25 protein-coding genes (1 of these 25 running past the window's edge) are annotated in these 57,671 nt (G+C 73.5%); 11 read left to right on the forward strand and 14 right to left on the reverse strand.

Annotated elements, in window-relative coordinates; genetic code table 11:
• A partial coding sequence (locus GA0070216_RS31605) for a 2-oxoacid:acceptor oxidoreductase family protein (protein WP_176739240.1) occupies positions 1 to 880 on the reverse strand: 880 nt, incomplete at its 3' end.
• Positions 881 to 1,229: 349 nt separating this feature from the next.
• Between GA0070216_RS31605 and GA0070216_RS31610 the strand changes: the two genes are divergently transcribed.
• Genes GA0070216_RS31610 through GA0070216_RS31620 form a run of 3 tightly spaced genes read left to right on the forward strand, consistent with a single transcriptional unit; the run spans position 1,230 to position 4,696 of the window.
• Positions 1,230 to 2,747, forward strand: coding sequence for a protein kinase domain-containing protein (locus GA0070216_RS31610; protein WP_091253895.1), 1,518 nt, complete (start codon positions 1,230 to 1,232; stop codon positions 2,745 to 2,747).
• A gap of 18 nt (positions 2,748 to 2,765) precedes the next feature.
• Complete coding sequence (locus GA0070216_RS31615) at positions 2,766 to 4,070, forward strand: sensor histidine kinase (RefSeq protein ID WP_091253898.1); 1,305 nt, start codon at positions 2,766 to 2,768, stop codon at positions 4,068 to 4,070.
• A complete protein-coding gene (locus GA0070216_RS31620) occupies positions 4,034 to 4,696 on the forward strand; it encodes a response regulator (RefSeq protein ID WP_091253901.1) in 663 nt (220 codons plus the stop codon). Before GA0070216_RS31615 ends, GA0070216_RS31620 begins: the two co-directional genes overlap by 37 nt.
• 102 nt (positions 4,697 to 4,798) lie before the next feature.
• Here the strand turns inward: GA0070216_RS31620 and GA0070216_RS31625 are convergent, their stop codons facing one another.
• From GA0070216_RS31625 to GA0070216_RS31635, 3 genes are all read right to left on the reverse strand, one after another.
• Complete coding sequence (locus GA0070216_RS31625) at positions 4,799 to 7,363, reverse strand: FtsX-like permease family protein (protein WP_091253904.1); 2,565 nt, start codon at positions 7,361 to 7,363, stop codon at positions 4,799 to 4,801.
• Positions 7,363 to 8,172 carry an ABC transporter ATP-binding protein gene (locus GA0070216_RS31630; RefSeq protein ID WP_091253907.1) on the reverse strand — a complete coding sequence of 270 codons (810 nt, stop codon included), beginning with the start codon at positions 8,170 to 8,172 and terminating at the stop codon, positions 7,363 to 7,365. Before GA0070216_RS31630 ends, GA0070216_RS31625 begins: the two co-directional genes overlap by 1 nt.
• Positions 8,173 to 8,324: 152 nt before the next feature.
• Entirely contained in the window at positions 8,325 to 11,156 is a 2,832-nt protein-coding gene (locus tag GA0070216_RS31635; RefSeq protein WP_091253909.1) for a helix-turn-helix transcriptional regulator, read from the reverse strand.
• Positions 11,157 to 11,987: 831 nt separating this feature from the next.
• On the opposite strand from GA0070216_RS31635, the gene GA0070216_RS31640 reads away from it, so the two are divergent.
• Entirely contained in the window at positions 11,988 to 12,275 is a 288-nt protein-coding gene (locus GA0070216_RS31640; protein WP_091253913.1) for a DUF5988 family protein, read from the forward strand.
• 52 nt (positions 12,276 to 12,327) lie between these two features.
• On the opposite strand, the gene GA0070216_RS31645 is transcribed toward GA0070216_RS31640, so the two are convergent.
• Entirely contained in the window at positions 12,328 to 13,104 is a 777-nt protein-coding gene (locus tag GA0070216_RS31645) for a thioesterase II family protein (protein ID WP_091253916.1), read from the reverse strand.
• A gap of 299 nt (positions 13,105 to 13,403) precedes the next feature.
• Positions 13,404 to 15,179, reverse strand: coding sequence for an MFS transporter (locus tag GA0070216_RS31650; RefSeq protein WP_091253918.1), 1,776 nt, complete (start codon positions 15,177 to 15,179; stop codon positions 13,404 to 13,406).
• An 82-nt stretch (positions 15,180 to 15,261) separates the two neighbouring features.
• Here GA0070216_RS31650 and GA0070216_RS31655 point away from each other — a divergent pair, with 82 nt between their 5' ends.
• Positions 15,262 to 15,849 carry a TetR/AcrR family transcriptional regulator gene (locus tag GA0070216_RS31655; RefSeq protein ID WP_091253921.1) on the forward strand — a complete coding sequence of 196 codons (588 nt, stop codon included), beginning with the start codon at positions 15,262 to 15,264 and terminating at the stop codon, positions 15,847 to 15,849.
• Between the two features lie 75 nt (positions 15,850 to 15,924).
• On the opposite strand, the gene GA0070216_RS31660 is transcribed toward GA0070216_RS31655, so the two are convergent.
• From GA0070216_RS31660 to GA0070216_RS31675, 4 genes are all read right to left on the reverse strand, one after another.
• A complete protein-coding gene (locus GA0070216_RS31660; protein ID WP_091253924.1) occupies positions 15,925 to 16,191 on the reverse strand; it encodes a PqqD family peptide modification chaperone in 267 nt (88 codons plus the stop codon).
• A 213-nt stretch (positions 16,192 to 16,404) separates the two neighbouring features.
• Positions 16,405 to 37,758 (reverse strand): type I polyketide synthase, encoded by a 21,354-nt coding sequence (locus tag GA0070216_RS31665; protein ID WP_091253927.1) that lies wholly within the window; start codon positions 37,756 to 37,758, stop codon positions 16,405 to 16,407.
• 149 nt (positions 37,759 to 37,907) lie between these two features.
• Positions 37,908 to 38,144 (reverse strand): ferredoxin, encoded by a 237-nt coding sequence (locus GA0070216_RS31670; RefSeq protein WP_091253929.1) that lies wholly within the window; start codon positions 38,142 to 38,144, stop codon positions 37,908 to 37,910.
• Positions 38,141 to 39,328 (reverse strand): cytochrome P450, encoded by a 1,188-nt coding sequence (locus GA0070216_RS31675; RefSeq protein ID WP_091253932.1) that lies wholly within the window; start codon positions 39,326 to 39,328, stop codon positions 38,141 to 38,143. Before GA0070216_RS31675 ends, GA0070216_RS31670 begins: the two co-directional genes overlap by 4 nt.
• Positions 39,329 to 39,686: 358 nt before the next feature.
• Here GA0070216_RS31675 and GA0070216_RS31680 point away from each other — a divergent pair, with 358 nt between their 5' ends.
• The 4 genes from GA0070216_RS31680 (at position 39,687) to GA0070216_RS31695 (ending at position 44,886) form a co-directional block, all read left to right on the forward strand.
• A complete protein-coding gene (locus GA0070216_RS31680) occupies positions 39,687 to 41,033 on the forward strand; it encodes a KamA family radical SAM protein (protein ID WP_091253934.1) in 1,347 nt (448 codons plus the stop codon).
• 28 nt (positions 41,034 to 41,061) lie between these two features.
• A complete protein-coding gene (locus GA0070216_RS31685) occupies positions 41,062 to 42,318 on the forward strand; it encodes a pyridoxal phosphate-dependent aminotransferase (RefSeq protein ID WP_091253937.1) in 1,257 nt (418 codons plus the stop codon).
• 68 nt (positions 42,319 to 42,386) lie between these two features.
• Positions 42,387 to 43,316, forward strand: a complete 930-nt coding sequence (locus GA0070216_RS31690) for an ACP S-malonyltransferase (RefSeq protein ID WP_091253940.1) — start codon at positions 42,387 to 42,389, stop codon at positions 43,314 to 43,316.
• Between the two features lie 25 nt (positions 43,317 to 43,341).
• Positions 43,342 to 44,886, forward strand: coding sequence for an AMP-binding protein (locus GA0070216_RS31695; RefSeq protein ID WP_091253942.1), 1,545 nt, complete (start codon positions 43,342 to 43,344; stop codon positions 44,884 to 44,886).
• Between the two features lie 143 nt (positions 44,887 to 45,029).
• Here the strand turns inward: GA0070216_RS31695 and GA0070216_RS31700 are convergent, their stop codons facing one another.
• The gene (locus GA0070216_RS31700; protein WP_091253945.1) at positions 45,030 to 46,625 is read right to left on the reverse strand and encodes a D-alanine--poly(phosphoribitol) ligase; all 1,596 of its coding nucleotides are present in this window, start codon (positions 46,623 to 46,625) and stop codon (positions 45,030 to 45,032) included.
• A gap of 158 nt (positions 46,626 to 46,783) precedes the next feature.
• Here GA0070216_RS31700 and GA0070216_RS31705 point away from each other — a divergent pair, with 158 nt between their 5' ends.
• Positions 46,784 to 47,038 carry a phosphopantetheine-binding protein gene (locus GA0070216_RS31705; RefSeq protein ID WP_091253948.1) on the forward strand — a complete coding sequence of 85 codons (255 nt, stop codon included), beginning with the start codon at positions 46,784 to 46,786 and terminating at the stop codon, positions 47,036 to 47,038.
• Between the two features lie 66 nt (positions 47,039 to 47,104).
• Here GA0070216_RS31705 and GA0070216_RS31710 read toward each other — a convergent pair whose 3' ends face one another.
• Positions 47,105 to 47,971, reverse strand: a complete 867-nt coding sequence (locus GA0070216_RS31710; protein ID WP_091253951.1) for an aldo/keto reductase family oxidoreductase — start codon at positions 47,969 to 47,971, stop codon at positions 47,105 to 47,107.
• Positions 47,972 to 48,093: 122 nt separating this feature from the next.
• Here GA0070216_RS31710 and GA0070216_RS31715 point away from each other — a divergent pair, with 122 nt between their 5' ends.
• Positions 48,094 to 48,558, forward strand: a complete 465-nt coding sequence (locus tag GA0070216_RS31715) for a winged helix-turn-helix transcriptional regulator (RefSeq protein ID WP_091253954.1) — start codon at positions 48,094 to 48,096, stop codon at positions 48,556 to 48,558.
• Between the two features lie 30 nt (positions 48,559 to 48,588).
• On the opposite strand, the gene GA0070216_RS31720 is transcribed toward GA0070216_RS31715, so the two are convergent.
• Positions 48,589 to 49,494, reverse strand: coding sequence for a proline iminopeptidase-family hydrolase (locus GA0070216_RS31720; protein WP_218108345.1), 906 nt, complete (start codon positions 49,492 to 49,494; stop codon positions 48,589 to 48,591).
• An 11-nt stretch (positions 49,495 to 49,505) separates the two neighbouring features.
• On the reverse strand, positions 49,506 to 57,671 hold part of the coding region annotated (locus tag GA0070216_RS31725; protein ID WP_091253961.1) for a type I polyketide synthase (this coding region is incomplete at its 5' end). Its footprint extends 1,077 nt past the window's final position; 8,166 of 9,243 annotated nt are visible.

The raw sequence follows: 57,671 nt of genomic DNA on the forward strand, positions 1-57,671 counted from the left end.
TGCTCAGTTCGTGGAGGATGTCGGAGGCGGGGGTGATCGGGTACGCGCCGAGGAACACGGGTAGTCCGGAGCGGACCCCGGCGGCGACCAACCCCAACGACAGGGCGGCGTTACCGGTGATGTTGCGGTAGGTGCCCGGGAGCATCTTGGCGGGTTTCACTTCGTAGCGGACCGAGAAACTGTCGGTGGTCTCGCCGTAGTTCCAACCCGCCTTGAACGCGGCGATGTTCGCCGCGACGAGGTCCGGACGCTTGACGAACTTCCGTTCCAGGAACCGTAGCGTCGAGTCGTAGGGGCGGGAGTACATCCACGACAACAACCCCAACGCGAACATGTTCTTCGCTCGTTCGGCGTCTTTCTTCGACACCGCCAACTCGGCCAGGGCGCCTACCGTCATCGACGTCAACGCCACCGGATGCACCACGAACCCGGCCAGGGAGTCATCCTCCAGGGGGCTGACCGCGTAACCGACCTTGACCAGGTTCCGCTTCGTGAACTCGTCGGTGTTCACGATGATGTCCGCACCCCGACGTAGATCACCCACATTCGCTTTCAACGCCGCCGGGTTCATCGCGACCAGGACGTTCGGCGCGTCACCCGGCGTCAGAATGTCGTAATCGGCGAAATGCACCTGGAAACTCGACACCCCCGGCAGGGTCCCCGCCGGCGCCCGAATCTCCGCCGGGAAATTCGGCAACGTCGAAATGTCATTACCCAACTGCGCCGTCTCCGAGGTGAACCTGTCCCCCGTCAACTGCATCCCATCACCCGAGTCACCCGCAAACCGGATCACCACCCGGTCCAACTGACGAATCTGCTTCGCACCGGGGGTCCCGCCGTCCGCGGCCTGCGCCTCGTCGTACCGTGTCGTTGGGGTCATGGGTGGTCACGTCCCTCTCTAGTCCGCGCGGCGCGCACCACGACGACGCGACGGGCCGACGCCCGGCCCCGGCGGCGTCAGCGCGGCCAGCGGTTGTCGGTGCGCATCGGCGGGGAGCCCGCGCCACCGGGGTCGGCGACCCCGTCGTCAGCCGACGGGGTCGCCGACCGCATCAAGCGCCGGCGAGCGCGTGCGACCACACGCTAGGTTCCGCCCCCGGCCGTGCCAACCCTTAGCGATCCCCTACCACGCGTCCCACCGCAGGTCCCCGCACGGCGGCCCGGCGGGGCGCCCGGCGGGCACGACTGAGGGGGCGCGGGCCTCGGCCCGCCATGGGACACTTGTATACATGGGCGAGCTGACCAGCGGCGCAGTGGCCGAGCCGGGGTCACCGCTGCGGCCGGGTGATCCGGAGAGTGTCGGACCCTACCGGCTGCACCGCCTGCTCGGATCGGGCGGCATGGGGGTGGTCTTCCTGGCCGAGGCGCCGGGTGGGGGCCGGGTGGCGGTCAAGGTCGTCCACGACGAGTTGCGGTCCCGGCCGGAGTTCCGGCGACGGTTCGCCCGGGAGGTCGCCGCCGCCGGCCGGGTGGCCGACTTCTGCACCGCCCGGGTGCTCGACGCCGACCCGCAGGGCCCGGTGCCCTACCTCGTCACCGAGTACGTGACGGGATCGTCCCTGCACGAGCACGTGACCCGGCACGGCTCGCTCTCCGGGCCACAGGCCGAGGCGCTGGCCGTCGGCGTGGCCGCCGGGCTCACCGCGATCCACGCCGCCGGGCTGGCCCACGGCGACCTGACCCCCCGCAACGTCCTGCTGTCCCCGTTCGGGCCGAAGGTCATCGACTTCGGGTTGGCGAGCCTGATCGAGGTGCTCGACCCGACCACCGGTCCCTCGTACGGCACCCCGGGCTGGTTGGCCCCGGAACGCCTCGCCGGCTTCCCCCCGGCCCAGCCCGCCGACGTCTACGCCTGGGGCATCCTCGTCGGCTGGGCCGCCACCGGCCGGCTGCCGGTCGATCCCCGGGTCCACCCGGCCGGCGGCCCCGACCTGAGCGGGCTGCCCGCCGGCCTGGCCGCGGTGGTCGCGCGGGCGCTGCGTACCGACCCCCGACAGCGCCCCACCGCCCGGGAGGCGATGCTGATCCTGGTCGGCAGCGCCGACACGGCGAGCATCCGGTCGGCGGTGGAGCCGGTGGCGGCGACCACCGAGCAGCTCGACGGCACCCGGTGGTATCCGGTCGTCGGCCAGCCGGCCACCCTGCTCGCCCCGGCCCCGCCGCCGCATCGGCCGCCGCCGTCCTGGCCGGCGGTGGTGACCGGGGTGGTGGCGGTGGTGGCCGCCGTCGTGCTGGGCGTCGTCGCGCTGCGCCAGGCCGACCAGCGGGGCACACCGCGCGCCGACCCGAGCCCGTCCGCGCCGGCCCCCACCACGCCGAGCCCCACCACGAGCCCGTCGCCCTCCCCGCGCCCGTCGCCGGCCACCGCCACCGGGCAGGACGGAGCGCTGGAATTCACCGTACGGGGGGTGCACTGCGGGCAACGCGAGATCGGGTTCTGGCCGTTGACCCAGCAGGCGGACGGGGTGTTCTGCATGGTCGACGTCGACGTGGTCAACAAGGGCGACAAGGGCACCATCGTCTGGCCGCTCAGCCAGCGGCTGGTCGACACCGACGGCCGTGGTTACACACCGGACACCCGGTCCCTGCTCTACTATCCGGACACCCAGCGGTTGACGAAGAACATCAGGCCCGGCGCGACGGTCAGCGGATCTCTGGTCTATGACACGCCGGTCGGCACCGAGTTCCGTCAACTCGTCGTCCACGACACACCCTTGAGTGCGGGCACCACCATCGATCTATCGTGACCGGGAGAGCCGGAGAATATGGACGTCGCCGTCGCTATCGGGCTCAGCGGGCGGGCGCTGACCCGGGCCCTGTACGCCACTGGACGGGGCGTGGTGCTCGTCGCCACCGCCGCGCTCAGCCTGACCCTCTTCATCACCACCACCCTCGCCACGGCGTTCATCCTGCTCGGTGTCGGGGTGCTGTTGCTGCCACTGGTCACGCCGCTGGTCCGCCGGCTGACCGGGCTGTGCCGGCACCTCGCCGCCCGCTCCGGGGTGCCGATCGCCACGCCCTACCTCCCCCTGCCACCGCTGGAACCGGGGGTGTTCGGCTGGGTGCAGCGCTGCCGGTCCATCCTCACCGACCCGGCAACCTGGCGTGACCTGCTGTTCCTGCTACTCAACACACTGGTCGGGTTCGCGCTCGGGCTGCTGCCGCTCACCCTGCTGGTCTACTCGGTGGAGGGGTTGGTGCTCTCCACCGGGTTCTGGATGCTGATGCGCGAGTCCGGGGTGAACTTCTGGTACGGCTTCACCGCGCTGGACTCCTGGCCGCACGTGGCGCTCGGGGCACTGGTCAGCCTCGTGGTGTTCGGGATCTGGGCGGCCGCCACCCCGCACGTGCTGGCCGGGTACGCGCACTTCGCCAGGTCGCTCCTGGGGCCGAGTGAACGGTCGATGATCACCTCCCGGATGCGGCACCTCTCCGAGACCCGTTCCGACGTGATCAACATTCAGGCCACCGAGCTGCGCCGGATCGAACGGGACCTGCACGACGGCGCGCAGGCGCGGTTGGTGGCGATCGGCATGAAGCTCGGCGCGGCCAACCGGCAGTTGCGGACGAACCCGGACGCTGCGGAGACCCTGCTGGTCGACGCGCGTAACGCCACCGCCACCGCGCTGGAGGAGCTGCGCTGCCTGATCCGGGGCATCCACCCCCCGGTCCTCGCCGAGCGGGGCCTGGAGGACGCCATCCGGGCCATCGCACTGGAGAGCCCGATCGACGTCGAGGTCACCTCCGACGTGCCCGGCCGGATGGCCGCCCCGGCGGAGTCCGCCGTCTACTTCGCCCTGTCCGAACTGCTGAACAACGTCCTCAAGCACGCCAACGCCGACCGGGCCAGCATCGATCTGCGCCACGAGGACGGTCTACTGCGGGCGGTGGTGATCGACAACGGTCAGGGCGGCGCGGACGCTTCGCTCGGCACCGGTCTCCGGGGCATCGAACGACGCTGTGCTACGTTCGACGGGACGCTCGTCCTCAGCAGTCCCGAAGGTGGGCCGACCGTCGCGATCCTGGAGCTGCCGTGCGCGTTGTACTCGCCGAGGACCTCTTCCTCCTGAGGCAGGGGATGGTCCAGCTCCTCGAATCGTACGATTTCGAGATCGTCGCGGCGGTCGACAACGGACCGGCGTTACTCGACGCCCTGGTGACCCTCCGCCCCGAGGTCGCGGTGGTCGACGTGCGACTGCCCCCGACGTTCACCGACGAGGGCCTCCAGGCTGCCCTGGAGGCCCGACGCCGCTGCCCCGGCCTACCCATCCTGGTGCTCTCCCAGCACGTCGAGCAGCTCTATGCCAAGGAGCTGCTCGCCGACGCCAGCGGCGGCATCGGATACCTGTTGAAGGACCGGGTGCTCAACAGCGACCAGTTCGTCGACGCCATCCGCCGGGTCGCCGACGGGGGCACCGCGATGGACCCGCAGGTGATCTCCCAGCTGCTGGCCGGCCGGTCCCGCCGGGAGCCACTGTCCACACTCACCCCGCGCGAGCGGGAGGTGCTGAAGCTGATGGCCGAGGGATGTTCAAATGTGGCCATCGCGCAGCGTCTCATCGTCAGCCAGGGCGCGGTCGCCAAGTACACCACCAGCATCTTCACCAAGCTCGACCTGACCCCGGCGGACGACAGCAACCGTCGGGTGCTGGCCGTGCTGGCGTACCTCAACGGCACCCGCGCCGACGTCTCCTGACCTCGCCGGTGGGGGTCGTTGCTCCGCAATTGCCTACCGACCACGACATGCAGCCGCGCCCCCGGTCGACGACCGGGGGCGCGGCTGGGCGTTCACTGCGCGTCAATCGACGGCGACGGCAGCTTCCGCCGGCCGGGTGAGCATCACCCGGTGGCCGGGCAGCAGCGTGGCAGCGAAGGCGAGCACCGCGGCGCCCGCCACCACTGCCAGATAGATGAAGACCGACCCGGAGGGGAAGGGCCGGCCCAGCACCACGGCGCTGAACGGCAACAGCGTGGCAATGGACGCGATGGTGCCGAGCACCACCCCGATGATGGTGATCATGCCGGCCTCGATGCTGAGCATCTCCAGGGCCTGGCGTCGGGTGGCACCGATGAGCCGTTGCATGCCCAGCTCACGGCGGCGACCGGCGGTGGCCACGATCAGGGTGTTCGCCACCGAGATCATGGTGTAACCGGCGACCAGGGCGACGAGCAGATAGTTCACCCAGGCCTGGGTCTTGGTCCGCTCGGCGAACGTGGCGATCGTGTCGCGCTCGCCGATCAGGGTGCCCGGGTTGCCACCGACCTTCTCCCGCAGGCTGGCTGCCAGTTTGTCGCGGTCGGTGCCGGGTGCGGCGGTGACCAGGATCTGTCGGGTCAGCCCGGTGGTGCTGTGCGCGGCGAGCAGCTCGGCGGGGAGCATGATCGTCTCGTACCCCTCCTTTGCCGGGTAGAGCGCGACGACCCGCAGGTCGACCGCCGACCGGTCACCGAGGCGCAGCGTGATCTGGTCGCCGATGCCGACGTTCAGGTTCTTGCCGGCCACCTCGGGCAGGGCCACGGTGTCACCCCGCAGGTCGGCCAGGTTGCCCTCGATGGTCCGGACGCCGGTGATGCTGGCCGCGCTGGCCGCCGTCACCCCCTGCAACGGCCAGGGCGACTCGACGTGCGAACCGTCGTAGGGCTTGTTGATCCAGCCGGCGCTGGTGACGTACGCCGACGCATCCTCGACGCCCGGCGCGGACCGGAGCTTCTCGACGGTGTCGGCGGGGAATCCACCGGTGGCGGAACTGAGCACGACGTCGGCGCGGAGATTGTCGGAGTAGTAACGCTCGGCGGCCTCGTTCTGCGTGGTCTGCAGGTAGAAGTTGGCCAACGCCACCGACACCGCCAGCATGATCGGGGTGACCGCGGCGGCCACCCGGACCGACCTCGTCCGAATGTTGATCGTGCCGAGGTAGCCGGAGAGCCCGAAGAACGCCCGCACCGGCACGCTGAGCATGGCGGCGAGGAGCCGGGTCAGTCCTGGGCTGATCAACGCGATCGCGATCGCCCAGCACATCACCGCCGGCCCGGCGGTCGCGGACGCCACCGGGCCCCGCAGGGCGACCCCCGTCACGATGATCAGCACGATCCCGCCGGCGAAGAAGAGGAAGGAGAACACCACCCGGGGCCAGGTGACCCACTTACGCTGGACGGCGGCCTCGGCGATGCCCTCGGTGGGCCGGGTCTTGGAGGGGCGTCGGCTGGCGACATAGGAGGCGACCAGCGCGGCGAAGATCCCGACGGCCGGTCCGATCAGGTAGGGAACCACGCCCTGGTGGAACTCCACGACCGGCGAGATGACCCCGGCCTCTGCGACGAGCCAGTGGATCAACGGCCCCAGCAGGGCACCGGGAATGCAGCCGAGGATCGCGGCGCCGACCGCGACCACGAGCGCCTCGCGGCGGATCATCTTGCGGATCTGCCGGGGCGTCGCACCGATGGAACGCAACAGCGCGACCTCCTTCTGCCGCTGCTGCACCGACAGGCCCAGGGTGCTGGCGACCACGAAGATCGAGACGAAGACGGTCATACCGGCGAAGACACCGGCGAGCGGGACCAGCTGGGCCCGCCCGCCGACCGCCTCGGGGAACTCGGCCACCCCACGGTCGTCGCCGGTCAGCACGACCAGCTTGCGGTCGTTGAGGGTCTTCTCGATGCGGCCCCGCAGGGCGTCCAGGTCGGTGCCGGGCTTGGCCATCACACCGATCGCGTCGGCGCTGCCGGCGTGCGGGTCGAACCGCTGCACGTCACCGCCGGAGAAGAAGAGTGCCGAGTGGCTCATCTCGTCCCGGGCCCCGGCGAGGCCGGTCACCTGGAAGGTGGAGACGCCGCCACCGACCGCCACCTCCACCCGGTCGCCGACCTTGATCTGGGCCTGCCGGGCCACCGCCCGGTCCAGGACGACCTGGCCGGGCTGGGCGGGCGGCTGTCCGTCGAGCCGGTAGGACCCGAGCGCAGCCGACTCCCAGTCATGACCCAGCGACTGCGTGCCGACGATCACCGGCACCCCGTTGCGGACGACGGTGGCGGCGAAGGACGCCTCGGCGATGGCCCGTTCGACCCCGGGCACTGCCTGGATCTTGCCGACCAGCCCGGAGTCGATCCAGTACCGTTCGGCCAGCGGCACGGACTTGATGTCCTTGGTGTCCTGCGGGTCCTTCTTGGGCACGCCGTAGGTCTGCTTGCCGCTGACCACTACGTCGGCCGCCGCCAGACGCTGTGGCGGGACCGCCAGCCGGATGCCGGTCTCCATCAGACCGCCACAGGCGACGATCAGCGCCACCCCGAGGAAGACCGCGGCGAACGTCGCGATGAACGCGAGCCTGCGGTAGCGCAGGGTGCGCCAGGCGAGGTACGTCATCAGAAGCCACCCCTGCCGGTCGACTGCGGCGCCCGGTTCTGCTGCCACGCGGTCAGGTGGGTCATCCGCTCGGCCACCACGTCGGCGGTCGGCGACTCCAGTTCACCGATGAACTGGCCGTCGGCGAGGAACAGCACCCGGTGCGCGGCGGACGCGGCGACCGGGTCGTGGGTCACCATGATGATCGTCTGGCCGCCGCTGGACACCGTCTCGCGGAGCAGTTGCAGCACCTCGATGGTGGTCTGGGTGTCCAACGCGCCGGTCGGCTCGTCGGCGAAGATGACCGCCGGCCGCATGATGAGCGCCCGGGCGATCGCGACCCGCTGCTGCTGCCCGCCGGAGAGTTCGCTCGGCAGGTGCTTGCGCCGCTCCGCCAGACCCACCCGGCCCAGCACCTCCACCACGGAGGAGCGGTCGGGCCGACGGCCGGCCAGCCGGAACGGCAGCCCGACGTTCTGCTCGACGGTGAGCGCCGACATCAGATTGAACGCCTGAAAGATGAAGCCGACCCGCTCGCGGCGCAGCATGGTCAGCTGGTTTTCGTTCATGCCGCTGAGTTCCTTGCCGTCCAGCACCACCGAGCCGGACGAGGGCACGTCGAGCCCCGCCGCGCAGTGCAGGAAGGTGCTCTTGCCGGAGCCCGACGGCCCCATCACGGCGGTGAAGCTGCCCCGTGGGAAGCTCATCGTGACGCCGCGCAACGCGTCGACCCGGTTCTCACCGCGCCCGTACGTCTTACGGACGTCCCCCAGCCGGACCGCGTCAACGGCACCGCCGGTGGGCGTCCGATTATCTTTATTCCAGTTCACCTCATGCTCCCCGCAGAAGAACGTCGCCAGACGGCGGTGGGTATAGGTTCACGGTATGCAACGGGCGGGCGGCGCTCTATGGAGCTAATGACCCGAAGCGGTGGGTCTAGACCCACCGCTTCGGGTCGGGTTCTTGAGCCTTCCGCACCAGCTCAGCTCGCCTGTACTGCTGCCGACTCCCAATGCGGCCAGGAGCGCTCGGCCCCGCTCGGCGCCACCGCCAGCAGTCCGGCCCCGGTGGCGTCCATCGGGAGGCCCAGCGACAACTCGGTGCGTCGCCGGACGTTCAGCTTCCGGTAGACCCGGGTCAGGTGCTGCTCGACGGTGCTCACCGTGATGTACAGCTTCTTGCCGATCTCCCGGTTGGTGTGACCGAGCGCGGCCAGCGTGGCGACGCGCTGTTCGGCGTCGCTGAGCCGGGACATCTCCTCGTGCTCCGGCGGGGCGTCCGCCTCGTCGCCGCCGCCGGGCAACAGCCGACGGCACAGCGCCTGCGCCTGGATGTCCTTGGACAACTGCATCGCGCTGCGGGCCACCACCCGGGAGGTGTTGAACTCGCCGCGCCCGTAGTGCGCGCTACTGAGCGCGGCGAGGGCGAGGAAGAGCTGGTAGCGGTCGCCGGCCTCCTGGAGCAGGTTGGCCGCCTGACGCAGGGTGTTGACCCGTTGTTTGACGTCGAGCGCCGACCCGAGCAGCCGCAGCGAGATGCCCCTGGTCCGGGCGTTCTCGGCACCGGGCCGGGAGAGCTGCTCGGTCACCAGGCCCCGGGCCAGGTCGGGCCGGCCGGACCGCAGGTAGACCTGGGCCAGGTCGCCCCGCCAGGGAAGCAGGGTGGGCAGATCCAGCCCCCACTGGGTGGCCAGCTGCCCGCAGGTCTCGAAGTCGGCGAGCGCGGCGTGTGACCGTCCCCCGGCCAGGTGCAGGTGGCCGCGGGCGCGCAGGTAGAGCGGCCAGAACCAGGTGTCCCGCATGGCATCCGGCATGACGTGCTTGAGCTGCGCCTCGGCCTCGTCCAACTTGTCCATGCCGATCTTGGCGAGCAGCAGGTTGGACAACGGCGAACCGATCGCGACACCCCAGTTGTGCGGTGACATCGCGTCCAGCGCCTCGCGGGCGAACCGTTCACTGAGCGGCAGGTCGCCCTGCCGCAGCGCGATGTGCGACCGGACGTCGGACAGGATGGCGTGCCAGGTGGTGGCACCCCGCGCCCCGGCCTCGGCGCCGAGTACGTCGCACCAGTGCACGGCCCGGTCCATCCGGTCGGCGTAGACCAGCGTCTGCAACGCGCACAGGGCCGACTCCAGTCCGACGTCGACCAGCAGGTGGCTGCCGAGCACCTGCTCGGCGCGGGCGATCACGTCGTCGGTCACCCCCTCGGTGAGGACGGCGGTCAGCGACGGCGTGGCCGATCCGAGCGGGCCGTCCGAGCGGGCCGCGGTCATGGCCGGCGTGGTCACCGACGGGACGCCGGGGGTGGCGTCGAGTTCGGCGAAGGCGACCGGGAAGTGCAGCCGCAGCCACTCGGTGCACCCCTCCAACTCGGCTACGGTGGTGGCGTCCCACTGCTGCCGCGCGGCGCGCAGATGGCGCAGCGTCTCCTGGGCGTCCTCCCGATGGCCGTGCCAGAGCTGGTAACGCAGCAGCGCCGCGGCATGCCGCTCGGAGAGGTGCCCGGCCCGCAGCGCGTCGCGCTGGGACTGGAGGTGCTGGCTCACCGCTGCCGGATTGATCCGCCACTGGCAGTCGGCCAGCAGCGCGGTCAGCGCCGCCCGGCGGGGGACGTCGTCGCACATCTCGTGGGCCAGTTTGAGCGACTCCACCGCATCGTCGACGCGGTCATCGGCGAGCGCGTGTGTCGCCGACTCCTGGAGCACGGTGATCGCCCAGGGCTCGACCAGGCCGCCGGCCGCGAGCAGGTGACCCCCGATCGCCGAGGCGGGCGCGCCCTCGGCGTGCAGCAGCTCGGCCGCGCGGGCGTGCATCTCGGACAGCGCCTCCGGGGCGAGGTCGTGCAGCACCGCCGCACCCGCCGCCGGGTGGCGGAACCGGCCGGCGTCCAGCAGTCCGGACGTGGCCAGCGCGTCGAGTACCCATTGGACCCGGGCCGGCTTGCTGTCCAGCAGCCGGCCCAGCAGCGCCGGGGTGGCGAAGTCGCCGAGCAGGGCCAACCCGTGGGCCGTCTCCAGGATCACCGGGTCCCACCGCCGCAGGCAGGCCAGGACGGCCTGGCGGAACTGGTCGCCGACGACCAACTCGGTGCCGTCGGCCGACCCGGCGGCACGCCGGTCCTGGCCGAGGGCGTGCAGCAGCAGCGGGTTGCCGCCGCTGACCCGGTGGTACGCCGGAGCGAGCGCCGCGGCGGTGTCCCGGTCCATCCAGCCGCTCAGCAGCTCGACGACCCCCGCCTCGGAGAGCGGAGCCAGCTGGATGTTGCAGAAACAGGCGTGCCGGGTGAGCTCGGCGCGGAACTCCGGGTTGAGCGGTTGGGGTTGGGGTGACTCGGTGAGCACCACCAGCAACTGCGCGGCGGTGAGCCGGCGTTGCAGGTAGAGCAGGGTTTGCAGGGTGGTCTCGTCGGCGAACTCGACGTCGTCGACGAGCAGGACGAGCGGCCGGTCACGGGCGATGTCGAGCAGTTCGGCGCACATCCCGCGTACCGCGCTGATGTCGACCGTGCCCTCGGTCGTGGTGTCCCCTGGCTCGATGAACGCGGCGATGCGTCCGAGCGTCTCGGCCGGCAGCGGCACGCTGTGGAACAGCTGCCCCATGACGGCGGCAGGCAGCAGTCGCTCGGCCCGCGAGCAGGCGGCGCTCAGCACCAGAGCGCCGGTCGCCTCTACGCGGTCGGCGAAGGCCCGCAGCAGCTCGGTCTTGCCCGTGGCACCAGGGCCGCTGATCAGCGCGACCCGTCCCCTGCCCGTGGCGCTTCCGGAGTAAAGCTCCCGCAAGATGTCAAGCTCGCGGCTTCTCTCCACGAATTCCACCCGTCTCCCCCCAGGTCAGCGATGACGCATCGAACGGGGCGCTGTCGCCTGGCGGGACAGGCCCCCGACGAAACCGTTCGGCTCGATGCCACGCGGTCCGCCGAGGCCCACCCGGCCACTGACCACGTCAGCCCGAAAACCGGGTCCTTCAATGATGATGGTCAATTAAATGACGGCTTTCGCCACGCCTCGACGGCGACCCCAGCATACATAGACACCCGTACAAGACGGTAGTGGGGTGATGATACTTCGTCACTGATATGACGTACGGGCGTGGGGTTTTGTCGGGTTGTCGGCGCCGGCCATTAAATTACCAATCAGTAGCAATTACATGATCCAAGAACCGCCTCACCCCTCCCACCTGCACGGATGGCCGCAGAATCAACCACCCCACAGGTCGCTGACCTGGAAAAGGTCTGCCCCAGAGGGCTCTTACCGGAACTTTTGCATCAAGTCAGCCTCATACCCCACCGACCGCGACGACCTCGTCACACCACCATCGAGCGGACTAGAGGCATTAAAACGGGCAATTCACTCTTGAGGAAAAATTGAGTTTCAGCGAGAAGACGGAGCTATTACGGGCGCAATTCAGAGCTTGCCGCATTCCTGTCGACCTTGCGACATCAGCACGGGTATCGCAAATGCGGCCTGCCGGGTCAGGAAAGTGGCCGCAGGTTGGCCGGCGGTGGAAATCTGGTGGCGGACCGGCGGGTTAGGGGTCGCTTCCGGGTATACGCCGGCCTTCGTTGCCGCCAGGCTGGACCCATCCGAGGGCAGTGACGTACAACACGGTATCGAAAAACGTCTCCGCCCCCAGCCGAGGAGGAAAGCGTGGACGATCTCACATCGGTGAGCAGCGCGCGGCGATTCAGCGACGTTCGCGGCGACGAGCACTTCGAGGGCGACGAGCACTTCGAGGTGGTCCTGGAGGGCGGCCCGCTCGGGCTGCCAGCCACCACCCGGGCCCGCAGCGCGCCGACCGGCACCGGCCGGATCAAGGTGCCCTATCTGGGCGGCTACGAGCACTTCGAACGCTCCGGTGACCACGACGGCCTCAACGACGACGCCTCGCGGGTGGTGATCTTCCGCTGGACCATGCGGACGAAGATCGCCGAATGACGGTACGACACAGGGGGCACCGTGGCCGGTGCCCCCTGTGTCGTCGTCGGGATCAGCCGGTCGGCTCGCCGGGCGGCAGCGACGCCAACTCGGTGGCGATCAGTCGGATCACGTCGGCGGCATGGTCGTTGAGGTAGAAGTGCCCGCCCGGATACACCCGTACGTCGCACTCGCCGGTGGTGTGCCGACGCCAGTCGTCCGCCTCGTCCAGGGTGGTCACCGGGTCGGCGTCGCCGGTGAGTACGGTGATCGGGGCGGCCAACCGCTGCTCCGGGTCGGCCCGGTAGGTCTCCACCGCCTTGTAGTCCCCGCGCACCGCGGGGAGAATCATCGGCAGCAACTCCGGGTCGCCCAGCACCCGCGGGTCCGACCCGCTGAGCCGGGCCAGTTCCCGCAGTACCCCGGCGTCGTCGCGGGTGTGCACGTACCGCTCGTCGCGGACCCGGGACGGGGCCCGGCGGCCGGAGGCGAACAGCCGTACCGGCGGCCGGCCGGTCTCCCGCTGCAACCGCAGTCCCACCTCGTAGGCGAGCACCGCACCCATACTGTGGCCGAACAGCGCCACCGGTCGGTCAAGCCACGGCTGCAGCGCGCCGAACACCCCGTCGGCCAGGTCGGCGACGGTGTCCAGCACCGGCTCGTGTCGACGGTCCTGCCGGCCGGGGTACTGGATCGCCAGCACCTCCACGGCGGGCGAGAGGGCCCGGGAGACCGGAAACAGGTAGCTGGCCGAGCCACCGGCGTGCGGCAGCGCCACCAGCCGGATCGCGCTGGACGGCGACGGGTGGAACCGCCGTACCCACAGGTCGTTCTCTAGCGTTGCCGTCATCACTGGTCCTCTGGGGATCGACGCCGCGGGCACGCCCGCAGCCGGAGGTTCCCGGGCCGGCGGTGCCTCGGCCGGCACGCCAACAAGCTCGCTGCGGTGCCGGCGCCCACTGACGAAGCGAGCGTAGGAACACCGGGAGAACGGGACAACCCCTAAGCGGGGCGTCTGCCCCCTAGCGCGGCAAGGGGGCAGACGGCACACCGGGGCACCGGCAGCGGCGTGAGGAGGTGGAGCCGGTCGGCCGCAGGGTGGCGTTCCCGCCCCTGCGCGGGAACGCCACCCCCGGCTCAACGGTGCGGTCAGGCCACCGGGTGGGCCGGCCGGCTGCTGGCCGGAGCGGCCGGGACCGGTCCGATCCGGACCCCGGGGCCGGGCACGCCACCGGCGGGGCCGGCGCCCTCGGCGACCCGGCCGACCGGCACCGCGCCGGCCGGAACAGGCGCGGCGTCGGCCGTGGCAGCGTCGGGATCGGTGTCGATGGCCCCTTCGGCGGGTGGCGGGGTGGCGGCCGACGGGGTGGCGGGGTCGCCCGGCCCACCCGACGTGTCCTGTCCGGGCACCGACGCGCCCACGTTGCGCAGCAGCACAGCGGCCAGCACCGCCGTCACCAGCAGGATGCCGGCGGCGACGACCGCGGCGACCCGCAGCTCGGCGGCGAAGGCGGCGCGCGCCAGCGCCACCAGCGTGTCCGCCGCGACGGTGGCGAGCCCGCGGCTCTCCTCGACCGCGCCACCCAGGGTCTCCCGTGCGGTGGCCCAGGAATCCGCCGACACCCCGTCCGGTGCCGCGCCGGAGAGTTGCTGCCGGTAGACGAACGTGCCGATGCTGCCGAGGATCGCGACGCCGAGCGCCGCACCCAACTGGCTGCCCGTCTCGGAGAGCCCGGCAGCGGCACCGGCCCGCTCCGGCGGCGCGGTGGAGACGATCAGCTCGGCGCTCAACGTGAGGACCATCGCGACGCCACCGGTCATCAGCGCCTGACCGACCACCACCTGGGCCAGTCCCGCCGCGTCGCCGACCTGGGCGAGCACCAGGCAGCCGGCCGCCCCCACCAGCAGACCACCGGCCGCGACGTAGGCCCGCCGGAAGCGCTGCGCCAGCATCGGGGCCAGCACCGCCGCGCCGATGCCCGCCGCGGCGGCGGCCGGCAGCGACCACAGCCCGGCGGTGAACGGGCGCAGCCCGAGCACCAGTTGGAGGTACTGGCTGATGAAGAACATGAAACCGACCAGCGCGAAGTTGGCGAGCACGTTCATCACCACCGCCGCGCTGAACGCCGGTGCGCGGAACAGCCGAACGTCGATCACCGGGTCGGCGAGACGCCGTTGCCGCCACACGAAGACGGTCAGGAAGACCAGCCCGCCGACCACGCCGGCCACCGGGGGCCAGTCCGCCCCGTGCTCGGCGAACTGCTTGATGCCCCAGACCGTCGGCAGCACCGCGACGAAGGCCAGCACCGTGCTGAGCAGGTCGAACCGCCCGGCCGCCGGATCGCGGAACTCGGGCAGCAACAGGGGGGCCAGGATCAGCAGGAGCAGCATGATCGGCACGTTGATCTCGAAGACGGCGCCCCAGGAGAAGTACTGGAGCAGGGCCCCGCCGGCCACCAGACCGATGACGCTACCGGCAGAGAAGCCGGCCGCCCAGAGCCCGATCGCGGCCCGACGCTCGTTCTCGTCGTGGAACATGTTGCGGATCAACGACATGGTCGACGGCATGAGGGTCGCACCGGCGGCACCCATCACCGCCCTGGTCCCGATCAGCATGCCGGGACTGGTGGAGAGGGCCGTGGCCACGGATGCCGCACCGAACACCGCCGCGCCGATCATCAGCAGCCGACGGCGCCCGATCCGGTCCCCCAGCGTTCCCATCGGGATCAGCAGGCCGGCCAGCACGAAGGCGTAGACGTCGGTGATCCAGAGGAGTTGGCTGCTGGTCGGCTCAAGGTCCGCCGTGATGAACGGCAGGGCGTACGACAGCACGGTCATGTCCATGCTGATGATCAGTGTCACCATGACGAGTACCGCGAGGCCGATCCACTCGCGACGGCCGGCCTTTGCCTGCGCTGTAGCCATGGCCGAAAGCTATCACCGGTTATATACAAGCGTATACATCCGGTGGGTGAATTAGGGGGTGGTTCCGAGTAGGGTGACGCCCGTGGGTCATCGGGAACGCCTGCTGGCAGGGGCTAGAGTCTGCCTCTACGAACGCGGCTACACACGCACTACCGCCCGTGACATCGTCGCCGCCTCGGACACCAACCTGGCGTCGATCGGGTACCACTTCGGCTCCAAGGAGGCGCTGCTGACCGCAGCCCTGGTCCAGGCGTTCGAGGAGTGGGGCGTCGAGATCGACCGGGTGCTGCGCGACGGCACGCAACCCGACCTGATGGACCGGCTGGAGTCGATGTGGACCGGTCTGGTCGAGTCCTTCGGCTCGCACCGGCCGCTCTGGGTCGCCGGGATCGAGGCGTTCGCGCTGGCCGAGCACCTACCGGTGCTGCGGGAGCAGTTGGCCGAGAGCTACACCCGGGCCCGCCCGGCGCTGGCCGCCTTCGTCCTCCAGAGCGGCGGCGAGAACGTCACCGAGGAGACCCGCAAGGCCATCGGCTCGTTCCTCCTTGCGCTGATGATCGGATTGACGGTGCAACGGCTGCTCGACCCCGAGGCCGCCCCCTCCGGCAAGGAGTTGGCCGCGGCGCTGCGGCTGATCATCGGCGCGGTCCACGACACCGCCGGCGACTGACCTCCGGAGCAGTGCCCCCTTGCGGGTGACGGACCGGAACAGGGGCCCGGATAGGGGTCGTCCCCGGCCACCCGATCACTCCACCCGCACCAGACCGGCGCGGAGCATGTCCTCCACCCAGACGTCGACGTCCCGCCGGGTGGCCGCCGGATCGGCCGCCCACTGCCGGGCGAGGACGCCAGCCGCGCGCTCCGGCGAGCCGCCCTGCTGCTGCAACGCGATCCACATGGCCGCGGCGGTCGCCCCGAACCGGTATCGCAGTCCGTCCCGTTCGGAGGTCAGCTCCAACTGCCCACTCCGGGTGACCTTCGCGATGATCCCCTGTTCGAGTCGCACCCGCATCCTCCCTACCTCTCCGCGTCCACCTGGTGGCACCTGCGGCGAACCGGTCCGTCCACCCCGTCCGGCCACTACCGTACGAGGTCGGGCGGTAACGCGATACGGTCATGGACCCACGCCGAAGGTGGACAAATACCCACCCTCTACCGGGTAGGAAGCCCGAGGTCCGCCGGCCACCGTGGGTGTCGGCGGACCTCGGGTCCGACAGCCGGAGGGTCAGTCCGACGCCTCCAGTTCGTCGTCGAGGATGTCGAACAGCTCGTCGGCGGACACCGACGCCAGATCCCGGGCCGCCGGCTCCACACTGGCCGTGCCGTACGCCGTGTTCCACCGGGCCATCAACGCCTGGAGCCGGACGGTGATCCGACCCCGCTCCGCGTCGTCCGGCACGGTGCCGTCCAGCAGCACCTCCAACCGGGCCAGCTCGGCCTCCAGCGACGGGGTGCCCGGCAGGTCACCGGAGAGTTCCGTCCGGACGAACCGGGCCACCGCCGCCGGGCTCGGGTGGTCGTAGATGAGCGTCGCCGACAGCCTCAGCCCGGTGGCCGCACCGAGGCTGTTGCGGAACTCCACCGCCGCCAGGGAGTCGAAGCCCAACTCCAGGAAGCCCTTGTCCATGTCGACGACGTGCGGGCGGTCGTGGCCGAGCACCTCGGCCGCCCGACTCCGGACCAGCTCGGTGACCAACCGGTCCGCCTCCTCCGCCGGCAGACCGGCGAGCCGGTCGGCCAGCGACCGCTCCCCGGCCACCGCACCGGCCGCCACCCGCCGCGCCGGGGCGCGGACCAGACCGCGCAGCACCGGCGGCACCCCCTCGGCCCGGGCCCGGAACGCGGCCAGGTCGAGGCGTACCGGCAGTGCCAGGGCCGGGATGGGGTGGGTGGTGGCGTCGAACAGGGCCAGCGCGTCGACGGTGGACAACGCGGTCACCCCGGACCGGGCCATCCGCCGCAGGTCCGTCTCACCCAGGTGGCCGGTCATCCCGCTGCCCGACTCGGCCCACAGACCCCAGGCCAACGAGGTGCCGGCCAGGCCGTGCGCCCGGCGGTGCTGGGCGAGGGCGTCCAGGTAGGCGTTGGCCGCGGTGTAGTTGGCCTGGCCGGCCGCGCCGAGCGTGGCCGCCGCCGAGGAGAACAGGACGAACCAGTGCAACGGCAGGTGCAGGGTGAGTTCGTGCAGGTGACGGGCGGCCTCGGCCTTGGGGGCCACCACCGCCGCCAGCCGCTCGGGGGTCAGCGCGGGCAGCAGACCGTCGTCGAGCGCGCCGGCCGCGTGGACCACCCCGGTGAGCGGGTGCGCGGCGGGCACCGTGTCGAGCAGGGCGGCCACCGCCGACCGGTCGGCCAGATCGCAGGCGGCCACCGTCACCTCCGCACCGGCCGCCGTCAGCCGGGACACCAGCTCGTCCGCACCGGGCGCGGCCGGGCCGCGCCGGCTGACCAGCAGCAGCCGCCGTACGCCGTGCCGGGCGACGAGGTGTTCGGCGACGAGCCGGCCCAACCCGCCGGTGCCACCGGTGACCAGCACGGTGCCGTCCGGGTCCGGGCCGGCGGGCAGCTCACCGGCGGGCACCGGCAGCGGCGCGAGCCGGGGCGCGAGCAGCCCGCCGGGGCGTACCGCGAGTTGCGGCTCGGCACCGGCGGCGAGGGCCGCGCGCAGCCCGGCCGGGTCCACGCCGTCGACGTCGACCAGGACGAACCGGCCCGGATTCTCCTCCTGGGCGGCCCGGACCAGACCCCAGAGGGTCGCGTCCACCGGCCGGGGCACGTCCTCACCGTCGCCGGTGGCGACCGCGCGGGTCGTCACCAGGACCAGCCGCGACCCGCTGAACCGGTCGTCGGCGAGCCACCGCTGGACCAGGTCCAGCGCCCCGGCGGCAGCCGGCACCGTCGAATCCGACAGGGCCCGCCAGGGCAGCACGACGGTCTGCGGCGCGTCCCCGGTCCGCTCGATGTCGGCCGCGAGCGCGGCCAGGTCCGGGTGGTGGGGCACCCCGAGGCCGAGGTCGCCGTCGCCGAGCACCACCGTCCGGTCGGCGGACCCGGCCTCCCCGGTCGGCACCGGCACCCAGTCGAGCTGGTACAGCGCCGAGCCGTGGGCGGCCCGCGCCACACCGAGCTGGTCGGCCGCGAGCGGCCGGACCACCAGCGCGGCGACCGAGGCGACCGGGGCACCACCGGCATCAGCCAGCTCGAAGGCGACCTCCTCCGGACCGGTCCGGGTCAGCCGGACCCGCAGCGCCGTGGCACCGGTGGCGTGCAGGGCGACGCCGCGCCAGGCGAACGGCACCTGAAGCCGACCGTCGTCGGGCTGGTCCCCCTCGGCCAGGTCGAGGGCGTGCAGCACCGCGTCGAAGAGCGCCGGGTGCAGACCGAACCGCGCAGCCGAGGACCAGGCGTCCTCAGGGAGCGACACCTCGGCGTACACCTCGTCGCCGCGCTGCCAGGCGGCCCGCAGGCCCTGGAACAGCGGGCCGTAGTGGTAACCGGCATCGGCGAGCCGGTCGTAGCGCCCGTCCAGGTCGACCGGGGTGGCGCCGGCCGGCGGCCAGGTGTCGCCGACCGGCGCGGCCGGGACGGTGGACGCCGCCGGAGCCAGCACGCCGGTGGCGTGCCGGGTCCACCCGTCGACGCCGTCCGCCGGGCGGGAGTGCACGGTGACCGGGCAACGGCCGGTCCCGTCGGGTGCCCCGACCACGACCTGAAGGTCCACCCCGCCGCACGTGGGAACGGTCAGCGGAGCCTCCAGGGTCAGCTCCTCCACCAGGCCGCAGCCGACCTGGTCACCGGCGCGGACGGCCAGCTCGACGAAGGCCGTCCCGGGCAGCAGCACCGTCCCGGCGAGGGCGTGGTCGGCGAGCCACGGGTGGGTCCGTAGGGAGAGCCGGCCGGTCAGCACGGTGCCGTCGACGCCGGCCAACCCGACCACCGCGCCGAGCAGCGGGTGGGCGGCCGGGCGCTGGCCGAGGCCGGGCACGTCGCCGCCACCGTCCGCCGCCGCGTCCAACCAGAGCCGGCGACGCTGGAACGGGTACGTCGGCAGTTCGGTGACCCGGGCGCCGGTCGGCGCGAACCAGGCCCGCCAGTCCACCGGCACGCCCCTGGTGTGCAGGGTGGCCAGGGCGGTGAGCAGGGTAGTCGCCTCGTCCCGGCCGCCCCGCAGCACCGGCACCAGGGCGACGCCGTCGGTGCTGGTGACACAGTCCCGGGCCAGCGCGGTGAGCACCGCGTCCGGGCCGACCTCCAGGTACGTGGTGACGCCTTCGGCCTCCAGGGTGGTGATCCCGTCGCCGAACCGGACCGCCTCCCGGACGTGCCGCACCCAGTAGCCGGGGTCGCGGATCTCGTCGGGGTCGGCGAGCCGGCCGGTCAGGTTGGACACCACCGGCACCCTCGGCGGGGCGAAGGTCAGGCCGGCGAGAACCTCGTGGAACTCGGCCAGCATCGGCTCCATGTGCGGCGAGTGGAACGCGTGGCTGACCCGCAGCCGCTTGATCCGGCGGCCCCGGGCCCGCCAACCGTCGGCGATCGCGCCCACAGCGTCGTGGTCACCGGAGATCACCACCGCCTGCGGCCCGTTGACCGCGGCGATGCCCAGTTCCGCCTCGCGGCCGGCCAGGTCCCCGCGCACCTCCGCCTCGGACGCCTCGACGGCCACCATCGCGCCGTCCTCGCGCATGTTCTGCATCAGCCGGCCGCGCGCGGTGACCAGGGTGGCGGCGTCGGGCAGCGACAGCACCCCGGCGACGTGGGCCGCGGCGACCTCACCGATGGAGTGCCCGGCGACCAGGTCGGGCCGGACCCCCCACGACTCCAGCAGGCGGAACAGGGCCACCTCGATGGCGAACAGCGCGCTCTGGCTGTAGACGGTCTGGTCGAGCAGGGCCGCGTCGGCCACGTCCGGCTCGGTGTAGAGCACCTCCCGTAGCGGTCGGTCGAGCTTCGCGTCCAGGTGCGCGCTGACCTCTGCGAACGCCTCGGCGAAGGCCGGGTACGCGGCGGCCAGCTCGCGGCCCATGCCGAGGCGCTGGGCACCCTGACCGGTGAAGAGCATGGCCAGTTTGCCGGCGACGGGGACGCCCCGCACCACCTCGCTGCCGTCGCTCCCCTGGGCCATCTCCCGCAGGGCACGCACCGCGTCGTCCCCGGCGGCGGCGACCACGACGGCCCGGCGTTCCAGCGCCGCCCGGGTGGTGGCCAGCGAGTACGCCACGTCGAGGCTGGCGCCGGTGCCGGCGACCAGGTCGGCCTGGGCATGCAGCGCCTCGTCCGAGCGGGCGGCGAGCAGCCACGGCAGGACGGACGGGGCGACCGGCACGTCGACCTCGGCCGGCGCGTCCTGCTCCGGGGGTGCCTGTTCGATGATGATGTGGGCATTGGTGCCGCTGATCCCGAATGACGACACCCCGGCCCGACGTGGCCGGTCCAGCGCCGGCCACCGCTGCGGCTCGGTGAGCAGCCGCACCGCTCCGGCGGACCAGTCCACCTGCGGGGACGGCTCGTCCACGTGCAGGGTGCGGGGGAGCAGCCCGTTGCGCATCGCGAGCACCATCTTGATCACGCCGGCCACCCCGGCCGCGCCCTGGGTGTGGCCGATGTTCGACTTGATCGACCCGAGCCAGAGCGGCCGGTCCTCCGGCCGGCCCTGCCCGTACGTGGCCAGCAATGCCTGCGCCTCGATCGGGTCGCCCAGGGTGGTGCCGGTGCCGTGCGCCTCGACCAGGTCCACCTGCTCGGGGGCGACGTTCGCGGCGGCCAGCGCCTGCCGGATCACCCGCTGCTGGGAGGGGCCGTTCGGCGCGGTCAACCCGTTGGACGCGCCGTCCTGGTTGATCGCCGAACCCCGCACCACGGCGAGCACGTGGTGACCGTGCCGCTCGGCGTCGGAGAGCCGCTCCAACAGCAGCATGCCGACACCCTCGGACATCGCCGTCCCGTCCGCACCGGCCGCGAAGGACCGGCACCGGCCGCCGGCGGCCAGCCCCCGCTGGAGGCTGAACTCGACGAACGTGCCCGGGGTGGACATCACCGTCACGCCACCGGCCAGCGCCAGCGAGCACTCCCCGGCGCGCAGCGCCTGCACCGCCAGGTGGATCGCCACCAGCGACGACGAGCAGGCGGTGTCGACGCTGACCGCCGGCCCCTCCAACCCCAGGGTGTACGAGATCCGCCCCGACGCGACGCTGGACATGCTGCCGTTGCTCAGGTAGCCGGCCAACTCGTCCGGTACGGACGGCAGTCGGCTGCCGTAGTCGTGGTACATCACGCCGGTGAAGACGCCGGTCGGGCTCCCCTTGAGCGACGTCGGGTCGATGCCCGCCCGCTCCAGCGCCTCCCAGGAACTCTCCAGCAGCAGCCGCTGCTGCGGGTCCATCGCCACCGCCTCGCGCGGGCTGATGCCGAAGAAGTCGGGATCGAAGTCGGCCGCGTCGTAGAGGAAACCACCCTCCAGGGAGTACGTCCGGCCGGGCTTGCCGGGCTCCGGGTCGTAGAGGCTGTCGAGGTCCCAGCCCCGGTCGGTGGGGAACGCCGAGATGGCGTCCCCGTCGTCGACGAGGAGCTGCCACAGCTCCTCCGGGCTGCGGACACCACCGGGGAAGCGGCAGCTCATCGCGACGATCGCGATGGGTTCGTCGGCCACCGGGCGGGTCGCGTCGGCCGACCGGACGTCGACCGGGCCGCCGACGATGGTGTGGTGCAGGTGGTCGGCGAGCGCGGTGGGGTTCGGGTAGTCGAAGACCAGGGTGGCGGGCAGCCGCAGCCCGGTGGCGGTGTTCAGCTTGTTGCGCAGCTCCACGGCGGCGAGCGAGTCGAAGCCGAGTTCCTTGAACGCCCGGGCCGGTTCGACGGCGGTGCCGCTGTCGTGGCCGAGGACCGCCGCGACGCTGGCCCGGACCAGATCGAGCAGCAGACGCCGCTGGTCGTCCACGCCCAGGGTGGCGAGCTGCCGCTGGAGTCCGGAGCCGGTGACCGGGGCGGCCCCGACGGCCGCCGCCCGGCGGGCGGGCAGCCGGACCAGACCCCGGAACAGCGCCGGCATCTGCTGCCCCTGGGCACGCAGCGCGGCGGTGTCCAACCGGATCGGCACCAGCACCGGCTCGGCGGCGGCGACCGCCGCGTCGAGCAGGCCCAGGCCCTGGTCGGAGCTGATCGGCAGGACGCCGGAGCGGGCCATCCGGGCCACGTCGGCGTCGCCGAGGTGCGCGGTCATCCCGCTGCGCTGCTCCCAGAACCCCCAGGCCAACGAGGTGGCGGGCAGACCGAGCGCACGCCGGTGCGCAGCCAGCGCGTCCACGAAGACGTTCGCGGCGGCGTAGTTGCCCTGCCCGGCCCCGTCGATGACTCCGGCGGCCGACGAGAACAGCACGAACGCGCTGAGATCCCGGTCGCGGGTGAGGTCGTGCAGGTGCCAGGCCGGGTCGGCCTTGCCCCGCCAGACCGAGTCGAGCTGCGCCGGGGTCAGGGTGGCCAGCAGCCCGTCGTCGAGGACACCGGTGGTGTGCACCACCGCGGTCAGGGTGGGGATGCCGTCGAGCAGGGCGGCGACGGCGTCCCGGTCGGCCATGTCGCAGGCGACGATCTCGACGGTCGCGCCCAGGGCGGTCAGCTCGTCGACCAGGTCCGCCGCGCCGGGGGCGGCGAGCCCCCGCCGCGAGGTGAGCACCAGGTCACGGACGCCGTGCCCGGCGACCAGATGCCGGGCCACCAGCGCACCCAGCACACCGGTGCCGCCGGTCACCAGCACGGTGCCCTCGGCCCGCCACACCTCGCCGGAGCCGGCGAACCGGGCCAGTCTCGGCACCCGCACCTGCCCGGCCCGCAGGGACAGCTCCGGCTCACCGGTACCCACCGCCGCCAGGATCTCCTCCACCGGCGTCTCCGGATCGGCATCCACCAGCACGAACTGGCCCGGGTTCTCCGCCTGTGCGGCCCGCACCAGACCCCAGACCGGGGCGTGGGCCAGGTCGGTGCCGCCGTCGACGGCACCATGGGTGATCACCACCAGCTGGGCGGCGGCCTGCGCCGGGTCGGCCAGCCAGGACTGGAGCAGGGCGAGGGTCTCCCCCACCGCCCTCCGGGCGGCGGTGGCCGGGTCGGTGTCGTCGCCGGCCGGGGAGAGCGGGGCGAGCACGACGTCGGGGACGCCGAGGCCGATCCCCTCCAGGTAGCCCCACGACTCGGTGGCCGTGCCGGTGGGGACGGTCGTCCAGTCGATGCGGTAGAGGTCGCCGTCGGTCGGGGCGGCGGTGGTGAGCTGGACCGGCCGGGAGACGAGGGCACCGACGACGGCCACCGGGGCCCCGTCGGGGTCGGCGAGGTGCAGGGTGGCGGACTCCGGCCCGGTGGCGGTGATCCGGACCCGCAGGGCGGTGGCCCCGGTGGCGTGCAGGGTGACGTCGGTCCACGCGAACGGCAGGTACGGCGGTCGACCCGCGGGCACCGGCTCGCCGATACCCACCGCCTGGAGCGCGGCGTCCCACAGCGCCGGATGCAACCCGAACCGGGCCGCGTCCGCGTGCGCCTCCTCCGGCAGGGCCACCTCGGCGTACACCACGTCGCCGGCCCGCCACGCCGCCTGCACGCCCTGGAACATCGGCCCGTACTCGTAGCCCTGGGCCATCAGGTCGTCGTACAGACCCGCCGTCGGCACCGGCACCGCGCCCGGCGGCGGCCAGGCGATCAGGTCGAACCCGGGGTCGGTGGTGTCGGCGGAGAGGATGCCGGTGCCGTGCCGGACCCAGCTCTCGGTGTGCTCCGGCCGGGAGTGCACCGTCACCGCGCGTCGGCCGGCGTCGTCGGGAGCGCCGAGCAGGAGCTGCACCTGGACGGCACCCTGCACGGGCAAGACCAGCGGAGCGTGCAGGGTCAGCTCGTCGAGGTGGCCGACACCGGCGTGGTCACCGGCGTGCAGCACCAGTTCGACGAGGCCCGTGCCGGGCAGCAGCACCGTGCCGTTGACGGCGTGGTCGGCCAGCCACGGATGGGTGTCCAGGGAGATCCGCCCGGTGAAGAGCACCTCACCCGACTCGGCCATGCCGATCGCGGCGCCCCACAACGGGTGACCGGCGGAACCGAGCCCGGCGGCGGCGAGGTCGGCGGTGCTGCCGGTGGCGTTGATCCAGTACCGGCGGCGCTGGAACGGGTAGGTAGGCAACGGCACCTCGCCGCGCGGACGCGCCGGCAGCACCGGCGACCAGTCCACCGCGATGCCCCGGCTGAACGCCTCACCCAGCGAGGTCAGCCACCGTCGCAGACCACCCTCGCCACGGCGCAGCGAGCCGACGGCGGCCACCTCGACGCCCCCGTCGGCGGCGGTCTCCTCGATACCCATGGTCAGCACCGGGTGGGCGCTGCACTCCAGGAACGTCCGCATGCCGGCGGCGAGCAGGACCCGGGTGGTCTCCTCGAACCGCACCGTCTGCCGCAGGTTCGTGTACCAGTACCGCGCGTCCAACCCGGCGGTGTCGAGCACCCCCGCGGTGACCGTCGAGTAGAACGGCACGCGGGACGCCCGGGGGGTGATCCCGGCGAGGACGTCGAGCAGCCGCTGTTCGATCAGCTCGACCTGGGCGGAGTGCGAGGCGTAGTCCACGTTGACCCGCTTGGCCCGGTGCCCCTCGGCGGTGAGGGTGGCGACCAGGTCGTCGACCGCGTCGGGGTCGCCGGAGACGACCACCGAGGAGGTGCCGTTGACGGTGGCGACGGAGATCCGCCCGGCGTAGCCGGTCAGCCGCTCGGCCGCCGCCCGCTCGGGCAGGCCGACGGAGGCCATCGCGCCCCGCCCCGCCAGATCCTCCGCGATGGCCAGGCTCCGCAACGCCACCACCGCGGCACCGTCACGCAAGGACAGACCGCCCGCCACCACGGCGGCGGCGATCTCACCCTGCGAGTGACCGATCACCGCGTCCGGCTCCACGCCGTACGAGCGCCACAGCCCGGCCAGCGACACCATCACCGCCCACAACACCGGCTGCACCACGTCCACCCGGTCCACCGACGGGGTGCCCTCCACCCCCCGCAGCACGTCGGTCAACCGCCACGGCACGAACTCCGACAACGCCGCACCGCACTCGTTGATCCGCTCGGCGAACACCGGCGACGAGTCCAGCAGCTCCACCGCCATGCCCAGCCACTGCGAGCCCTGCCCGGGGAAGACGAAGACGGTGCCGCCCTGGAGCACCCCGGGGGCGGTGCCGTTCTCGGCGAAGGCGCGCGCCCCGGCGACGAACTCGGCCCGGTCGCCGACCAGCACCGTCCGCCGGTCCAGCAGCGCCCGTCCGGTCGCCAGCGTGTACGCGAGGTCACCCGGCCGTGCGGTGTCGCTCTCGGCGACGGCTGCCACCCGCCCGGCCTGCTCCCGCAGCGCCTGGTCGGTGCGGGCCGACAGCACCCAGGGCAGGATCTCCGGCTCGGGGGCGTCGGCCGGGGCCTCCTCGGCCGGGGGCGCCTGCTCGATGATGACGTGGGCGTTGGTGCCGCTGATCCCGAACGACGACACCCCGGCCCGACGTGGCCGGTCCACCGTCGGCCAGCGCTGCGGCTCGGTGAGCAGCTGCACGTCGCCGGCCGACCAGTCGACCTGCGGCGAGGGCTCGGTCACGTGCAACGTGCGCGGCAGCAGCCCGTTGCGCATCGCCAGCACCATCTTGATCACGCCGGCCACCCCGGCCGCGCCCTGGGTGTGCCCGATGTTCGACTTGATCGACCCGAGCCAGAGCGGCCGGTCCCCGGGACGGTCCTGCCCGTAGGTGGCCAGCAACGCCTGCGCCTCGATCGGGTCACCGAGGGAGGTGCCGGTGCCGTGCGCCTCCACCACGTCCACCTCGGTGGTGGGGATGCCGCCGGCCGCCGCCAGGGCCTGCCGGATCACCCGCTGCTGGGAGGGGCCGTTCGGCGCGGTCAACCCGTTGGACGCGCCGTCCTGGTTGATCGCCGAACCCCGCACCACGGCGAGCACGTGGTGACCGTGCCGCTCGGCGTCGGAGAGCCGCTCCAACAGCAGCATGCCGACACCCTCGGACATCACGGTGCCGTCCGCACCGGCCGAGAAGGACTTGACCCGGCTGTCGGCGGCCAGCCCGCGCTGGAGGCTGAACTCCACGAAGGTGTCCGGGGCGGACATCACCGTGACGCCGCCGGCCAGGGCGAGGGAACACTCCCCCGCCCGCAGCGCCTGCACCGCCAGGTGGATCGCCACCAGCGACGACGAGCAGGCGGTGTCGACGCTGACCGCCGGCCCCTCCAACCCCAGGGTGTACGAGATCCGCCCCGAGGCCACGCTGGCCATGCTCCCGTTGCCCAGGTAACCCACCAGGTCCTCGGGCACCTCCGGCAGCCGGCTGGCGTAGTCGTGGTACATCACGCCGGCGAAGACACCGGTGAGGCTGCCGCGCAGCGAGGTGGGGCTGATGCCGGCCCGCTCCAGCGCCTCCCACGAGGTCTCCAGCAGCAACCGCTGCTGCGGGTCCATCGCCACCGCCTCGCGCGGGCTGATGCCGAAGAAGTCGGGGTCGAAGTCGGCCGCGTCGTGCAGGAAACCGGCCTCCATCGAGTACGTCTTGCCGGGCTTGCCGGGCTCCGGGTCGTACAGGTTGTCGAGGTCCCAGCCGCGGTCGGTGGGGAACGGCGAGATGGCGTCCGTCCCGTCGACGAGGAGCTGCCACAGCTCCTCCGGGCTGCGGACACCACCGGGGAAACGGCAGCTCATCGCGACGATCGCGACGGGCTCGTCGTCGGCGATCGCGGTGGCGACGGTCGGGGCGACCGGGGCGACCGCGCCGAGGAGCCGGGTGTGCAGGTAGTCGGCGAGCACCGTGGGGTTCGGGTAGTCGAAGACCAGGCTGGCCGGCAGCCGCAGCCCGGTGGCGGTGTTGAGCCGGTTGCGCAGCTCCACGGCGGCCAGCGAGTCGAAGCCGATCTCCCGGAACGCCCGGGCCGGTTCCACGGTGGCCGGGCTGTCGTGACCGAGCACCGCGGCCACGTCGGCCCGGACCAGGTCGAGCAGCAGACGCCGCTGCTCGGTGTCGGTGAGACCGGTCAGTCGCCGTTGCAGCGCCGACCCGCCGACCGGCGTCCGGCCCGCCTCGGCGGCCCGCCGGGCCGGGAGCCGGACCAGGCCCCGGAACAGGGCCGGCATCGACTGGCCCTGCGCGCGCAGCGCGGCGGTGTCCAACCGGATCGGCACGAACGTCGGCCCGCCGGTGGCGACCGTCGCGTCCAGCAGCGCCAGCCCCTGTGCGGAACTGATGGGCAGGATGCCGGAGCGGGCCATCCGCGCCAGGTCGGCCTCGCCGAGGTGCGCGGTCATCCCGCTGCGTTCCTCCCACAGCCCCCAGGCCAACGAGGTCGCCGGGAGGCCGAGCCCACGCCGGTGCTCGGCCAGGGCGTCGAGGAACACGTTCGCCGCGGCGTAGTTGCCCTGCCCGGAGCCGTCCACCACGCCGGCGGCCGAGGAGTAGAGCACGAACGCCGACAGGTCCCGGTCCCGGGTCAACTCGTGCAGGTGCCAGGCGGGGGTGGCCTTCGCCCGCCACACGCCGTCGAACTGCGCCGTGGTCAGCGAGGTCACCAACCCGTCGTCGAGGATGCCGGTGGTGTGCACCACCGCCGCCAACCCGGGAATCCCGTCGACCAGGGCGGCGACGGCCCCCCGGTCGGTCAGGTCACACGCGACCACCTCGACGGCGGCACCGAGGCCGGCCAGTTCCTCGCGCAGCTCCACCGCGCCCGGCGCCGCCGGCCCCCGCCGCGAGGCCAGGACCAGATCGCGGACGCCGTGCGTGGCGACCAGGTGCCGGGCGACCAGCGCGCCCAACACGCCCGTGCCGCCGGTCACCAGGACCGTGCCCTCCGCCCGCCAGCCGGTGTCGCCGGTGGCGGCGCGGGCCAGCCGTGGCACCCGTACCTGCCCGTCGCGCACCGACAGCTCCGGCTCGCCGGTGCCCACCGCCGCGACGATGTCCTCGACCGACGTCTCCGGGGCGGCGTCGACCAGCACGAACTGGCCGGGGTTCTCCGCCTGCGCGGCCCGGACCAGACCCCAGACCGGGGCCTGGACCAGGTCGGTGACCCCGTCGGCCGCGCCGCTGGTCAGCACCACCAGCCGGGACTCCGCCGACCGGGGGTCGGCCAGCCAGCGTTGGAGCAGCCCGAGCGTCGCCACGGCGGTGGCCCGTGACGCCGACTCGACGTCGACTGCCCCGTCCGGGCTCACCGACGGGCCGCCGGCCGCCGGGGTGGTGAGCCGGGTGATCACCAGCTCCGGCGCGTCGTCGCCCAGGTCCCCCAGGTACGCCCAGGAGGTGGCCGCGGCGGTGAGCGTCGGCACCGGGGTCCAGTCGACGCGGTAGAGGTTGCCGTCGGCGGCGGTCCCGGCGGCGAGCTGCACCGGCCGGGACACCAACGCACCGACCTCGGCGACCGGTGCACCCGTCGGATCGGCCAGGTGCAGGGCCACCGCCTCGGTGCCCACCGGAGTGATCCGCACCCGCAGGGCGGTCGCGCCGGTGGCGTGCAGCGTCACCTCCGTCCACGCGAACGGCACCGACGGCGGCCGGTCCGCGGCCACCTCCTCGCCGATGCCCACCGCGTGCAGCGCCGCATCGAGCAGCGCCGGGTGCAGGCCGAACCGTGCCGCGTCGGCGTGCGCGTCCGACGGCAACGACACCTCCGCGTACACCGTCTCGCCGGCCCGCCACACGGCCTGCACGCCCTGGAACACCGGGCCGTACTCGTACCCCTGGGCCACCAGATCGTCGTAGAAGCCGTCCACCGGCACGGGCACCGCGCCCGGCGGCGGCCAGGCGGTCAGGTCGAAGGTGGGGACGGCCGGGGTGTCGGCGAGCACCGCGGTGGCGTGCCGGGTCCACGGCAGGTCCGGGTCGGCGTGCTCGGGACGCGAGTGCACGCTGACCGTACGGCGGTTCGCCTCGTCGGCGGCCGTCATCAGCAGCTGCACCTGCATCGCGCCGCCCGTGGGCAGCAGCAGCGGGGCGTGCAGGGTCAGCTCTTCGAGGTGCCCGAGGCCCACGTGGCCCCCGGCGTGCAGGACGAGTTCGACGAAGCCGGTGCCGGGCAGCAGCACCGTGCCGGAAACCGCGTGATCGGCCAGCCACGGGTGGGCGTCCACGGAGAACCGGCCGGTGAACAGCACCTCGCCGGACTCGGCCATCGACACCGACGCGCCCCACAGCGGGTGGCCCGCCGCCCCGAGGCCCACCGACGCCACGTCGGTCGCCGCGGTGGTGGCGTTGATCCAGTAGCGACGGCGCTGGAAGGGGTAGGTGGGCAGTGCGGTGCTGCGGGCGCCGGTGGGCGCGAACCAGGCCCGCCAGTCCACCGGGACGCCCCGGGTGTGCAGGGTCGCCAGGGCGGTCAGCAGGGTCGTCGGCTCGTCCCGGCCGGCACGCAGCACCGGCACCAGGGCCACCGCGTCCTCGTCGGTGACGCAGTCCCGGCCCATCGCCGTCAGCACCGCGTCCGGGCCCACTTCCAGGAACGTGGTGACGCCCGCTGCCTGGAGGGCGGCCACCCCGTCGCCGAAGCGCACCGGCTCCCGTACGTGCCGCACCCAGTAGCCCGGGTCGCGCAACTCCTCGGGGTCGGCCACCGCACCGGTCACGTTGGACACCACCGGCAGTTGCGGCCGCGCGAACACCAGACCGGAGAGGACCTCGTGGAACTGCGCCAGCATCGGCTCCATGTGCGGCGAGTGGAAGGCGTGACTCACCCGCAGCCGCTTCGTCCGCCGCCCCTGACCCCGCAGACCTGCGGCGACCGACTCCACCGCCTCGGCGTCACCGGAGACGACCACCGCACGGGGCCCGTTCACCGCCGCGACGCCCACCCGCGCCTCAAGGCCGGCCAGCGCGGCACGCACCTCCGCCTCGGACGCCTCGACGGCGACCATCGCGCCGTCCTCCCGCATCGACTGCATCAGCCGGCCCCGCGCCGTCACCAGGGTCGCCGCGTCAGCCAACGACAGCACCCCGGCCACGTGGGCCGCCGTCACCTCGCCGATCGAGTGCCCGGCCACCATGTCGGGCCGGACCCCCCACGACTCCAGCAGGCGGAACAACGCCACCTCGATGGCGAACAGCGCCGCCTGGCTGTAGACGGTCTGGTCCAGCAGCGCCGCGTCGGCCACGTCCGGCCCGGTGTAGAGCACCTCCCGCAGCGGCCGGTCCAGCTTCGCGTCCACCTCCGCGCACACCTGCGCGAACGCCTCGGCGAACACCGGGTACGCCGCCGCCAGCTCACGGCCCATCCCCCACCGCTGCGCGCCCTGGCCGGTGAACAGCACCGCCAGCTTCCCGACCGACGGCGAGCCGTACACCACGTCGGCCGAGTCGGTCCCCTCCGCCACGCACCGCAGGGCGCGGACCGCATCCTCGCCCGCCGCGGCCACCACCACCGCCCGGCGCTCCAACGCCGCCCGCGTCGTCGCCAACGAATACGCCACGTCCAGGCCCGCACCCGTGCCGGCGGCCCCGTCGGCCTGCGCCCGCAACGCCTCCGCCGAGCGCGCGGACAGCACCCACGGCAGCACCGCCGGGACGACCGGCGCGGTCACCTCGGCCGACGGGGGCTCCTCCTCCGCCGGGGGCGCCTGCTCGATGATGACGTGGGCGTTGGTGCCGCTGATCCCGAACGACGACACCCCGGCCCGACGCGGCCGGTCCAGCGCCGGCCACCGCTGCGGCTCGGTGAGCAGCCGCACCTCCCCGGCCGACCAGTCGATCTGCGGCGAGGGCTCGTCGGCGTGCAGGGTGCGCGGCAACAGGTCGTTGCGCATCGCCAGCACCATCTTGATCACGCCGGCCACCCCGGCCGCACCCTGGGTGTGCCCGATGTTCGACTTGATCGACCCGAGCCAGAGCGGCCGGTCCTCCGGCCGACCCTGCCCGTACGTGGCCAGCAACGCCTGCGCCTCGATCGGGTCACCGAGCGCCGTGCCGGTGCCGTGCGCCTCCACCACGTCCACCTCGGTCGCCGGGATGCCACCGGCGGAGGCCAGGGCCTGCCGGATCACCCGCTGCTGGGAGGGGCCGTTCGGCGCGGTCAACCCGTTGGACGCGCCGTCCTGGTTCGTCGCCGAACCCCGGATCACGGCGAGTACCTGGTGACCGTTGGCCCGGGCGTCGGAGAGGCGCTCCAGCAGCACCATGCCCGCGCCCTCGCCCCAGCCGGTGCCGTCGGCCCCGGCGGCGAAGGACTTCGACCGGCCGTCCTTGGCCAGGCCACGCTGGAGGCTGAAGTCGAGGAACGTGTCCGGGGTGGACATCACGGTGACGCCGCCGGCCAGCGCCAGGGAGCACTCCCCGGCCCGCAGGGCCTGCACCGCCAGGTGGATCGCCACCAGCGACGACGAGCACGCCGTGTCGATCGACACCGCCGGCCCCTCCAGCCCCAGGGTGTAGGCCACCCGGCCGGAGACGATGCTGGCGAGGCTGCCGTTGCCCAGGTAGCCGGCCAGGTCGTCGGGCACCTGGTGCAGCCGCAGCGCGTAGTCGTGGTACATGACGCCGGCGAAGACGCCGGTCGGGCTGCCCTTGAGCGAGGTCGGGTCGATCCCGGCCCGCTCCAGCACCTCCCACGAGGTCTCCAGCATCAACCGCTGCTGCGGGTCCATCGCCACCGCCTCGCGGGGGCTGATACCGAAGAAGTCCGCGTCGAAGTCGGCCGCGTCGTAGAGGAAACCGCCCTCCATCGAGTACGTCCGGCCGGGCTTGCCGGGCTCCGGGTCGTACATGCCGACCAGGTCCCAGCCCCGGTCGGCGGGGAACGACGAGACCGCGTCGACCCCGCCGTCGAGCAGTTCCCAGAGCTGCTCCGGGGTCGCCACCCCACCGGGGAAGCGGCAGCTCATCGAGACGATCGCGATCGGCTCCTGGGTGAAGGAGGCCGGTGCCAGCTCCGGCGTCGCCACGTCCGCGCCGGTGCCCAGCACGGTGGAGACCACGAACTCGGCCAGCGCCGCCGGGGTCGGGTAGTCGAACGCCAGGGTCGCCGGCAGCCGCAGCCCGGTGGCCGCCTTGAGCCGGTTGCGCAGCTCGACCGCGGCCAGCGAGTCGAAGCCCAGCTCGTTGAAGGCCCGGCGCGGTTCGATCGCGTCCGCGCTGTCGTGCCCGAGCACCGCGGCGACGTGCTCGCGGACCAGGTCGAGGGTGAACCGGTCCCGCTCGGCCTGGCTGAGCGCGGCGAACCGCCGGGCCAGGCCCTGCGTGGCGTCGGCCGGGCCGGCCGCCTGGGCACTGCGTCGCGCCGGCAGCGGCACCAGGCCACGCAGCAGCGCCGGCACACCCTCCGGCCGGTTGCGCAGCGCGGTCAGGTCGACCCGGATCGGGGCGAGCACCGGCTCGTCGACGCCGAGCGCCGCGTCGAGCAGGGCCAGGTTCTCCGCCGGGCTGAGGCCGGGCATGCCGGAGCGTTCGATGCGTTGCAGGGCGGCGGCGTCCAGTTGGCCGCCCATCCCGCTGTCCCCGGTCCACAGCCCCCAGGTGAGCGCGACGGCGGGCCGGCCCTCGGCCCGGCGGGCGACGGCCAGCGCGTTGAGGGTGGCGTTCGCGGCGGCGTAGTTGCCCTGCCCCGCGCAGTCGAGCAGGCTGGCCAGGGAGGAGAAGAGCACGAACGCCGTCAGGTCGGCGTCGCGGGTCGACGCGTCGAGGTTGACCGCGCCGTCCAGCTTGGCCTTCAGCACCGCGTCGAGCCGCTCCGGGGTGAGCGAGCCGATCGTCCCGTCGTCGACGATGCCGGCGGCGTGCACCACCGCCCGCAGCGGCCGGTCGGCCGGGACGGCGGCGAGCAGCGCGGCCAGGGCGTCGGCGTCGGCCGCGTCGCAGGCGGCCACCTCGACGCTCGCCCCGGCCGCTTCCAGTTCCCCGCGCAGCTCCGCCACGCCGGCCGCCGCCGGCCCACGACGACTGGTCAACAGCAGGTGGCGTACGCCGTGCTGCCCGGCCAGGTGCCGGGCGACGTGCGCGCCGAGCCCGCCGGTGCCGCCGGTGACCAGCACCGTGCCGTCGGTCGGCCAGCCGATACCGGCAGCGGTACCGCTCGGGTCGACCCCGGCGGAGACGTCGTCGGCACCGGTGGTGGCGGCAGCGGTCGTTGCGGTCCCGGTGGCAACGGTGGTGGCGACCCGGGCGAGCCGGGGCACACTGATCTCGCCGTCGCGCAGCCGCAGCTCCGGTTCACCGGTGGCCAGGGCGGCGGCCAGCAACGGCGTCGGCGCGTCGGCGAGCCGGACGGTGACGAACCGGTCCGGGTTCTCCGTCTGGGCGGCCCGGACCAGGCCCCAGACCGCCTCGGTGGCGAGGTCGTCGACCCGGCTGACGAAGACCAGCCGGGTGCCGGCCAGCCGCGCGTCGGCCAGCCACTGCTGGAGGATCTCCAGCGCCCCGGCGGTGGCGGTCCGGACGTCCTCGGAGGTGACGCCGACGAACGCCCACTCGGGGGCGGTGGCGCCGGCGTCGATCGCCGCACCCAGCGCGGCCGGGTCGGCGTGCCGGGGGGCCGTGCCGATCCGCTCGTCGCCGAGCACCACCCAGCGGGGGGTGCCCGTCGGGGCGGGCCGCTGGCCCAGCTTCGTCCACTCCAGCCGGAACAGCCGCTCGTGGTAGCCGCCCCGGGCGGCGGTGAGCTGGGCGGTGGAGACCGGCCGGGAGACGAACGACCGCACCGAGGCGACCGGTGCGCCGGTGGCGTCGGCGAGGGTCACCGACACGCTGTCCCCGGCCGCGGGGGCGATCCGGACCCGCACCTCGGCCGCGCCGGCGGCGTGCAGGGTGACGTCGGTCCAGGCGAACGGGATGCGCACCTCGTCGTCGGCGGGTTCGCCCCGACGGGCCGCGTCGATGGCGTGCAGGGCGGCGTCCAGCACCGCCGGGTGCAGGCCGAACCGGGCGGCGTCGGCCCGGCTCTCGGCGGGGAGCGCGACCTCGGCGTACACCTCGGTGCCGCGTCGCCAGACGGCCTTGAGGCCCTGGAAGACCGGGCCGTAGCCGTAGCCCTGGCCGGCCAGCTCGGCGTAGCTGCCGGTCAGGTCGACCGGGCGGGCGTCGCGCGGCGGCCACTCGGTCAGGGGCTGCCCGGCGTCGGCGGCCTCCGGGGCGAGGAAGCCGTTGACGTGCCGGGTCCAGAGCTGACTGTCGGGCGCGTCCGGGCCGGACCGGTCGGGGCGCGAGTAGACGGCCACCGGGCAGCGGCCGGCCGGGTCGGCGGCGCCGACGACGACCTGGAGGGCGACGCCGTGCTCGTCGAGCGCCAGCGGGGCCTCGAGGGTCAACTCCTCCACGGTGGGGCAGCCGACCTGGTCGCCGGCACGGATCGCCAACTCCACGAAGGCGGTGCCGGGCAGCAGCGCCACCCCGGAGATGGTGTGGTCGGCCAGCCACGGGTGACTGCGCAGCGACACCCGGCCGGTGAGCACCACCCCGTCGCCGCCGGCCAGGCCGACGACCGCGCCGACCAGCGGGTGACCGGCGGCGAGCTGACCGAAGCCGGTCGCGTCGGCGCTGCCGCCGCCGGACTCCATCCAGAACCGGCGACGCTGGAACGGGTACGTGGGCAGCGCCACCTGACGGGCGCCGCGCGCGGCGAAGAACGCCGTCCAGTCCACCGGCACCCCCCGCACGTGGGCGCGGGCGACGGCGGAGACGACGTCGGTCTCCTCGTCCTGGTCGGCGCGCAGCAGCGGGGCGAAGACCGCGTCGGCGTCCTCGGCCAGGCAGGCCGGACCCATCGCGGAGAGCACACCGGCCGGCCCGAGTTCGAGGAAGGTGCCGACCCCCTCGTCGGCCATCGCCCGGACCGCGTCGGCGAACCGGACGCTGTCGCGGACGTGCCGCACCCAGTACTCGGGGTCGCACAGCTCGCCGGAGAGCACCGGCCGGCCGGTGACCGTGGAGACGATCGGGATGGTCGGCGGCCGGTAGCTGAGCACGTGGGCGAGCCGGCCGAACTCGGCGAGCATCGGCGTCATCAGCGGCGAGTGGAAGGCGTGGCTGACCCGCAGCCGCTTCGTCTTGTGCCCGGCGGCGGCGAGGGCGGCGACCACCTCCAGCACGGCGGCCTCGTCACCGGAGACCACGACCGAGGTCGGGCCGTTCACCGCCGCCAGGCCCACCTGCGCCTCGCGGCCGGCCAGCAGCGGGCGGACCTCCTCCTCGGTGGCCTGCACCGAGATCATCGCGCCCTCGGCGGGGAGCTGCTGCATGAGCCGGCCGCGCGCGGCGACCAGGAGCGCGGCATCCTCCAGGGAGAGCACCCCGGCGACGTGGGCGGCGGCCAGCTCACCGATCGAGTGCCCGGCGAGCAGGTCCGGCCGGATCCCCCAGGACTCCAACAGCCGGAACTGGGCCACCTCCACGGCGAACAGCGCGCACTGGGTGTAGGCGGTCTGGTCGAGCAGGGCCGCCTCGGCGGTGCCGGGCTCGGCGAAGAGGACGTCGGCCAGCGGCACGTCCAGTTGCAGGTCCAGCCAGCCGCAGGCGTCGTCGAAGGCGGCGGCGTAGACCGGGTAGCTGCGGTACAGCTGCCGCCCGGCGCCGAGCCGCTGGCTGCCCTGCCCGGTGAAGAGGAAACCGAGCCCACCGCCGGTCGCCTGCCCCAGGTGTACGCCGGGCACACCGCCCCCGGCGGCGAGGGCCGCCAGGTCCCGGACGACGCCCGCCCGGTCCCGGGCCACCAGCACCGCCCGGTGCTCCAACGCGGTACGGGTGGTCGCCAGCGAGTAGGCGACGTCGAGCAACTCCGGGGCGTCCTCGTCGGTGTCGACGAGAGCGAGCAGCCCGGCGGCCTGGTCGCGCAGCGCCGCCCCGCCCCGGGCGGAGAGCACCACCGGCAGCACCTCGCTGGGCAGCTGCGGCACGGCGGCGACGGCCTCGTCGGTGACCGCCGGGGGCTCCTCGACGATGACGTGCGCGTTGGTGCCGCTGACCCCGAACGAGGAGACCCCGGCGCGGCGCGGCCGGTCCGGTGCGTCCCACTCGCGGGCCTCGGTGAGCAGCGCGACGGTGCCGGCGGACCAGTCCACGTTGGGGGTGGGCGCGTCGACGTGCAGGGTACGCGGCAGCAACCGGTGCTTCATCGCCATCAGCACCTTGATCACCCCGGCCACCCCGGCGGCGGCCTGCGAGTGACCGATGTTGGACTTCAGCGAGCCGAGCCAGAGCGGCCGGTCGGCGGGGCGTTCCCGGCCGTAGGTGGCGATGATCGCCTGCGCCTCGATCGGGTCGCCGAGCCGGGTGCCGGTGCCGTGCGCCTCGACCAGGTCGACGTCGGTGGGGGCCAGGCCGGCCGAGGCCAGTGCGGACATGATCACCCGCTGCTGGGACGGCCCGTTCGGCGCGGTCAACCCGTTGGACGCGCCGTCCTGGTTGATCGCCGACCCGCGGATCACCCCGAGCACCCGGTGGCCGTTGCGGCGGGCGTCGGAGAGCCGCTCCAGCACCAGGATGCCGACGCCCTCGGCCCAGCCGGTGCCGTCGGCCGCCGCCGCGAACGGCTTGCACAGCCCGTCCGGGGCGAGACCCCGCTGCCGGCTGAACGCGGTGAACGCGCCCGGGTGCACCATCACCGCGACGCCACCGGCGAGCGCGGTCGTGCACTCCCCGCGCTGCACCGCCTGGCAGGCCAGGTGCAGGGCGACCAGGGAACCCGAGCAGGCGGTGTCCACGGTCAGGGTCGGCCCCTCGAAGCCGAAGGTGTAGGCGAGCCGGCCGGACACCACGCTCGGCGCGTTGCCGGTGAGCAGGTAGCCGTCCAGGCCCTCCGGGGCCTCGTGCAGCCGGGGGCCGTACTCCTGCGGCTCGGCGCCGATGAAGACGCCGGTCTGGCTGCCGCGCAGCGACGCCGAGTCGATGCCGGCGTCCTCCAACGCCTCCCAGGCGGTCTCCAGCACCAGCCGCTGCTGCGGGTCCATCGTCATCGCCTCGCGCGGGCTGATGCCGAAGAAGTCCGCGTCGAACTCGGCCGCCCCCTCCAGGAAGCCACCCTGGCGGACGTAGGTCTTGCCGGGCTTGCCCGGGTCCGGGTCGAAGAGCCCTTCGGTGTCCCAGCCCCGGTCGGTCGGGAAGTCGGAGATCACATGCCGACCCTCGAAGACCAGCCGCCACAGGTCGTCGGCCGAGGTGCTGTGCCCGGGGTAGCGGCAGCCGATGCCGACCACGGCGATCGGCTCGTCGTCGGCGGCGGCACGGCGCAGCGGCGCGGCGGCCGGGGCGGGTGCGGCGTCGCCGCCGAGCAGCGTCCGCAGCAGCCGTCCGACCGCCTGCGGCGTCGGGTGGTCGAAGACCAACGTGACCGGCAGGTCGAGGCCGGTGGCCAGGGTGAGCCGACGGTGCAGCTCCACCGCGGCGAGCGAGTCGAAGCCCAGGTCACGGAACGGACGGCCCGGCTCGACGGCGTCCGGACCGTCCGGCAGCACGGTCCGCAGCACGTCGCGGGCCTGCTCCCGGACCAGGGCGGTCAGCGCCCGGCCCTGCTCGTCGGCCGTGCGGCCCTCCAGCCGTCGCCGCAGTGCCGACAGCGCGTCGGGCTCGGCACCGGTGGGGTTCACGGACTCGCTCATGGCACGCTCCACTAGGTCTCCGGGTTCGACGCCCGGCTCGGTGTGTCGGCTTGCGGCGCCCGATCACGGCAAGGCCGCCGCGACCGGTAGGGGGGACCGGTCGCGGCGGCCTCGCGGCGACCGGTGGGTTCACCGGTCGGGGCTGTGGTTCACTCCTCGGGCGCGAGCAGCGCGCCGGAGGCGGCGTCGCGGACCGTGATCGCGGACATCGGGCACATGTCGGCGGCGTCGATGACCGCCTCGTCTGGGGCGGTCTCCGGGGCCAGGGCGGACGCCTTGCCGTCCCGGATCTCGATCTGGCGGGGGGCCGCGCCGGCGCAGACCCCGGTACCGATGCAGGCGTCCCGGTCGACGGTGACCGTCCAGCGGGTGTCCACCGCGGTCACCAGGCCACCAACAGCTTGTTCGGGCCGCGGACCAGCAGGCCGGACTTCCACGACACGCCCGCGTCACCGTCGGCCAGGCGCAGCTCGGGGAACCGGTCCAGGATGGTGTGCAGGGCCACCTGCAGCTCCATCCGGGCCAGCTGCGCGCCGAGGCAGTGGTGTGGGCCGTGGCCGAACGCGACGTGCGGGTTCTGCTCGCGGGTGAAGTCGAAGGTCTCCGGGTTGTCGAAGATCTCCGGGTCGCGGTTCGCGCCCGGCAGCGAGACCAGCACCGGCTCGCCGGCGCGGACGGTGATCCCGCTCAGTTCGACGTCCTCCACCGCGTAGCGGGGGAACATGGCGGCCGGGTTGAGCGGGATCATCCGCAGCAGTTCCTCCACGGCGGCCGGCACCAGGCTCCGGTCGGCGCGCAGCTGCGCCATCAGCTCCGGCTTGGTCAGCAGCGCGTAGACGAAGTTGGGGATGTGCGTGGAGACCGTCTCGACGCCGGTGAGCAGCAGCCCGACCCCGGCGATGGAGAGCAACTCCTGCTCGGTCAGCCGGTCGCCCTCGTCGCGGGCCTTGACCAGCGCGCCGAGCAGGTCGTCGGTGGGCTGCTCACGGCGCTGGGCGACGAGGTTGCCCATGTAGCCGAACAACTGCTCGACATAGACCATGAGCTGCTCGCTGGTGCTGGTCAGCCCCTCGGTCCAGATCCGGAACTGGGCGCGGTCCTCGAACGGGACGCCGAGCAGCTCGCAGATCACGGTGATCGGGAAGGGCAGCGCGAACATCTCGACCAGGTCGCCGGGAGAACCCTTGGCGACCATGTCGTCGAGGTACTCGTTGGCGATCCGCTGCGCGTCCTCGCGAATCCCGTTGACCCGGCGGGCGGTCAGCGCCTTGCCGGCCAGCTTGCGCAGCCGGGTGTGGTCCGGCGGGTCGAGACCGATGATGCCCTCGTAGGTCATCTCCTCACGGAGGCGGGGCTGGTCCTGGCCCTGCGCGGCGGCCCGGCTGAAGCGCGGGTCGGTGAGCACGGTCTTGACGTCCTCGTACCGGGTGGCCAGCCAGCACACCTCGCCGTACGGCAACTGCACCCGGGCCAGCGGCTCGGTGCTGCGCAGCAGCCCGTACGTCGGGTCGATGTCGATCCCGGGCGACTCGCTGAACGGATACTTGCGGATCTCCTGATCGATCGTCACGGAGCACTCCCTCGGGTCGCACCGGGCGCACGTGATCCGGCGCTGGCATCGATGTCTCTTCGGCCGCTCGGTGCGGTACGGCGTATCCGGGCGACACGCCGGGCGCCGGCCGGACCAGGCGAGGGATACGTAATCAGGAAAGGAAATCCACCTACACCCCCGCGACGCCCCTAGCCTCCCCCTACCGGCGGCGCTAAGGGGCGGCTCTGGGGTGCCGCTAGGGGTCCGGGCGGACGGCCCGCCACTAGCGTGGGGGCGAGGCAACGCGCTGTTGACCGTCGAGCGATTCTCGCGGGCGCGCACCGGTGATTGAGTCACGACACGTCGGTGGGCGCAACCCCCCCATGGAGGATGGTTGATGTCCCTGCTCGTTTCCACGACCGCCGATCCGGGGCGGTTCCACTCCTTCGGGCCGCACCACATCGATGAACTGGGTGCCCGGTACGGATTGTCGGCCGACAATCTGCACGCGATCCGCACCATTTCCCAGGTGCTGCCGTTCCGGGTCAACGAGTACGTCCTGTCGCACCTGATCGACTGGGACCGTATTCCGGACGACCCGATCTTCCGGCTGGTGTTTCCGCAGCGCGGCATGCTCGCCGCCGCCGACGAACGGATCGTCGGCGACCTGCTGCGCGCCGGCGACCGCAAGGGGCTGCGCGGTGAGGTGGCCCGAATCCGGGCCGGGCTCAACCCGCACCCCTCCGGGCAGCAGCAGCACAACGTGCCCAGCCTGGACGGCCAGGAGCTGCCGGGCATGCAGCACAAGTACCGGGAGACGGTGCTGTACTTCCCGCAGCAGGGGCAGACCTGCCACGCGTACTGCACCTACTGCTTCCGCTGGGCGCAGTTCGTCGGGGACGCCGACCTGCGGTTCGCCGCGCCCGGCCCGGAGCAGTTGGTGGCGTACCTGCACCGGCATCCGGCGGTGACCGACGTGCTGGTCACCGGGGGCGACCCGATGATCATGTCGACGGAGCGGCTGCGCAGCCACGTGGAGCCGCTGCTGAAGGTGGACACGGTGCGCACCATCCGGTTCGGCACGAAGGCGGTCGCCTACTGGCCGTACCGGTTCGTCTCCGACAGCGACGCCGACGATCTGCTGCGACTGTTCTCGCAGGTGGTCGCGTCCGGCCGCAACGTCGCGGTGATGGCCCACTTCAGCCACCCCCGGGAGCTGGCCACCGAGGTCGCCACCCGGGCCATCGCCCGGATCCGGTCGACCGGGGCGGTGGTCTACTGCCAGGCCCCGCTGATCCGCTACGTCAACGACGACGCCCGCGTCTGGAGCGAAATGTGGCGGGCCGAGCTGGCCGTCGGCGCGGTGCCTTACTACATGTTCGTCGAGCGGGACACCGGCCCCCGGGACTACTTCCAGGTGCCGCTGACCCGGGCCGCCGACATCTTCCGCACCGCGTACCAGGACCTGCCCGGGCTGGCCCGCACGGTGCGCGGGCCGGTCATGTCGGCGACCCCCGGCAAGGTGCTGGTCGACGGCGTCGAGCGGACCGCGGACGGCGACTTCTTCCAGCTCCGGCTGATCCAGGCCCGCGACCGCCGGCTGGTCGGCCGGCCGTTCCGGGCCCGCTGGTCGGCCGACGCGGCCTGGCTGAGCGACCTGGAGATCGACCCGGCTGCCCCGGCGGACATCCTCGCCGCCGTCAGCCCCAGCGCGGCCCGCCCCGGCGCGGCCGTCACCGCCTGAGTACGTACCGACCCGAAGGGAGCTGGCGATGGCCGGCCGGAAAATCTCGCCCAACCTCGCGCTCGACCAACTGGTCGCGCAGCGGATCGCCGCCGGCGAGTCCATCGTGCACCTGGGCTTCGGCGAGTCCCGGCTGCCGGTGTTCGCGCCGCTGCGGCGGGCGCTGACCGAGGGCGCCGACCGCAACGCGTACGGGCCGGTGGTCGGTGACCCGGACACCCGGGACGCGCTGGCCGGGTACTTCTCCCGTCGCCGGCTGCCCACCGAGGCGGACCAGGTGATCATCGCGCCGGGCAGCAAGCCGCTGCTGATGGCCCTGCAACTGGTGGTCGGCGGGGACACCATCGTCGCCGCGCCGAGCTGGGTCACCTACGCCCCGCAGGCCCGGCTGGCCGGCAAGACCGTGCTGGGGGTGCCGATCCCGGCGTCCTGCGGTGGGGTGCCCGACCCGGCGGCGCTGCGGGAGACGATCCGCGCCGCCCGGGTGCTCGGTCACGACCCGCGCATCCTCGTGCTCACCTCGCCGGACAACCCGACCGGCACGCACGCCCCGGACGACCTGGTCCGGGAGTTGTGCGCGATCGCCGAGGAGGAGGACCTGCTGATCGTCTCGGACGAGATCTACCGGGACATCCTGCACACCCCGGGCACGGACCTGCTCTCCCCCGCCGAGGTCGCCCCCCGGCGGACCGTGGTGATCACCGGGTTGAGCAAGAACCTGGCGCTCGGCGGCTGGCGGATCGGGGCGGCCCGGTTCCCGACCGGCGGGTGGGGCGAGCGGCTCCGCGCCGACGTCGCCGCGGTGGCCAGCGAGATCTGGTCCACCCTGGCCGGCCCGATGCAGTCGGTGGCCCGGTACGCCTTCGCCGAACCGCCGGAGATCCGCGAGCGGTTGACGGCCGACGCCGCGCTGCACGGCGCGGTGGCCGGCGCGGTGCACCGGATCATGGTGGACGCGGGTGCCACCTGCCGGCCGCCGACCGGCGCGTTCTACGTCTACCCGGACTTCGCGCCGCTGCGGGAGCCGCTGGCCGAGCAGGGCATCACCGACGGCGCGGGGTTGCAGCGCCACCTGCTGGAGGAGCTGGGCGTCGCGGTGCTCTCCGGCCACCACTTCGGCGACCGGCCGGAGGGGCTGCGGTTCCGCGCCGCGACCAGCATGCTCTACGGCGACACCCCGGAGCAGCAGCGGCAGACCCAGACCGCCGCCGACCCGCTGGCCGTGCCGCACGTCGCCGACGCGCTGATCCGCATCGAGCAGGCCCTGGCCAAGCTCCCCCGGTGACCTCCCCGCCCGGCTCCCCCGCCGACCGCGCCCGCGCCGGTCTGCCCCCGACGACAAGGACGCCCCAGATGACCAGCGCCATCGTCTTTCCCGGGATGGGCCCGTGCGACTTCGCCGACGTCGCGAAGTTCATGCTCATCGACCGGGACGCCCGCGAGTTGCTCGCCGCCGCCAGTGACGCCCTGGACTACGACCTGTTCACCCGCTACCGGGACAGCGACAGCGACTACTCCGAGTACGCCCAGGTCGCCTTCCTGGTCAACTGCGTGGCGCTGGCCCGCTGGGCGGAACGGACCATGGACCTGCGGCCGGACCTGATCGCCGGGCCCAGCTTCGGGGGCAAGGCCGCCGCCGTGTTCAGCGGCGCGCTGGACTTCGCCGAGGCGGTCCGGATGACCGCCCGGCTGTCCCGGATCGAGACGGAGTACTTCACCGCCGAGCAGCGCGGCGTGGTGACGATGTCGTTCGTCCGTACCCCGGCCGAGCGGCTGCGGGAGATCCTGGCCGAGCTGGACGAGGCCGGCGAGTGGTACGAGATCTCCTGCTATGTGGACACCGACTTCTGGATGGTGACCCTGCACGAGGGGCGTACCGACTGGTTGGCGCAGCGGCTGCGGGCCGGCGGTGGACTGCCGCTGTACGTGATGGACCCCCCGCTGCACGCCGCCGCGTTCCAGCCGCTGCGGGACCGGGTGGAGGCGGAGCTGTTCGGTTCGCTGCACTTCACCGACCCGCAGATCCCGGTGGTCGCCGACCAGGACGGCACGGTACGCACCACCGCCGACGGCGTCCGGACCATGCTGCTGGACGGCATCGTCACCCCGGTGCGCTGGCCGGACGTGGTCGCCACGTTCCAGCAGTCCGGGGTGGAGACGGTGCACGTCTGCGGACCGGACCGGCTCTGGGGTCGGGTCGGCGCCACCGTCCGCAACTTCCGGACCACCATCGTGGACCCCCGGCGGGCGATGCGGCCGATCCGCCGCACCGTGGCCGCCTGACGGTCGGCAGAGCACGGAGGACGAGATGACCCAGCACACCGACTACGCCCTGCACGGCCGGTTCCTCCAGGGGCTGGCCGCCGCACCCCGGGCCACCGCCCTGCACCTGTCCACCGGCCCGGTCAGCTACGAGGAGCTGCACACCACCGCGCTGCGCTGGGCCGGGGCGTTGGCCGCCGGCCCGGACGGGCCACCCCGGGTGGTCGGCATCCTCGCCGGCAAGACCCTGGAGTCGTACGCCGGGCTGCTCGCCACCCTGTACCTGGGGGCGACCGCCGTGCCGTTGCACCCGGAGTTCCCGGCGGCGCGGACCGCCGGGATGCTCACCGCGTGCGGGGTCTCCGTCCTGCTGCTCGACGACGCCGGGCTGGCGGTCCGGGCGGAGATGGGCGACGCGGTGGCCGGGGTGCCGGTGTTCGCGCCGGTGGTGGACCCGCGCGGCAGCGGCACCGGGTTGCGGCTGCCGGTGGTCTCGGCGACGCCGCTGGCCGCGCCCCGCTCCGCCGGCCCCGACGACGTGGCCTACGTGCTGTTCACCTCCGGCTCGACGGGGCGGCCCAAGGGGGTGCCGATCACCCACGGCAACCTGCGGCACTACTTCTCGGTGCTGGACGACCGGTACGACTTCGGGCCCGACGACCGCTTCTCGCAGTCGTTCGACCTGAACTTCGACTGCGCGATGTTCGACCTGTTCTGTGCCTGGGGCACGGGGGCGAGCGTGCATCCGGTGCCGCCGGCGGCGTACCGGGACGTGCCGGCGTTCGTCGCCGAACGGGGCCTGACCGTGTGGTTCTCCACCCCCAGCGCGATCACCCTGGTCCGGCGGACCGGTCGGCTGGGGGCGGCGGCGATGCCGTCGTTGCGGTGGAGCTTCTTCGCCGGGGAGGCGCTGCACGCCGCCGATGCGGTGGACTGGCAGGCGGCGGCCCCCGGGTCGACGCTGGAGAACATCTACGGCCCGACCGAGCTGACCGTGACCATCACCGGGCACCGCTGGTCGCCGCAGACCTCGCCGGGGCTCTGCGTCAACGGCCTGGTCCCGATCGGTGCCCTGCACGACGGGCACGACGGGGTGCTGCTCGACGCCGACGGCGCGGCCAGCGAGGTGGAGGGGGAACTCTGCATCACCGGCCCCCAGCTCACCCCCGGTTACCTCGACCCGGCCGACGACGAGGGCCGGTTCCTGGTCCGCGACGGTCGGCGCTGGTATCGCACCGGGGACCGGGTCCGGCGACTGGAGAACAAGGAACTGATCTATCTGGGGCGGCTCGACTCGCAGGTGCAGGTGCACGGGTGGCGGGTGGAGCTGGCCGAGATCGAGCACGCGCTGCGCGGCTGCCCCGGCATCGAGGACGCGGTCACCGTGGCCCGCGCCGGGGCCGGCGGCACCGAGCTGGTGGTCTTCTACACCGGTGTGCGGACCGCCCCGGCGGAACTGTCCCGGCAGCTGCGGCAGATCCTGCCCAAGGGGATGCTGCCGCGCTCCTACCGGCACGTGCCGGAGTTCCCGCTGAACTCCAACCGCAAGGTGGACCGCTCCCGGCTGGCCCGCGAGGCCGCGGAGGGCTGACCCGGTTGATCGACGCTGTTGCGCCGAGGTGGCGGCATCCGACGGACCGGATGCCGCCATTTCAGCGACCTGGCGGCGACGCAGAGAAACCCCTGGCCGGTCCCCCTCCTGAAGGGACCGGCCAGGGGTCGTTCGGGGGCGGGTCAGCGCTGTGCGGGCTGTCCCGCGCGGTCGGCCAGAGCCCGCCGGTCGACCTTGCCGTTGGCGTTGACCGGCAGCTCGTCGATGACCCGGACCTGCTGCGGCACCATGTAGTCGGGCAGCGCCTCCAGGCAGAACGCGCCCAGCTCCATCTCCTCCACGCCGGTGACGCCCTCGTCGAGCACCACGAAGGCGGCCAGCACCGGGTCCTTGCCCTCCTGGGGCAGCATCAGCGCGGCGGCGCCGGCGATGCCCGGGAACTCCCGGACCCGACGCTCCACCTCGCCCAGTTCGACCCGGTTGCCGCGCACCTTGACCAGGGAGTCGGCCCGGCCGGTGAAGTAGAGTTCGCCGCCCTCACCCCGGTAGGCCAGGTCGCCGGTGCGGAAGACCACCTGCCCGGTGGCCGGGTTGAGCGGGTCGGGGACCAGCGCGGCGGCGGTGGCCTCCGGGTCGTTCCAGTACCCGTGGAACAGGGCGGCGCTGCGCAGGTGGATCTGGCCGATGACACCCGGCTCGTCGACCGGCCGGCCGTCCTCGTCGATCAGCAGCATCTCCGCGCCGGGATGGGCGTGGCCGATGGAGATCCGGTCGATGTCGTCGGGCAGCGGATTCGGCACGTCGGTGAAGGACGCGGCGATGGACTCGCTGCTGCCGAAGCAGTTGACCACCCGGGCGTGCGGCAGGGCACGTTGCAGCTCCCGCATCTCCGGCAGAGGGAAGTTCTCGCCGGAGTAGAGCACCCCGCGGATCTGCTCACCGAGCGCGGCCAACCCGGCGAACTCGTGCCGCAGCACCCCCCGCCAGATCGACGGCACGCCGTTGACCTGGGTGGCACCGCTGTCGGCGAGGAACTGCACGAAGCGGCGCGGCCAGCGCAGCAGCGACCGGGGAACCGGCACCACGGCCGCGCCGCTGCCCAGCGCCAGCCCGATGTCGAGCAGCGAGAAGTCGAACTGCAGCGGCGAGGTGGTGGCGACCCGGTCCTCGGCGGAGACGATGCCGTGCCGCAGCATCCCCCGGAAGAAGGCGAGCACGCCCCGGTGGCTCATCACCACGCCCTTGGGCCGGCCGGTGGTGCCCGACGTGAAGATCATGTAGGCCGGGTCGGTGGGGACCAGCTCCCGGCGGTGCCGGGTGCGCGGCGCGGGCGCCCGCTCGACCTGGATGCCGTCCGGGCCGAACCGGGCGGTGCCCAGCGGCGCGGGCACGCCGTCGCGGCGGCCGTCGACGGGTTGCAGGTGCAGCGCGGCGGCGGTGCTCTCGGCGATCAGCGCGAGCCGCTGGGCGGGGGTCTCCGGGCTGACCGGGATGAACGTCAGGCCCAGCGAGGAGCAGGCGAGGAAGACGGCGATGGCGGTCGGCGAGGTGTCCGACTCCAGAATCACCCGGTCGCCGATGTCCAGGCCGAGTTCGTCGAGAGCGGCGGCGTAGCCGTCCACCCGCTGGGCGAGCTGACGGTACGAGATGGAGCCAACCTCGCCGCCGACGGCCTGGATGACGGCCGGCTTGTCGGGCGTCAGCCGGGCGCCCGCCAACAGGAACTCGTGCAGCGTCTCCACGGAGGCGTGCGTGCGCGCGAAGTTCTCTCGACTCATGGCCGGAGCGTATCGGCGGCTCCGGCGGCCCCCACCCGCATCGACCCCCCTAACGACCCCTTACCCGGGCCGGGTGGCGGCCGGAAGATTGTCGGGTCGTCACCGTCCGGTGGGCGTTGTTAGCGTCTTCTCACCCTGCACCGGAAGGAATCGCGGACATGTGGGATCAACGGTTCGAGGCCATCCTGCGCCAGCACCTGCCCTTCCTCGACCCCGAGGAGCCGCTGCTGGACGGCACCAGCCTGCGCGACTCGGGCCTGGACTCCCTCGCCATGGTCGAACTGCTGGCCACCCTGGAGAGCGAGTACGACGTGCGGTTCGTCGACGAGGCGATGTCGATGGAGACGTTCGCCACCCCGCAGACGCTGTGGCGCGTGCTGACCGACATGCGCGGCGCTCCCGCTCCCGTGTGAGCGCACGCGTTCCGAAAAGTGCCCGTGACCAGGCTGGTCACGGGCACTTTCCATCACCTCAGCCGGTCAGCGGCCGATCTCGTCCAGCGCGGTGAGGTCGTCGGCGGAGAGCGTCAGCCCCGCCCCGGCGACATTTTCCCGCAGGTGCGCCACCGACGAGGTGCCGGGGATGAGCAGGATGTTGGGCGAACGCTGCAACAGCCAGGCCAGGGCGACCGACATCGGCGTGGCGTCCCGCCGGGCGGCCACCGCCGAGAGCGCCGCGGACTGGAGTGGGCTGAAGCCACCGAGCGGGAAGTACGGCACGTAGGCCACCCCCTGCCCGGCGAGCCGGTCGATCAGCGCGTCGTCCCGGCGGTACGCGAGGTTGTAGCGGTTCTGCACGCAGACGACGGGCGCGATCGACTGCGCCTCGGCGACCTGCTCGGCCGTCACGTTGCTCACCCCCAGGTGCCGGATCAGGCCCTGCCGCTGGAGTGTGACGAGCGCCCCGAACGGCTCGGCGAGCGAGCCGGGCCGGGGTCCCTCGGCGTCACCCAGCCGGAGGTTGACCAGGTCGAGCACCCCGACGCCCAGGTTCTCCAGGTTCTCGTGCACGGCCCGGCGCAGTTGCGCCGGCTCCCGGGCCGGTGGCCAGCCGCCCTGCCGGTCCCGCGTCGCGCCGACCTTGGTCACCAGGCGCAGCCCCTCGGGGTACGGGTGCAGCGCCGCCCGGATCAGCCGGTTGGTGACGTGTGGCCCGTAGGCGTCGCTGGTGTCGATGTGGGTGATGCCGAGGGCGACCACCTCCCGCAGGACGGCGAGCGCGCCGTCGGGATCGGCGGGCGGTCCCATCACCCACGGGCCGGCGAGCTGCATGGCGCCGTAGCCGAACCGGGTGACGGTCAGGTCGCCGAGCGTCCAGGTGCCGCCGGGCAGGGAACGGGTGAGCATGTGGTTACCTCGGGCTTTCGTGGTGAGCGGAGTGCTGCCCGACCACTATCCGTGGAGTAGCTTTCTGCCGGGAAGTAGGCACCTGGAAGTGCGTAGCGCACCGGGCACGGGAGGAACGGCCGATGGCGACGAGGACGGCAGCCCTGCGACGGGCGGAGGCGGCTGCGGGATATGACGCCTTCCTGGCGCAGTGTCCCAGTCGGGAACTGCTCGCCCGGATCTCCGACAAGTGGGTGGCGCTGGTGCTGGCCGCGCTGCGCACCGACGGCTCGCACCGGTTCGGCGCGGACTGCGCCGGCACCCCCCGGCCGATGCGCTACTCGGAGCTGTCCCGCCTGCTGGCCGGCGTCAGCCAGAAGATGCTCACCCAGACGCTGCGCTCCCTGGAACGCGACGGCCTGGTCATCCGCACCGCGACGCCGACCGTGCCCGTCACGGTCACCTACGAGCTGACCGACCTCGGCTTCTCCCTGCACGAGATGATGCGCGGCCTCAAGACCTGGGCCGAGCGGCACCTGGACGACGTGCACGCCCACCGCGCGACGTACGACGCCCGCCCGTCCGAGCCGGACGCCCGCCCCGCCTGAACCGGCGGCGCGGGCGTCGGGGCGGGTGGCTCAGAGCTTGTCGAGGAACTGGGTGAGCACCTCGGTGAACCGCTGCGGGGTCTCCAGGTGGGGCAGGTGGCTGGCCCCCTCGATGATCTCCCAGTGGGCCCCGGGGACGAGGTCGTGGAAGGGGCGGACCGCGGCGGGGGTGACCTCGTCGTGCTCGCCGCTGATCACCAGGGTCGGCGCGTCGATCTGCGGCAGCCGGTCGACCAACGAATAGTCGCGCAGCGTGCCGATGATGTGGAACTCGCTCGGCCCGTTCATCGCGTGGTAGACGGTCGGGTCCCCGTTGATCTCCATGAAGGAGGCCATCAGCTCCGGGGGCAGCGGCTTGCACCGGCACACGTGCCGCTGGTAGAAGACCATCATCGCGGCCGTGTAGGCGGCGCTGTCGGTGGTGCCCGCGGCCTCGTGCCGGCGCAGCGTCGCGTCCACCCCCGGGGGCAGCGCGGCCCGCAGCACGTCCAGCTCCGGCAGCCACAGCGGGTACGACGCGGGCGCGTTGGCGATCACCAGGCCACGCAGCCCGGCCGGCCGGCGCACCGCGTGGGCCGCCGCCAGCACCCCGCCCCAGGACTGCCCCAACAGCACATACCCGTCGGCGATACCGAGCCGCAGCAGCAGGTTGTCCAGTTCGGCCAGGAACAGGTCCACCGTCCAGAAGTCGGCCCCCCGGCCCCGCAGGTGGGTGGACCCCCCGTTGCCGAGCTGGTCGTAGTGCACCACCGGCCGGCCGGTACGGCTCAGCCCGGCCAGGTTGAGCAGGTAGTCGTGGGTGCTGCCGGGGCCGCCGTGCAGCACCACCAGCGGCGGCCGGTCGCCGGGCAGCTCCCCCGTCACCCGGTACCACGTCCGGTGGTCGCCGAACTCGACGGTGCCCTTGGCGGTCGGTGCCAGTGTCATGTCGTCCACTCCAGCTGTCGTCACTGCGAGATCCAGTCCCGGACCACCCCGGCGGTCGTGCCGACCTGACCCTCCATCATGGTGAAGTGGTCGCCGGGCACCTCCCGGAGCGTGTGCGGGGTTTCCCAGGTGGCCCGCCACCCGTCGTCGTCGCCACCGGCCACGATGGACTCCTGCGGCCGGACGAAGAGCACCGGCGCGTCGATCGCCTCGATCGGGCAGCTCTCCAGCAACCGGATGTAGCGGCCCATCGCCGAGAGCCGGGCGCTGCTGAACTCGCCGAAGGCGGCCTCCTTGGCCAGCAACGACTCAAGCATGTGGGTGAAGAACGTCGCCGTGGTGCTGCCGGTGGTCAGGTAGGTGTCCAGCAGCACCACCCCGGTCGGGCCGTGCCCCTGCCGCGCCAGCTCACCGGCGGTGGCGTGGGCGAACAGCCCACCGGAGGAGTAACCGACGATGACGTACGGCCCCTGTTCGGCGATCGGGCGGACCATCTCGGCGAAGACCCGGACCGCCGCGTCGGACGAGGCGGGCAGGCTGTCGTCGCGACCGAAGCCCGGCACCGGCAGGGTCCACACGTCCCGGGTGCCGCCGAACTCGGCGGTGAACCGGGCGTACTGCTGGTCGCCGCCGAGTGCCATCGGGGAGGGGAAGCAGACGATCGCCGGCCCCCGGTCGCCACGGGCGAGCCGCCGGGGGGCGGGGATCTGCGGCAGGTCGGCCGGCCCGTCGAAGCTGGGTCGGATGTCGGCCACCGCGTGCAGCAACGCCAGGCCCTGCTGCACCCGACCGCCCCGGACGGCGGTGCCGAACAGCGCACTCATCGTGTCGGCGGCGGCATCGGGCGCACCGGCGCCGTCCTGCGCCGGTGGGGCGGCCAGCTCGGTCCGCAGCAGGGCGGCGAGTTCGTCGACGCTGCCGTGGTCGAAGACCACCCCGGTGGCCAGCCGCAGCCCGGTGGCCTCGTTGAGGGCGTTGCGCAGCTCCATCGCGGTCAGCGAGTCGAAGCCCAGCTCGACGAAGCGCAGCGCCGGGTCGACGTCGTCCGGACCGCCGTGGCCGAGCACCGTCGCGGCCCGCGCCCGGACCAGGTCGCGCAGCAGCGCCGCCTGGCCGTCGTCGTCGAGCCCGCCGAGGGTACGCCGCAGCGCCGCCGGGTCGGGCCGGGCGCTGCCGGACGCGGTACGCCGGGCCGGGGTGACCAGGGACCGGAGGATCGGTGGCACCTCTGCGCCCGGCTGGCCGCGCAGGTCGGCCTTGACCGGGACGAGCACCGCCTCGGTACGGGCCAGCGCCGCGTCGAGCAGCGCCAGCCCCTCCTCGGCGGACATCGGCAACACGCCGCCCCGGGACATTCGGGCCCGGTCGGTGCCGCCGAGGTCGTCGGCCATCCCACCGCCGGCCCACGGACCCCAGGCCAGGGACTGGGCGGGCAGCCCGGCCGCCCGCCGGGCTCCGGCCAGCGCGTCGAGGAAGGCGTTCGCCGCCGCGTAGTTGCCCTGGCCCGGCCCGCCGAGCACCCCGGCCGCCGAGGAGAACAGCACGAACGCGGTGAGTCCCGCGTCGCGGGTCAGCTCGTGCAGGTGGCTGGCCGCGTCGACCTTGGGGCGCAGCACCGCGTCGAGGCGGTCCCGGGTCAGCGACGGGATGATCCCGTCGTCGAGCACCCCGGCGGCGTGCACCACCCCGGTCAGCGGGTGCGCGGCGGCCACCCCGGCCAGCAGCGCGGCGACCGCGTCTCGGTCGGCCAGGTCGCAGGCGGCCACGGTGACCTCGGCGCCGGCCGCGGTGAGCTCGGCACGCAGCGCGGCCATCCCGTCCGCGTCGGGGCCACGCCGGCTGGCCAGCAGCAGGTGCCGCACCCCGTACGCGTCGACCAGGTGCCGGGCGACGAGCCCGCCGAGGGTGCCACCGGCCCCGGTGACCAGGACGGTGCCGTCGGCGGTGAAGGCGCTGCCGGGGGTGCCGTCGGGCGTGGTGGCGGGCACCAGCCGGGCGGCGTGCGCGACGCCCTCGCGGACGACCAGTTGCGATTCACCGCCGGCCAGCACCGCCGGGAGGGCCTGCGCCGACTCGTCGTGGTCGTCGAGGTCGACCAGGACGATCCGGTCCGGGTTCTCCGACTGGGCGGAGCGGGCGAGACCCCAGGCCGCTGCGGCGGCGGGTTCGGTGACCGGCGTGCCCTGCGCGCCGTGGGTGAGCACCAGCAGGCGGGACGACGCCAACCGCCCGTCGGCGAGCCAGCCCTGGAGCAGGGTGAGGAGCTGCCCGGTGGTGTGCCGGGCTCCGGCCGCGAGGTCCCGGGAGTCGGGCTGCACGCTGGCGACCAGCACCACGTCCGGTGCCGCCCCGCCCGCGTCCAGGGCGGCGGTGAGGGTGGCCAGGTCCGGGTGGGTCTCGGCGCGCAGGCCGACGGTGTCGAGCGCGGCGGCCACCTTGAACTCGTCGGCGCCGACCAGCGCCCAACGGCCGGTGGCGGGGGTGGCGGGCAGCGGCACCGGAGTCCAGTCGACCCGGTAGAGGTGCTCCTGCCGCCCGGTGCGGGCGGCGGCGAGCTGGCTCGGGTCGATCTCCCGCAGCACCAGCGAGTCGACCCGGGCGACGGGCAGGCCGGCCCCGTCGGTGAGGGTGAGGGCCACCTCGTCGGGCCCGGCGGGGGTGACGGTGACCCGCAGGGTGGCCGCGCCGGTGGCGTGGACGCTCACCCCGGTCCAGGTGAACGGGACGGCGGGCGCGCCTTCGCCCCGGCTGAGGCCGATGGCGTGCAGGGCCGCGTCGAACAGGGCCGGGTGCAGGTGGAACCGGTCGGCGTCGAGCACGTCGGCGGGGAGCGCGACCTCGGCGTACACCTCGTCGCCGTGTCGCCAGGCGGCCCGCAGGCCCTGGAAGACCGGGCCGTAGACCAGGCCGGCGTCGGCCATCCGCGGGTAGAGGTCGTCGAGGTCGACGGGGGTGGCGGCGGGCGGCGGCCACACCGCCGGTCCGTCGGCCGGCGGGCTGGTCGGGGTCGGGGTGAGCAGGCCGGTGGCGTGCCGGGACCAGGGTGCGTCCCGGTGCCGGGAGTAGACGGTGACCGACCGGCCGCCGTCGTCGCCGGCGGCCCCGACGGCGACCTGCACCTGCACACCGTCGTCGTCGGGGACGACCAGCGGGGCCTGGAGGACGAGTTCGGCCAGCCGGCCGCAGCCGACCTGGTCACCGGCCCGCACGGCGAGTTCGACCAGCCCGGTGCCGGGCAGCACGATCGTGTCGCCGAGCGCGTGATCGGCCAACCACGGGTGGGTACGCCGGGACAGCAGCCCGGTGGCGATCAGCCCGTCGGTGTCGGGCAGGGTGGTGACGGCCGACAGCAGCGGGTGCTCGGCGTCGAGCAGCCCGGCGGCGGTGACGTCCCGGTCCGCGCCGGTGTCCTGCATCCAGTAGTGCTGGTGTTGGAACGCGTAGGTGGGCAGGTCGACGGACCGGCCACCCGGGTTGACCGCCGCCCAGTCGAGGTCGACGCCGCTGATCCACGCCTGCGCCATCCCGGTGGCGTAGGCGGTGAGCTGGTCCCGGTCGCGGCGTTGCAGCGGGATGGTCACCGCGTCGTCGAGGGTGTCGGCGACCATCGCGGTGAGCACGCTGTCCGGCCCGATCTCGACGAACCGGGTGACCCCACGGGCAGCGAGGGCGGCGACCGCGTCGGCGAACCGCACCGTGCCCCGCACCTGACCCTGCCAGTATTCGGCCGAGCCGAGTTCGGCGTCGCCGGCCAGGTCGCCGGTGGCGGTCGACACCAGCGGGATGTCCGCCGGGTTGGCGGTGACCCCGTCGAGGACCAGCCCGTAGCCGGCGAGCATCGGGTCCATCAGGTGTGAGTGGAACGCGTGCGACACCCGCAGGCGGCGGGTCTTCACCTCCAGCGACGCCTCCAACGCGGCGATCTGTTCCTCGGTGCCGGACACCACCACGGCCCGGGGGCCGTTCACCGCCGCCACATCGATGTCACCGAGATCCAGCTCCGCCAACGGAGCGGCGATGGCCAGCATCGCGCCGCCGGCGGGGAGGGCCTGCATCAGACCACCCCGCGCGGCGACGACCCGGCACGCGTCCGCCAGGGACCACACCCCGGCCACGTGCGCGGCGGCCAACTCACCGATCGAATGCCCGGCCACGAAGTCCGGCTTCAACCCCCACGACTCCGCCAGCCGGAACAACGCCACCTCCACCGCGAACAACGCCGGCTGCGTCCACCCCGTCTGATCCAGCACACCACCCGGATCGGCGAACACCACCTCCCGCAAGTCACCGTCCAACAACGGCCCGAACGCGGCACACACCTCGTCCAGGGCGGCGGCGAACACGGGGAACGACGCCGCCAGGTCACGACCCATGCCGACGCGCTGCGCGCCCTGACCGGTGAACAACACCGCCGTACGACCGGTGGTGATCCGACCCGACAGGCCGCCACCGTCGGTCAGGGCTTCGAGGCCGGCGGCCAGGTCGGCGGCCGTACCGCCGACGGCGACGGCCCGGTGGTCCAGGGCGGCCCGGCCGGCGGCCAGGGAGTGCCCGACGTCGACCGGTCTCTCGTCGGTGAGGAAGTCGCGCAGGCGGGTGGCCTGCGCGGTGAGGCCGGTGGTGGAGCGGCTGGCCAGCGGCCAGAGCACCACGGCCGGAGCCGGCGTCGGCTCGGGTGTCACGACGGGCTGCGGGTACTCCTCGACGATGACGTGCGCGTTGGTGCCGCTGATGCCGAACGACGACACCGCCGCCCGGCGGGGGTGACCGTCGGCCGGCCAGTCGACGGCCTCGGTGGCGAGCCGTACGTCACCGGCGGACCAGTCCACGTGCGGGCTCGGCGCGTCCACGTGCAACGTCCGGGGCACCACCCCGTGCCGCATCGCCATCACCATCTTGATCACACCCGCCACACCCGCCGCAGCCTGCGTGTGACCCAGGTTCGACTTCACCGACCCCAACCACAACGGCTGCGCCCGGTCCCGACCGTACGTCGCCAGGATCGCCTGCGCCTCGATCGGATCACCCAACGTGGTGCCCGTACCGTGCGCCTCCACCACATCCACCTCGGCGGCCGACACCCCCGCATTCGCGAGGGCCTGCCGGATCACCCGCTGCTGAGAAGGACCATTGGGCGCGGTCAGACCATTCGACGCGCCGTCCTGATTCACCGCCGAACCCCGGACCACGCCCAGAATCCGATGCCCGTGACGAACCGCATCCGAAAGACGTTCGAGCACCAACACCCCGACACCCTCGGACCAACCCGTACCGTCCGCACACGCCGCGAACGGCTTGCACCGACCGTCCCGCGCCAACCCCTGCTGCCGGGAGAACTCCACGAACGTCTCCGGCGTCGCCATCACCGTCACCCCACCGGCCAACGCCAGATCACACTCACCCGACCGCAACGCCTGACCCGCCAGATGCATCGCCACCAACGACGACGAACACGCGGTGTCCACGGTGACGGCGGGGCCTTCGAGGCCGAGGGTGTAGGCGATCCGGCCGGAGACGACACTGCCGGCGCTGTGCCCGGTCACGTAGTCGTGGTACATGAGGCCGGCGAAGACGCCGGTGGCGGAGCCGCGTACCGAGGCGGGGTCGATGCCGGCCCGCTCGAACGCCTCCCAGGAGACCTCCAGCAGTTGCCGCTGCTGCGGGTCCATCAGGACGGCCTCGCGGGGCGAGATGCCGAAGAAGGCCGGGTCGAAGCCGGCCGCGCCGGGCAGGAACCCGCCCTGGTCGGCGTAGCTGGTGTCGGGGCGGGTGCCGGTCGGGTCGTAGAGCCGGGCCAGGTCCCAACCCCGGTCGGTCGGGAAGCCGTCGATGGCGTCGACGCCGTCGGCGACGAGCCGCCACAGGTCCTCGGGCGAGGAGACCCCACCGGGGTAACGGCAGGCCATCCCGACGATCGCCACCGGGTCGTCACCGACCGCCGTGGTGGCGGTCTGCCGGGCCTGCGGTACGTCGAGAGCACCGCTCAACTCGCCGTACAGGAACCCGGCGAGGGCGACCGGCGTCGGGTAGTCGAAGATCAGGGTGGCCGGGAGTCGCAGGCCGGCCGCCGTGGCGAGCGCGTTGCGCAGCTCGACGGCGGTGAGCGAGTCGAAGCCGAGACTCTGGAACGTCCGGTCCGCCTCGACGGCCTCCGGGCCGGCGAGGCCGAGCACGGCGGCGACGTGGGTGTGCACCAGGTGCCGGACGGCCCCGGCCCGCTCGCCCGCCGGCACCCCGGCCAGCCAGTCGCCGCCCGGCCGGTCGGTGGCGGTGGCGGCGGTGCGCCGGGTCGGGCCGGCCAGGCCACGCAGCACCGGCGGCAGCCGGTCACCGAGGGTACGCAGCGTCGGCACGTCGAGCCGGGCCGGGACGAGGGTGGCCGGTCCACCGGCGACGGCGGCGTCGAGCAACGCCAACCCGTCCTCGGTGGTCAGCGGCAGCACCCCGCCCCGGGACATCCGTTCCCGGTCGGTGTCGGCGAGCTTGTCGGTCATCGCCGAGCCCTCGCTCCACAGCCCCCACGCCAGCGACACCCCCGGCAGCCCCGCCGTACGACGGGACACGGCCAGCGCGTCGAGGTAGGCGTTCGCCGCCGCGTAGTTGCCCTGCCCGGGCGCGCCGATCACCCCGGACAGCGAGGAGAACAGCACGAACGCCGACAGGTCCCGGCCCCGGGTCAGCTCGTCCAGCAGCGCCGCCGCGTCCACCTTGGGGCGCAGCACCCCCGATACCCGCGCTGCCGTGAGCGACGAGACGACGCCGTCGTCGAGCACCCCGGCCGTGTGCACCACCGCCGACAGGTCCGGCACCCCGGCCAGCACGGCGGCCACCTGCTCCCGGTCGGCCACGTCGCAGGCGACCAGGTCGACCTGTGCGCCGGCCTCGGACAGCTCCGCGACGAGGTCGCCCGCGCCGGCTGCCGCCGTACCGCTGCGTGACAGCAGCAGCAGCCGGGACACCCCGTGTGCCGTCACCAGGTGCCGGGCCACCGCCGAGCCGAGTGCACCGGTCGCGCCGGTGACCAGCACCGTGCCGGTGCCGTAGCGCGGGGCGTCCGGCGGGGTCGTCGGCAGCGTCCGGCGGACGATCCGGGGTACCCGGACGACGCCGTCGCGGATCAGCACCTGCGGGTCGCCGGTGGCCAGGGCCAGCGGGAGGACATCGTCGAGCCGGTCGGTGTCGGCGTCGACGAGGAGGAACCGGTCGGGGTTCTCCGCCTGCGCGGAGCGGATCAGCCCCCACACCGCAGCGCCGGCCAGGTCGGTCACGTCGTCGCCGACGGCGTGCCGGGTGAGCACGACGAGCGGGGCGGGGGTGGTCCCCGCCAGCCAGCGCTGGGCGACGTCCAGCACCCGGTTCACCTCGGCGTGCACGTCGTCGGTGCCTCCGGCGCGCAGCACCACCAGCTCGGCCGCGCCGTCGGCGGTCGCCGTGCCACCCTCACCGTCACCCGGTGCGGCGGTCGTGGTGGGGCCGTCGCCGGTCGGGGCGGTGTCGGGGTGCCAGGTCCAGGCGGTGGCGGTCGGGGTGACGGTGACGGGCTGCCAGTCGAGGCCGAACAACGCGTCGGCGACGCCGGCGGTGGCGGTGGCGACCTGCACCGGGCGAAGCACCAGCGACTGCACGGTGGCGACGGGCGCGCCGACCGCGTCGGCGACGGCGATCCGCACGCCGGCGCCGGCGGGGGTGAGCCGGACCCGCAGGCTGGTCGCGCCGGTGGCGTGCAGCGCCACCCCGGACCAGGCGAACGGCAGGCCCCGGTGGGTGTCGCCGTCGGCGCGGGTGAGGACGTGCAGGCCGGCATCGAAGAGGGCCGGGTGCAGTCCGTAGCCGTCGGTGTCCGTACCGTCGGGGAGGTCGATCTCGGCGAGGAGTGCGTCGCCGGCCCGCCAGGCGCGACGCAGGCCCCGGAAGGTGGGGCCGTAATCGAGCCCGCCGGTGGCGAGGTCGTCGTAGAGGCCGGCCAGCGGCAGGGGTTCGGCGTCGGCGGGGGGCCACTCGGTGAGGGCGACGCCGGGGCTGTCCCCGGCGGTGAGGACGCCGGTGGCGTGCCGGGTCCACGGGGCGTCGTCGCGTTCCCGGGAGTGCACCTGGACGGCACGCCGGCCGCTCGGGTCGGGTGGCTCCACCGCGACCTGCACCTCGACGCCGCCGCCCTCGGGGACGACCAGCGGCGCGTGCAGGGT

This window comes from Micromonospora matsumotoense, assembly GCF_900091525.1.
GTDB lineage: Bacteria > Actinomycetota > Actinomycetes > Mycobacteriales > Micromonosporaceae > Micromonospora > Micromonospora matsumotoensis.

Bases quoted from the DNA above. Each gene is read 5' to 3' on its own strand.
- GA0070216_RS31650 (WP_091253918.1), bottom strand. From the start codon at position 15,179: ATGGCTACAGCGCAGGCAAAGGCCGGCCGTCGCGAGTGGATCGGCCTC.
- GA0070216_RS31680 (WP_091253934.1), top strand. From the start codon at position 39,687: ATGTCCCTGCTCGTTTCCACGACCGCCGATCCGGGGCGGTTCCACTCC.
- GA0070216_RS31690 (WP_091253940.1), top strand. From the start codon at position 42,387: ATGACCAGCGCCATCGTCTTTCCCGGGATGGGCCCGTGCGACTTCGCC.
- GA0070216_RS31715 (WP_091253954.1), top strand. From the start codon at position 48,094: ATGGCGACGAGGACGGCAGCCCTGCGACGGGCGGAGGCGGCTGCGGGA.
- GA0070216_RS31665 (WP_091253927.1), bottom strand. From the start codon at position 37,758: ATGAGCGAGTCCGTGAACCCCACCGGTGCCGAGCCCGACGCGCTGTCG.
- GA0070216_RS31710 (WP_091253951.1), bottom strand. From the start codon at position 47,971: ATGCTCACCCGTTCCCTGCCCGGCGGCACCTGGACGCTCGGCGACCTG.
- GA0070216_RS31695 (WP_091253942.1), top strand. From the start codon at position 43,342: ATGACCCAGCACACCGACTACGCCCTGCACGGCCGGTTCCTCCAGGGG.
- GA0070216_RS31685 (WP_091253937.1), top strand. From the start codon at position 41,062: ATGGCCGGCCGGAAAATCTCGCCCAACCTCGCGCTCGACCAACTGGTC.
- GA0070216_RS31705 (WP_091253948.1), top strand. From the start codon at position 46,784: ATGTGGGATCAACGGTTCGAGGCCATCCTGCGCCAGCACCTGCCCTTC.
- GA0070216_RS31610 (WP_091253895.1), top strand. From the start codon at position 1,230: ATGGGCGAGCTGACCAGCGGCGCAGTGGCCGAGCCGGGGTCACCGCTG.
- GA0070216_RS31645 (WP_091253916.1), bottom strand. From the start codon at position 13,104: ATGACGGCAACGCTAGAGAACGACCTGTGGGTACGGCGGTTCCACCCG.
- GA0070216_RS31625 (WP_091253904.1), bottom strand. From the start codon at position 7,363: ATGACGTACCTCGCCTGGCGCACCCTGCGCTACCGCAGGCTCGCGTTC.
- GA0070216_RS31700 (WP_091253945.1), bottom strand. From the start codon at position 46,625: ATGAGTCGAGAGAACTTCGCGCGCACGCACGCCTCCGTGGAGACGCTG.
- GA0070216_RS31660 (WP_091253924.1), bottom strand. From the start codon at position 16,191: ATGCGGGTGCGACTCGAACAGGGGATCATCGCGAAGGTCACCCGGAGT.
- GA0070216_RS31615 (WP_091253898.1), top strand. From the start codon at position 2,766: ATGGACGTCGCCGTCGCTATCGGGCTCAGCGGGCGGGCGCTGACCCGG.